Origin of the sequence: Enterobacter sp. BIDMC 26, assembly GCF_000534435.1 — a bacterium.
Classification (GTDB): Bacteria; Pseudomonadota; Gammaproteobacteria; order Enterobacterales; family Enterobacteriaceae; genus Enterobacter; species Enterobacter ludwigii.
In genome coordinates, this window is the sequence record NZ_KI973182.1 from 1 (window position 1) to 57,671 (window position 57,671).

51 protein-coding genes, 5 tRNA genes and 3 rRNA genes (1 of these 59 running past the window's edge) are annotated in these 57,671 nt (G+C 53.0%); 44 read left to right on the top strand and 15 right to left on the bottom strand.

Features of this window, described 5'->3' with window-relative positions; translation table 11 throughout:
• Nucleotides 1-59: 59 nt before the first annotated feature.
• The 7 genes from L462_RS23265 (at nt 60) to dkgB (ending at nt 6,223) form a co-directional block, all read left to right on the top strand.
• Nucleotides 60-1,599, top strand: a 16S ribosomal RNA gene (locus L462_RS23265).
• 70 nt (nt 1,600-1,669) lie between these two features.
• Nucleotides 1,670-1,746: transfer RNA gene (locus tag L462_RS23260), tRNA-Ile, on the top strand.
• A gap of 38 nt (nt 1,747-1,784) precedes the next feature.
• A tRNA-Ala gene (locus tag L462_RS23255) sits at nt 1,785-1,860 on the top strand.
• A gap of 180 nt (nt 1,861-2,040) precedes the next feature.
• Nucleotides 2,041-4,946: ribosomal RNA gene (locus L462_RS23250) — 23S ribosomal RNA — on the top strand.
• A 63-nt stretch (nt 4,947-5,009) separates the two neighbouring features.
• Nucleotides 5,010-5,125 (top strand): 5S ribosomal RNA (gene rrf / locus L462_RS23245).
• Together the 16S, 23S and 5S rRNA genes with 3 tRNA genes alongside form the textbook arrangement of a ribosomal RNA operon.
• Before the next feature lie 55 nt (nt 5,126-5,180).
• Nucleotides 5,181-5,257, top strand: a tRNA-Asp gene (locus L462_RS23240).
• 162 nt (nt 5,258-5,419) lie between these two features.
• Nucleotides 5,420-6,223 (top strand): 2,5-didehydrogluconate reductase DkgB, encoded by an 804-nt coding sequence (dkgB, locus tag L462_RS23235; protein ID WP_032679648.1) that lies wholly within the window; start codon nt 5,420-5,422, stop codon nt 6,221-6,223.
• A 31-nt stretch (nt 6,224-6,254) separates the two neighbouring features.
• Here dkgB and yafC read toward each other — a convergent pair whose 3' ends face one another.
• Nucleotides 6,255-7,160, bottom strand: coding sequence for a DNA-binding transcriptional regulator YafC (yafC, locus tag L462_RS23230; RefSeq protein WP_014168734.1), 906 nt, complete (start codon nt 7,158-7,160; stop codon nt 6,255-6,257).
• Nucleotides 7,161-7,264: 104 nt separating this feature from the next.
• On the opposite strand from yafC, the gene L462_RS23225 reads away from it, so the two are divergent.
• The 3 genes from L462_RS23225 to L462_RS23215 all read left to right on the top strand — a co-directional run bounded on the left by L462_RS23225 (nt 7,265) and on the right by L462_RS23215 (nt 10,225).
• A complete protein-coding gene (locus tag L462_RS23225) occupies nt 7,265-8,440 on the top strand; it encodes an MFS transporter (RefSeq protein WP_032677462.1) in 1,176 nt (391 codons plus the stop codon).
• Between the two features lie 136 nt (nt 8,441-8,576).
• Nucleotides 8,577-9,377, top strand: coding sequence for an endonuclease/exonuclease/phosphatase family protein (locus L462_RS23220; protein WP_025205128.1), 801 nt, complete (start codon nt 8,577-8,579; stop codon nt 9,375-9,377).
• Between the two features lie 74 nt (nt 9,378-9,451).
• Entirely contained in the window at nt 9,452-10,225 is a 774-nt protein-coding gene (locus tag L462_RS23215) for a class I SAM-dependent methyltransferase (RefSeq protein WP_020882802.1), read from the top strand.
• Nucleotides 10,226-10,277: 52 nt separating this feature from the next.
• On the opposite strand, the gene mltD is transcribed toward L462_RS23215, so the two are convergent.
• Both mltD and gloB read right to left on the bottom strand, forming a co-directional pair.
• Nucleotides 10,278-11,642 carry a murein transglycosylase D gene (gene mltD / locus L462_RS23210; RefSeq protein WP_014168738.1) on the bottom strand — a complete coding sequence of 455 codons (1,365 nt, stop codon included), beginning with the start codon at nt 11,640-11,642 and terminating at the stop codon, nt 10,278-10,280.
• Nucleotides 11,643-11,710: 68 nt separating this feature from the next.
• On the bottom strand, nt 11,711-12,469 hold the full coding sequence (gloB, locus tag L462_RS23205) for a hydroxyacylglutathione hydrolase (protein WP_032677463.1): 759 nt from the start codon (nt 12,467-12,469) through the stop codon (nt 11,711-11,713).
• A 32-nt stretch (nt 12,470-12,501) separates the two neighbouring features.
• Here gloB and L462_RS23200 point away from each other — a divergent pair, with 32 nt between their 5' ends.
• Nucleotides 12,502-13,218 (top strand): class I SAM-dependent methyltransferase, encoded by a 717-nt coding sequence (locus L462_RS23200; RefSeq protein WP_020882800.1) that lies wholly within the window; start codon nt 12,502-12,504, stop codon nt 13,216-13,218.
• Here the strand turns inward: L462_RS23200 and rnhA are convergent, their stop codons facing one another.
• Entirely contained in the window at nt 13,219-13,686 is a 468-nt protein-coding gene (gene rnhA / locus L462_RS23195) for a ribonuclease HI (protein WP_014168741.1), read from the bottom strand. It abuts the gene before it with no gap.
• A gap of 64 nt (nt 13,687-13,750) precedes the next feature.
• Here rnhA and dnaQ point away from each other — a divergent pair, with 64 nt between their 5' ends.
• The 9 genes from dnaQ to L462_RS23150 all read left to right on the top strand — a co-directional run bounded on the left by dnaQ (nt 13,751) and on the right by L462_RS23150 (nt 22,852).
• The gene (gene dnaQ / locus L462_RS23190; RefSeq protein ID WP_032677465.1) at nt 13,751-14,482 is read left to right on the top strand and encodes a DNA polymerase III subunit epsilon; all 732 of its coding nucleotides are present in this window, start codon (nt 13,751-13,753) and stop codon (nt 14,480-14,482) included.
• A 132-nt stretch (nt 14,483-14,614) separates the two neighbouring features.
• A tRNA-Asp gene (locus tag L462_RS23185) sits at nt 14,615-14,691 on the top strand.
• A 386-nt stretch (nt 14,692-15,077) separates the two neighbouring features.
• Nucleotides 15,078-15,797: a FadR/GntR family transcriptional regulator gene (locus tag L462_RS23180; protein ID WP_014168746.1), complete on the top strand. Its 720-nt coding sequence runs from the start codon at nt 15,078-15,080 to the stop codon at nt 15,795-15,797.
• Nucleotides 15,794-16,807: an ABC transporter ATP-binding protein gene (locus tag L462_RS23175; RefSeq protein WP_014168747.1), complete on the top strand. Its 1,014-nt coding sequence runs from the start codon at nt 15,794-15,796 to the stop codon at nt 16,805-16,807. Before L462_RS23180 ends, L462_RS23175 begins: the two co-directional genes overlap by 4 nt.
• A complete protein-coding gene (locus L462_RS23170) occupies nt 16,804-17,886 on the top strand; it encodes an ABC transporter ATP-binding protein (protein ID WP_032677467.1) in 1,083 nt (360 codons plus the stop codon). The genes L462_RS23175 and L462_RS23170 overlap by 4 nt, the downstream gene beginning before the upstream one ends.
• Nucleotides 17,887-17,888: 2 nt before the next feature.
• Nucleotides 17,889-19,403 carry an ABC transporter substrate-binding protein gene (locus L462_RS23165; RefSeq protein WP_020882796.1) on the top strand — a complete coding sequence of 505 codons (1,515 nt, stop codon included), beginning with the start codon at nt 17,889-17,891 and terminating at the stop codon, nt 19,401-19,403.
• An 18-nt stretch (nt 19,404-19,421) separates the two neighbouring features.
• The gene (locus L462_RS23160; RefSeq protein ID WP_032677468.1) at nt 19,422-20,363 is read left to right on the top strand and encodes an ABC transporter permease; all 942 of its coding nucleotides are present in this window, start codon (nt 19,422-19,424) and stop codon (nt 20,361-20,363) included.
• 2 nt (nt 20,364-20,365) lie between these two features.
• Complete coding sequence (locus tag L462_RS23155; RefSeq protein ID WP_014168751.1) at nt 20,366-21,241, top strand: ABC transporter permease; 876 nt, start codon at nt 20,366-20,368, stop codon at nt 21,239-21,241.
• A 9-nt stretch (nt 21,242-21,250) separates the two neighbouring features.
• Entirely contained in the window at nt 21,251-22,852 is a 1,602-nt protein-coding gene (locus tag L462_RS23150) for a gamma-glutamyltransferase family protein (RefSeq protein ID WP_032677469.1), read from the top strand.
• Nucleotides 22,853-22,893: 41 nt separating this feature from the next.
• Here the strand turns inward: L462_RS23150 and L462_RS23145 are convergent, their stop codons facing one another.
• A complete protein-coding gene (locus L462_RS23145; protein WP_014168753.1) occupies nt 22,894-23,664 on the bottom strand; it encodes an amidohydrolase in 771 nt (256 codons plus the stop codon).
• 108 nt (nt 23,665-23,772) lie between these two features.
• Nucleotides 23,773-26,217 (bottom strand): acyl-CoA dehydrogenase FadE, encoded by a 2,445-nt coding sequence (fadE, locus tag L462_RS23140; RefSeq protein ID WP_014168754.1) that lies wholly within the window; start codon nt 26,215-26,217, stop codon nt 23,773-23,775.
• Between the two features lie 239 nt (nt 26,218-26,456).
• On the opposite strand from fadE, the gene lpcA reads away from it, so the two are divergent.
• On the top strand, nt 26,457-27,035 hold the full coding sequence (gene lpcA / locus L462_RS23135) for a D-sedoheptulose 7-phosphate isomerase (RefSeq protein ID WP_014168755.1): 579 nt from the start codon (nt 26,457-26,459) through the stop codon (nt 27,033-27,035).
• 46 nt (nt 27,036-27,081) lie between these two features.
• Nucleotides 27,082-27,849, top strand: coding sequence for a class II glutamine amidotransferase (locus L462_RS23130; protein WP_014168756.1), 768 nt, complete (start codon nt 27,082-27,084; stop codon nt 27,847-27,849).
• Here L462_RS23130 and dpaA read toward each other — a convergent pair.
• Nucleotides 27,820-28,560 (bottom strand): peptidoglycan meso-diaminopimelic acid protein amidase, encoded by a 741-nt coding sequence (gene dpaA / locus L462_RS23125; RefSeq protein ID WP_014168757.1) that lies wholly within the window; start codon nt 28,558-28,560, stop codon nt 27,820-27,822. The two genes, L462_RS23130 and dpaA, sit on opposite strands and share 30 nt — an antisense overlap.
• Nucleotides 28,561-28,858: 298 nt before the next feature.
• Between dpaA and L462_RS23120 the strand changes: the two genes are divergently transcribed.
• From L462_RS23120 to dinB, 8 genes are all read left to right on the top strand, one after another.
• Nucleotides 28,859-30,202, top strand: coding sequence for a Na(+)-translocating NADH-quinone reductase subunit A (locus L462_RS23120; RefSeq protein WP_032677470.1), 1,344 nt, complete (start codon nt 28,859-28,861; stop codon nt 30,200-30,202).
• Nucleotides 30,203-30,205: 3 nt separating this feature from the next.
• Nucleotides 30,206-31,441: an NADH:ubiquinone reductase (Na(+)-transporting) subunit B gene (locus L462_RS23115; protein WP_020882790.1), complete on the top strand. Its 1,236-nt coding sequence runs from the start codon at nt 30,206-30,208 to the stop codon at nt 31,439-31,441.
• Nucleotides 31,434-32,228, top strand: coding sequence for a Na(+)-translocating NADH-quinone reductase subunit C (locus tag L462_RS23110; RefSeq protein ID WP_020882789.1), 795 nt, complete (start codon nt 31,434-31,436; stop codon nt 32,226-32,228). Before L462_RS23115 ends, L462_RS23110 begins: the two co-directional genes overlap by 8 nt.
• Nucleotides 32,221-32,859 carry an NADH:ubiquinone reductase (Na(+)-transporting) subunit D gene (locus L462_RS23105; RefSeq protein ID WP_014168761.1) on the top strand — a complete coding sequence of 213 codons (639 nt, stop codon included), beginning with the start codon at nt 32,221-32,223 and terminating at the stop codon, nt 32,857-32,859. The genes L462_RS23110 and L462_RS23105 overlap by 8 nt, the downstream gene beginning before the upstream one ends.
• A 6-nt stretch (nt 32,860-32,865) precedes the next feature.
• Nucleotides 32,866-33,462, top strand: coding sequence for an NADH:ubiquinone reductase (Na(+)-transporting) subunit E (nqrE, locus tag L462_RS23100; RefSeq protein WP_014168762.1), 597 nt, complete (start codon nt 32,866-32,868; stop codon nt 33,460-33,462).
• 10 nt (nt 33,463-33,472) lie between these two features.
• Nucleotides 33,473-34,696: an NADH:ubiquinone reductase (Na(+)-transporting) subunit F gene (gene nqrF / locus L462_RS23095; protein ID WP_020882788.1), complete on the top strand. Its 1,224-nt coding sequence runs from the start codon at nt 33,473-33,475 to the stop codon at nt 34,694-34,696.
• Complete coding sequence (gene nqrM / locus L462_RS23090) at nt 34,696-34,899, top strand: (Na+)-NQR maturation NqrM (RefSeq protein ID WP_020882787.1); 204 nt, start codon at nt 34,696-34,698, stop codon at nt 34,897-34,899. Before nqrF ends, nqrM begins: the two co-directional genes overlap by 1 nt.
• A gap of 101 nt (nt 34,900-35,000) precedes the next feature.
• Nucleotides 35,001-36,059, top strand: a complete 1,059-nt coding sequence (dinB, locus tag L462_RS23085) for a DNA polymerase IV (protein ID WP_032677471.1) — start codon at nt 35,001-35,003, stop codon at nt 36,057-36,059.
• A 54-nt stretch (nt 36,060-36,113) separates the two neighbouring features.
• Here dinB and pepD read toward each other — a convergent pair whose 3' ends face one another.
• Nucleotides 36,114-37,571: a cytosol nonspecific dipeptidase gene (pepD, locus tag L462_RS23080; RefSeq protein ID WP_032677472.1), complete on the bottom strand. Its 1,458-nt coding sequence runs from the start codon at nt 37,569-37,571 to the stop codon at nt 36,114-36,116.
• Nucleotides 37,572-37,831: 260 nt separating this feature from the next.
• Here pepD and gpt point away from each other — a divergent pair, with 260 nt between their 5' ends.
• From gpt to crl, 3 genes are all read left to right on the top strand, one after another.
• Nucleotides 37,832-38,290, top strand: a complete 459-nt coding sequence (gpt, locus tag L462_RS23075; RefSeq protein WP_010427903.1) for a xanthine phosphoribosyltransferase — start codon at nt 37,832-37,834, stop codon at nt 38,288-38,290.
• A 105-nt stretch (nt 38,291-38,395) separates the two neighbouring features.
• Nucleotides 38,396-39,640 (top strand): esterase FrsA, encoded by a 1,245-nt coding sequence (gene frsA / locus L462_RS23070; protein ID WP_014168767.1) that lies wholly within the window; start codon nt 38,396-38,398, stop codon nt 39,638-39,640.
• A gap of 57 nt (nt 39,641-39,697) precedes the next feature.
• Entirely contained in the window at nt 39,698-40,099 is a 402-nt protein-coding gene (crl, locus tag L462_RS23065; RefSeq protein WP_020882784.1) for a sigma factor-binding protein Crl, read from the top strand.
• A 111-nt stretch (nt 40,100-40,210) separates the two neighbouring features.
• Here the strand turns inward: crl and phoE are convergent, their stop codons facing one another.
• Entirely contained in the window at nt 40,211-41,263 is a 1,053-nt protein-coding gene (phoE, locus tag L462_RS23060) for a phosphoporin PhoE (RefSeq protein WP_014168769.1), read from the bottom strand.
• 305 nt (nt 41,264-41,568) lie between these two features.
• Here phoE and proB point away from each other — a divergent pair, with 305 nt between their 5' ends.
• The 7 genes from proB to L462_RS23030 all read left to right on the top strand — a co-directional run bounded on the left by proB (nt 41,569) and on the right by L462_RS23030 (nt 48,029).
• The gene (proB, locus tag L462_RS23055; protein ID WP_032677473.1) at nt 41,569-42,672 is read left to right on the top strand and encodes a glutamate 5-kinase; all 1,104 of its coding nucleotides are present in this window, start codon (nt 41,569-41,571) and stop codon (nt 42,670-42,672) included.
• An 11-nt stretch (nt 42,673-42,683) separates the two neighbouring features.
• Entirely contained in the window at nt 42,684-43,937 is a 1,254-nt protein-coding gene (proA, locus tag L462_RS23050) for a glutamate-5-semialdehyde dehydrogenase (protein WP_014168771.1), read from the top strand.
• 111 nt (nt 43,938-44,048) lie between these two features.
• Nucleotides 44,049-44,124, top strand: a tRNA-Thr gene (locus L462_RS23045).
• A gap of 351 nt (nt 44,125-44,475) precedes the next feature.
• Nucleotides 44,476-44,661, top strand: coding sequence for a hypothetical protein (locus tag L462_RS25440; RefSeq protein WP_255358167.1), 186 nt, complete (start codon nt 44,476-44,478; stop codon nt 44,659-44,661).
• A 636-nt stretch (nt 44,662-45,297) separates the two neighbouring features.
• Nucleotides 45,298-46,341 (top strand): hypothetical protein, encoded by a 1,044-nt coding sequence (locus tag L462_RS23040; protein ID WP_032677475.1) that lies wholly within the window; start codon nt 45,298-45,300, stop codon nt 46,339-46,341.
• Complete coding sequence (locus L462_RS23035; protein WP_032677476.1) at nt 46,338-46,883, top strand: hypothetical protein; 546 nt, start codon at nt 46,338-46,340, stop codon at nt 46,881-46,883. Before L462_RS23040 ends, L462_RS23035 begins: the two co-directional genes overlap by 4 nt.
• A gap of 132 nt (nt 46,884-47,015) precedes the next feature.
• Nucleotides 47,016-48,029, top strand: a complete 1,014-nt coding sequence (locus tag L462_RS23030; protein WP_032677478.1) for a restriction endonuclease — start codon at nt 47,016-47,018, stop codon at nt 48,027-48,029.
• A gap of 245 nt (nt 48,030-48,274) precedes the next feature.
• On the opposite strand, the gene L462_RS23025 is transcribed toward L462_RS23030, so the two are convergent.
• The gene (locus L462_RS23025; RefSeq protein ID WP_032677479.1) at nt 48,275-48,916 is read right to left on the bottom strand and encodes a TetR/AcrR family transcriptional regulator; all 642 of its coding nucleotides are present in this window, start codon (nt 48,914-48,916) and stop codon (nt 48,275-48,277) included.
• Nucleotides 48,917-49,024: 108 nt separating this feature from the next.
• Between L462_RS23025 and L462_RS23020 the strand changes: the two genes are divergently transcribed.
• On the top strand, nt 49,025-49,717 hold the full coding sequence (locus tag L462_RS23020; RefSeq protein ID WP_020885264.1) for a DAPG hydrolase family protein: 693 nt from the start codon (nt 49,025-49,027) through the stop codon (nt 49,715-49,717).
• 184 nt (nt 49,718-49,901) lie between these two features.
• On the opposite strand, the gene L462_RS23015 is transcribed toward L462_RS23020, so the two are convergent.
• On the bottom strand, nt 49,902-51,290 hold the full coding sequence (locus tag L462_RS23015; RefSeq protein ID WP_254067906.1) for a carbohydrate binding domain-containing protein: 1,389 nt from the start codon (nt 51,288-51,290) through the stop codon (nt 49,902-49,904).
• An 87-nt stretch (nt 51,291-51,377) separates the two neighbouring features.
• Nucleotides 51,378-52,142: a LecA/PA-IL family lectin gene (locus tag L462_RS23010; RefSeq protein ID WP_032677481.1), complete on the bottom strand. Its 765-nt coding sequence runs from the start codon at nt 52,140-52,142 to the stop codon at nt 51,378-51,380.
• A 786-nt stretch (nt 52,143-52,928) separates the two neighbouring features.
• On the opposite strand from L462_RS23010, the gene L462_RS23005 reads away from it, so the two are divergent.
• Nucleotides 52,929-53,288 (top strand): LecA/PA-IL family lectin, encoded by a 360-nt coding sequence (locus tag L462_RS23005; protein WP_032677482.1) that lies wholly within the window; start codon nt 52,929-52,931, stop codon nt 53,286-53,288.
• A 404-nt stretch (nt 53,289-53,692) separates the two neighbouring features.
• On the opposite strand, the gene L462_RS23000 is transcribed toward L462_RS23005, so the two are convergent.
• Both L462_RS23000 and L462_RS22995 read right to left on the bottom strand, forming a co-directional pair.
• The gene (locus tag L462_RS23000) at nt 53,693-54,907 is read right to left on the bottom strand and encodes an L-dopachrome tautomerase-related protein (RefSeq protein ID WP_032677483.1); all 1,215 of its coding nucleotides are present in this window, start codon (nt 54,905-54,907) and stop codon (nt 53,693-53,695) included.
• Between the two features lie 68 nt (nt 54,908-54,975).
• On the bottom strand, nt 54,976-55,770 hold the full coding sequence (locus L462_RS22995) for an SDR family NAD(P)-dependent oxidoreductase (RefSeq protein ID WP_032677485.1): 795 nt from the start codon (nt 55,768-55,770) through the stop codon (nt 54,976-54,978).
• A 97-nt stretch (nt 55,771-55,867) separates the two neighbouring features.
• Between L462_RS22995 and L462_RS22990 the strand changes: the two genes are divergently transcribed.
• Together L462_RS22990 and L462_RS22985 are read left to right on the top strand one after the other, a co-directional pair.
• Nucleotides 55,868-56,764, top strand: a complete 897-nt coding sequence (locus L462_RS22990) for a LysR family transcriptional regulator (protein ID WP_032677486.1) — start codon at nt 55,868-55,870, stop codon at nt 56,762-56,764.
• Between the two features lie 20 nt (nt 56,765-56,784).
• Nucleotides 56,785-57,294: a hypothetical protein gene (locus L462_RS22985; RefSeq protein WP_032677488.1), complete on the top strand. Its 510-nt coding sequence runs from the start codon at nt 56,785-56,787 to the stop codon at nt 57,292-57,294.
• A 33-nt stretch (nt 57,295-57,327) separates the two neighbouring features.
• Here the strand turns inward: L462_RS22985 and L462_RS22980 are convergent, their stop codons facing one another.
• Nucleotides 57,328-57,671: the 3' portion of a diguanylate cyclase gene (locus L462_RS22980; protein WP_032677489.1), read on the bottom strand. 1,441 nt of this gene lie beyond the right edge of the window; only the last 344 of its 1,785 coding nucleotides appear in the window; its start codon lies beyond the right edge, outside the window; the stop codon is at nt 57,328-57,330.

Genomic DNA, 57,671 nt, shown 5'->3' on the forward strand with positions numbered 1-57,671 from the left:
AAGTCTCTGAGTGAACATACGTAATTCATTACGAAGTTTAATTCACGAGCATCAAACTTAAATTGAAGAGTTTGATCATGGCTCAGATTGAACGCTGGCGGCAGGCCTAACACATGCAAGTCGAACGGTAGCACAGAGAGCTTGCTCTCGGGTGACGAGTGGCGGACGGGTGAGTAATGTCTGGGAAACTGCCTGATGGAGGGGGATAACTACTGGAAACGGTAGCTAATACCGCATAACGTCGCAAGACCAAAGAGGGGGACCTTCGGGCCTCTTGCCATCAGATGTGCCCAGATGGGATTAGCTAGTAGGTGGGGTAACGGCTCACCTAGGCGACGATCCCTAGCTGGTCTGAGAGGATGACCAGCCACACTGGAACTGAGACACGGTCCAGACTCCTACGGGAGGCAGCAGTGGGGAATATTGCACAATGGGCGCAAGCCTGATGCAGCCATGCCGCGTGTATGAAGAAGGCCTTCGGGTTGTAAAGTACTTTCAGCGGGGAGGAAGGTGTTGCGGTTAATAACCACAGCAATTGACGTTACCCGCAGAAGAAGCACCGGCTAACTCCGTGCCAGCAGCCGCGGTAATACGGAGGGTGCAAGCGTTAATCGGAATTACTGGGCGTAAAGCGCACGCAGGCGGTCTGTCAAGTCGGATGTGAAATCCCCGGGCTCAACCTGGGAACTGCATTCGAAACTGGCAGGCTAGAGTCTTGTAGAGGGGGGTAGAATTCCAGGTGTAGCGGTGAAATGCGTAGAGATCTGGAGGAATACCGGTGGCGAAGGCGGCCCCCTGGACAAAGACTGACGCTCAGGTGCGAAAGCGTGGGGAGCAAACAGGATTAGATACCCTGGTAGTCCACGCCGTAAACGATGTCGACTTGGAGGTTGTGCCCTTGAGGCGTGGCTTCCGGAGCTAACGCGTTAAGTCGACCGCCTGGGGAGTACGGCCGCAAGGTTAAAACTCAAATGAATTGACGGGGGCCCGCACAAGCGGTGGAGCATGTGGTTTAATTCGATGCAACGCGAAGAACCTTACCTACTCTTGACATCCAGAGAACTTTCCAGAGATGGATTGGTGCCTTCGGGAACTCTGAGACAGGTGCTGCATGGCTGTCGTCAGCTCGTGTTGTGAAATGTTGGGTTAAGTCCCGCAACGAGCGCAACCCTTATCCTTTGTTGCCAGCGGTCCGGCCGGGAACTCAAAGGAGACTGCCAGTGATAAACTGGAGGAAGGTGGGGATGACGTCAAGTCATCATGGCCCTTACGAGTAGGGCTACACACGTGCTACAATGGCGCATACAAAGAGAAGCGAACTCGCGAGAGCAAGCGGACCTCATAAAGTGCGTCGTAGTCCGGATTGGAGTCTGCAACTCGACTCCATGAAGTCGGAATCGCTAGTAATCGTAGATCAGAATGCTACGGTGAATACGTTCCCGGGCCTTGTACACACCGCCCGTCACACCATGGGAGTGGGTTGCAAAAGAAGTAGGTAGCTTAACCTTCGGGAGGGCGCTTACCACTTTGTGATTCATGACTGGGGTGAAGTCGTAACAAGGTAACCGTAGGGGAACCTGCGGTTGGATCACCTCCTTACCTTAAAGAACCTGCCTTTGTAGTGCTCACACAGATTGTCTGATGAAAAACAGCAGTAAAAAACCTCTACAGGCTTGTAGCTCAGGTGGTTAGAGCGCACCCCTGATAAGGGTGAGGTCGGTGGTTCAAGTCCACTCAGGCCTACCAAATCTGTCATGCAGATTTGAAGAGGTTGGTCATACGATGGGGCTATAGCTCAGCTGGGAGAGCGCCTGCTTTGCACGCAGGAGGTCTGCGGTTCGATCCCGCATAGCTCCACCATCTTTTACTGCGAAAACAAGAAAACTTCAGAGTGAACCTGAAAAGGTGCACTGCGAAGTTTTGCTCTTTAAAAATCTGGATCAAGCTGAAAATTGAAACGACACACATGTTATGTGTGTTCGAGTCTCTCAAATTTTCGCAAACCGGTGGTGAATCGAAAGAAACATCTTCGGGTTGTGAGGTTAAGCGACTAAGCGTACACGGTGGATGCCCTGGCAGTCAGAGGCGATGAAGGACGTGCTAATCTGCGAAAAGCGCCGGCGAGGTGATATGAACCTTTGACCCGGCGATGTCCGAATGGGGAAACCCAGTGTGTTCCGACACACTATCGTTAACTGAATACATAGGTTAACGAGGCGAACCGGGGGAACTGAAACATCTAAGTACCCCGAGGAAAAGAAATCAACCGAGATTCCCCCAGTAGCGGCGAGCGAACGGGGAGCAGCCCAGAGTCTGAATCAGCTTGTGTGTTAGTGGAAGCGTCTGGAAAGTCGCACGGTACAGGGTGAAAGTCCCGTACACGAAAGCACACAGGTTGTGAACTCGAAGAGTAGGGCGGGACACGTGGTATCCTGTCTGAATATGGGGGGACCATCCTCCAAGGCTAAATACTCCTGACTGACCGATAGTGAACCAGTACCGTGAGGGAAAGGCGAAAAGAACCCCGGCGAGGGGAGTGAAAAAGAACCTGAAACCGTGTACGTACAAGCAGTGGGAGCCTCTTTTATGGGGTGACTGCGTACCTTTTGTATAATGGGTCAGCGACTTATATTCTGTAGCAAGGTTAACCGTATAGGGGAGCCGAAGGGAAACCGAGTCTTAACTGGGCGTTAAGTTGCAGGGTATAGACCCGAAACCCGGTGATCTAGCCATGGGCAGGTTGAAGGTTGGGTAACACTAACTGGAGGACCGAACCGACTAATGTTGAAAAATTAGCGGATGACTTGTGGCTGGGGGTGAAAGGCCAATCAAACCGGGAGATAGCTGGTTCTCCCCGAAAGCTATTTAGGTAGCGCCTCGTGAACTCATCTTCGGGGGTAGAGCACTGTTTCGGCTAGGGGGCCATCCCGGCTTACCAACCCGATGCAAACTACGAATACCGAAGAATGTTATCACGGGAGACACACGGCGGGTGCTAACGTCCGTCGTGAAGAGGGAAACAACCCAGACCGCCAGCTAAGGTCCCAAAGTCATGGTTAAGTGGGAAACGATGTGGGAAGGCACAGACAGCCAGGATGTTGGCTTAGAAGCAGCCATCATTTAAAGAAAGCGTAATAGCTCACTGGTCGAGTCGGCCTGCGCGGAAGATGTAACGGGGCTAAACCATGCACCGAAGCTGCGGCAGCGACACTATGTGTTGTTGGGTAGGGGAGCGTTCTGTAAGCCGTTGAAGGTGTCCTGTGAGGGATGCTGGAGGTATCAGAAGTGCGAATGCTGACATAAGTAACGATAAAGCGGGTGAAAAGCCCGCTCGCCGGAAGACCAAGGGTTCCTGTCCAACGTTAATCGGGGCAGGGTGAGTCGACCCCTAAGGCGAGGCCGAAAGGCGTAGTCGATGGGAAACAGGTTAATATTCCTGTACTTGGTGTTACTGCGAAGGGGGGACGGAGAAGGCTATGTTAGCCGGGCGACGGTTGTCCCGGTTTAAGCATGTAGGCGGAAGTTCCAGGTAAATCCGGTTCCTTGTTAACGCTGAGGTGTGATGACGAGGCACTACGGTGCTGAAGTAACAAATGCCCTGCTTCCAGGAAAAGCCTCTAAGCATCAGGTAACACGAAATCGTACCCCAAACCGACACAGGTGGTCAGGTAGAGAATACCAAGGCGCTTGAGAGAACTCGGGTGAAGGAACTAGGCAAAATGGTGCCGTAACTTCGGGAGAAGGCACGCTGATATGTAGGTGAAGTCCCTGCGGATGGAGCTGAAATCAGTCGAAGATACCAGCTGGCTGCAACTGTTTATTAAAAACACAGCACTGTGCAAACACGAAAGTGGACGTATACGGTGTGACGCCTGCCCGGTGCCGGAAGGTTAATTGATGGGGTTAGCGGTAACGCGAAGCTCTTGATCGAAGCCCCGGTAAACGGCGGCCGTAACTATAACGGTCCTAAGGTAGCGAAATTCCTTGTCGGGTAAGTTCCGACCTGCACGAATGGCGTAATGATGGCCAGGCTGTCTCCACCCGAGACTCAGTGAAATTGAACTCGCTGTGAAGATGCAGTGTACCCGCGGCAAGACGGAAAGACCCCGTGAACCTTTACTATAGCTTGACACTGAACACTGGTCCTTGATGTGTAGGATAGGTGGGAGGCTTTGAAGCGTGGACGCCAGTCTGCGTGGAGCCAACCTTGAAATACCACCCTTTAATGGCTGGTGTTCTAACGTAGACCCGTGATCCGGGTTGCGGACAGTGTCTGGTGGGTAGTTTGACTGGGGCGGTCTCCTCCCAAAGAGTAACGGAGGAGCACGAAGGTTAGCTAATCCTGGTCGGACATCAGGAGGTTAGTGCAATGGCATAAGCTAGCTTGACTGCGAGAGTGACGGCTCGAGCAGGTGCGAAAGCAGGTCATAGTGATCCGGTGGTTCTGAATGGAAGGGCCATCGCTCAACGGATAAAAGGTACTCCGGGGATAACAGGCTGATACCGCCCAAGAGTTCATATCGACGGCGGTGTTTGGCACCTCGATGTCGGCTCATCACATCCTGGGGCTGAAGTAGGTCCCAAGGGTATGGCTGTTCGCCATTTAAAGTGGTACGCGAGCTGGGTTTAGAACGTCGTGAGACAGTTCGGTCCCTATCTGCCGTGGGCGCTGGAGAATTGAGGGGGGCTGCTCCTAGTACGAGAGGACCGGAGTGGACGCATCACTGGTGTTCGGGTTGTCATGCCAATGGCACTGCCCGGTAGCTAAATGCGGAAGAGATAAGTGCTGAAAGCATCTAAGCACGAAACTTGCCCCGAGATGAGTTCTCCCTGAGACTTTAAGTCTCCTGAAGGAACGTTGAAGACTACGACGTTGATAGGTCGGGTGTGTAAGCGCAGCGATGCGTTGAGCTAACCGATACTAATGAACCGTGAGGCTTAACCTTACAACGCCGAAGATGTTTTGGCGGTGAGAGACGATTTTCAGCTGATACAGATTACAGAATTTGCCTGGCGGCTTTAGCGCGGTGGTCCCACCTGACCCCATGCCGAACTCAGAAGTGAAACGCCGTAGCGCCGATGGTAGTGTGGGGTCTCCCCATGTGAGAGTAGGGAACTGCCAGGCATCAAATTACGTAGTAAGCCGGTGCATAAATCCGGTGGTTACAGCAGTCTTCGGTGGAGCGGTAGTTCAGTCGGTTAGAATACCTGCCTGTCACGCAGGGGGTCGCGGGTTCGAGTCCCGTCCGTTCCGCCACTTATTAAAAGCCCTGAGTTAACGCTCAGGGCTTTTTTCATATCTGTCGTATCATTATTGCCAAATCAGCAAAAATCCTCTGCGTTAAACGCTCTTTTTCTGCATAACGGCAGCAGCGATAATCCTCCTCAGTTAACAATCATTATGAATAACGAGGATTACATGACTATCCCTGCACTGGGTCTGGGCACTTTCCGCCTGAAAGACGACGTTGTTATCGCATCTGTTAAAACTGCACTTGAACTTGGCTATCGCGCAATTGATACGGCGCAGATTTATGATAACGAAGCTGCCGTTGGTCAGGCTATCGAAGAGAGCGGCGTAGCGCGCAGCGAGCTTTTCATCACCACCAAAATCTGGACTGAAAACCTCAGCAAAGACAAATTGATCCCCAGCCTGAAAGAGAGCCTGGAAAAACTGCGTACCGACTATGTGGATCTGACGTTGATCCACTGGCCATCACCGAACGATGCTGTGTCAGTCGAGGAGTTCATGCAGGCATTGCTTGAAGCGAAAGAGCAGGGCTTAACGCGTGAAATAGGTATTTCTAATTTCACCATACCGCTGATGGAAAAAGCCATAGCCGCCGTGGGGGCAGAAAACATTGCAACCAATCAGATTGAACTCTCTCCCTACCTGCAAAACCGCAAAGTCGTGGACTGGGCAAAACAGCACGGCATCCACATTACCTCATATATGACCCTGGCCTACGGTAAGGCACTGAAAGATGACGTGATTAATCGTATCGCAGAAAAACATAGCGCAACGGCTGCACAGGTGATTCTGGCATGGGCGATGGGTGAAGGTTACGCCGTGATCCCCTCTTCAACCCGACGTGAAAACCTGGCCAGCAACCTGTTAGCGAGGGATCTCCAGCTGGACGACGAAGACAAAAAAGCGATCGCTGCCCTGGAATGCAACGATCGTCTGGTCAGCCCTGAAGGTCTGGCACCTGACTGGGATTAATATTGACCCTTTCCTCTGTAGCCTGAAACCCTCACACAGCTCCCCCGGGAGCTGTTTTTATATGTTCGCTCAGGAAATCGATAAAGGCGCGTATGCGCGTACTTACCGCTCTGTCACTGTAATAAACTGCACTAAAAGGCATCTCCACAGGCAGACGTTTATCTGCCATCAGCTCTACAAGCTCACCGCGTGCAATTTCTTTATCAATCATATAGTCCGACAAACAGGCGATCCCATTTCCTTCGAGGCAAAGCTGCTTCAGCGTTTCTCCACTGTTGGACGATAACCCACTGGTGATTTCATGCAGTTGACCATCATGACAGGCCACAGGCCAGGTGTTCAGCGATACGGGCTCCGTGAAGCCCAGGCACAGGTGCTGCTTCAGTTCTTCAACCGTCTCTGGTTTGCCATGCTCTGCGATGTATTGCGGTGACGCGACTATCTTGCGGTAGCTGGCAAAAAGAGGGCGGGCCCGCAAGCTCGAGTCGGTCAGGGTGCCGGCACGGATCGCCACATCCACTTTCCGCTCGATGAGATTGATAAACGTCTCTGAGGAAACTAACGAGAGCGTCATCTCCGGATAGCGTTCGCGGAAAGGCTTGATCAGCGGCATCAGAAAATGAAGAACAACCGGTGTTGCCGCATCAATGCGCAGCAATCCGCGCGGCGTACTACGGGTTTCCATAATCTCTGTTTCTGCCGCCGCCATCTCCTGAAGGACGGACTGCACACGGCGGAAATAACGCTCGCCTTCCTCCGTCAGGCTCAGCTGACGCGTCGTTCGGTTGAGAAGACTGACGCCGAGCTTCATCTCCAGTTTTTTCACCGAGCGGCTGATGGCTGAATTAGCCTGCCCCAGCTGCTCGGCCGCACGGCTAAAACTGCCGCTTTCGACGACGGCGACAAAAATTGTCAGCTCTTCCGACGTTGCTTTCATTGTTGCACCACCTGCAAAATTCTATTGATATTTTGACCATTTTTGTTATTTAAGCACTGGCGCATACTGCCTGTCATCTTAATCCTGATGATATGGAGTTATTTATGCCACTGGCGCTACTTGCCCTGACGATCAGTGCCTTTGCAATTGGCACGACCGAATTTGTTATCGTAGGACTGGTGCCTACGATAGCTAACCAGCTTTCAATCTCGCTGCCTTCTGCCGGCCTGTTGGTTTCTATCTATGCGCTCGGGGTTGCCATCGGCGCCCCCGTCCTGACCGCGTTGACGGGACGTTTCCCGCGTAAGCCGCTGTTGGTTGCGCTGATGGTGTTATTCACCGCTGGCAATATTCTGGCCTGGCAGGCGCCGGACTACACCACGCTGGTGATTGCCCGGCTGCTGACCGGTCTCGCTCACGGTGTGTTCTTCTCCATTGGTTCAACTATTGCAACCGGCCTGGTACCAAAAGAGAAAGCAGCATCCGCCATCGCGATTATGTTCGGTGGTCTGACTGTCGCTCTTGTCACCGGTGTACCGTTAGGAACGTTTATCGGACAGCACTTTGGCTGGCGCGAAACCTTCCTTGCCGTCTCTTTACTGGGGGTGATTGCCCTGGTTGCCAGCTTGCTATTGGTACCGTCGACAATTGCAGGACGTGCGAGTGCCAGCCTGAGCGATCAGCTCAAGGTACTCACGCATCCGCGTTTGCTGATCATCTACGCCGTCACAGCGCTCGGCTATGGGGGGGTATTCACGGCTTTCACCTTCCTGGCTCCGATGATGCAGGACCTGGCAGGCTTCTCACCGAGTGCCGTGAGCTGGATTTTGCTGGGTTATGGTATCTCCGTCGCCATCGGTAATATCTGGGGAGGGAAGCTTGCGGACAAACATGGTGCAGTGCCGGCCCTGAAGTTTATCTTCGCAGCACTGGTTGTTCTGCTGATGATTTTCCAGTTCACGGCATCGATGCAATACGCCGCGCTGATAACGGTACTGGTGATGGGGGTCTTCGCCTTTGGTAACGTGCCAGGCCTGCAGGTTTACGTGGTACAAAAAGCCGAACTTTATACACCCAACGCGGTAGATGTCGCATCGGGCCTGAATATTGCCGCGTTCAATATTGGGATTGCGCTGGGTTCCATCATTGGTGGGCAAACCGTTGAACATTTCGGATTAACCCAAACGCCATGGATTGGTGCGGTGATTGTTCTGGTCGCTTTCCTGCTGATTAGCCTGAGTGGGCGCCTTGATAAACCCGCTCGTGTAGTACTGGGATAACATCAGTAAGTGCTTGCTTACAAAACTGGAAAGCGGTTTATCTGAAATTGCGTTGAAAGTGTAACCTAAAGTCCCTATAACATTAGAACCAGTCCGTTTTCCGGGCTGGTTCATGTTACAGAGGCCGTTTCCAAAAGTGCGAAAAAATACCTATGCCATGCGTTATGTTGCCGGAATGCCCGCGGAGAGGATCTTGCCTCCGGGGTCGTTTGCGAGCATAAGTCAGGCATTACCTGCCGGGACACCCTTAAGCAGCGATGAAAAAATCCGGGTGCTGGTGTGGAACATCTTTAAACAACAGCGCGCTGAGTGGTTATCGGTACTCAAGAATTTTGGGAAAGACGCCCATCTGGTGCTGTTGCAGGAGGCGCAAACCACCCCCGAGCTGGTAAGGTTTGCTACGACTCACTACCTTGCTGCTGACCAGGTTCCCGCGTTTGTCTTGCCGCAACATCCTTCTGGCGTGATGACCCTCTCTTCGGCTCATCCGGTCTATTGCTGCCCGCTGCGCGAGCGCGAGCCGATTCTGCGTCTGGCGAAATCAGCGCTGGTAACGGTCTACCCGCTGCCGGACACGCGCATGCTGATGGTTGTGAATATCCACGCGGTCAACTTCAGCCTGGGCGTGGATGTGTATAGTAAGCAGTTACTTCCGATCGGTGACCAGATCGCCCATCACAGCGGGCCCATCATTATGGCCGGGGATTTTAATGCCTGGAGCCGTCCGCGCATGAATGCGCTGTATCGCTTTGCACGCGAAATGTCGCTGCGTGAAGTTCGTTTTAGCGATGACCAGCGCAAGAAAGCGTTTGGTCGTCCTCTCGATTTTGTCTTCTATCGTGGTCTGAACGTTCACGACGCCTCTGTTCTGGTGACGCGTGCCTCCGATCACAATCCTCTACTCGTTGAATTCAGTCCCGGCAAACCTGATAAATAATGGTATGTCAGGTCTGCCGTGGGGCAGGCCATTCGGGTGCTGCCCTTTATTTTAAACAACAAAAGGACAGTACGATGACAACAACACACTCCCATCATGACAACGTAGAAAAACAGTTTGGCTCCCAGGCAAATGCTTATCTGAGCAGTGCCGTGCACGCGTCTGGCCGTGATCTGGTCCGTCTTGGTGAACGCCTGGCGGCAGTGCCGCACGCGCACGTCCTGGACTTAGGCTGTGGTGCCGGGCATGCCAGCTTCACGGCAGCACAGCAGGTGGCGCAGGTCACGGCCTATGATTTATCCAGGCAGATGCTGGAGGTGGTTGCAGAGGCTGCACAAGTCAAAGGGCTGAACAACATCACGACGCGTCAGGGCTATGCCGAATCCTTACCCTTTGAAGATGCCTCATTTGAAGTTGTTATCAGCCGTTATTCTGCGCATCACTGGCATGACGTCGGCCAGGCATTACGTGAAGTTAAACGCGTTCTGAAGCCGGGCGGGGTCTTTATCATTATGGATGTGATGTCGCCGGGACATCCGGTGCGTAATATCTGGCTGCAGACGGTTGAAGCGCTGCGCGACACCTCGCATGTGCAAAACTACTCCAGCGGGGAGTGGTTAGCGCTGATTACTGAAGCGGGGCTGATCACACGTGCATTGATAACGGACCGCTTGCCGCTGGAGTTCAGCTCGTGGATTGCCCGTATGCGCACGCCGGAAGCGTTAAGCCAGGCCATTCGATTGTATCAGGATAGCGCGTCGGCGGAAGTGAAGGCGTACTTTGAATTGCAGGATGATGGATCATTTACCAGCGATACCATCATGGCTGAAGCGCAAAAAGCAGCGTAAAGAAAAAAGGCACCGAGGGGAATCGGTGCCTTTTTATCGTTAGGTCGTGTCATCAGGAGTCTGGCGTGGCGCTATTTTTCACAAACAACGTCAGCTGGTCGCCTGGTTTCAGATTGTCAGTATCATTGTTCCAGCGCATCACATCCTTGATATTTACGCCGTGTCGTTTTGCGATACTGGACAGTGAATCACCTTTACGCACACGATAGGTAATGCTATCGCTGTTGCTGGCGAGACGCTGTGCACTGTTACCTGCACCCACCGTCAGAGTCTGACCCACTTTCAGGCCTGAGCTGCGCAGATTATTCCACTGCTGCAGATCGTTTGCCGTCACGCCAAGACGTGAGGCAATGCCCGAAAGTGTATCACCTGACCGAACCTTATAGCTGCGGCTGTTCACGGATGATGCATCCGCGATCAGCGTTGACTGAACAGCGGCAATTTCACCCGATGCTAAAGACTCACGTAACTGCTCAGCATGTTTCTGCGGAACCATTACATACTGCGGACCACTGGCCCCCAGCGTTGAGCCTTTAACGCCAGCATTAAAGGTTTTCAGTTTACTTACCGACATACCCGTCATATCAGCAACCTGTTGAATATCAACCGGATTGCTGAGGCGAACACGCGCCAGTGCACGACTTTCGTCTGGTGTTGGCAGTTGTACACCGTAACGCTTGCTGTTCTTGAGAATATCGCTCAATGCCAGCATTTTCGGTACGTAAATCTTCGTTTCCTGTGGCAGTGAGAGCGACCAAAAATCGGTGGATTTACCCCGTGCTTTATTCGCTTTCATTGCCTTCAGTACACGACCTTCGCCACTGTTATACGCTGCGACCGTTAACAGCCAGTCGCCGTCGAACATCTTATTAAGACGTTCCATCATGTCGAGAGCGGCTGTCGTTGAAGCGACAACATCACGACGCGCATCATAGTTGCGGGTCTGTTTCAAACCATAGTTTCGCCCGGTGCTCGGAATGATCTGCCAAATGCCTGCGGCATTGGCGCCAGACGTCGCGTGTGGGTCAAAAGCGCTCTCCACTATGGGTAGGAGTACCAGCTCCATCGGCATGTTACGTTTCTTAACTTGCCCGGCTATCCAGTACATATACGGCTCTGCCCGTAAAGTTACATCGTGGAGATAGCTCTTATTTCTTAAATACTTTTGCTTCTGTTCGCGAATCCGGTTGTTTTCCGGAATTCCCATCTTTAGCTCGTCGCCAATAGAGGTCCACAAGTCTTCATCCTGTGCGAAAGACGTCCCATCGTCCATCCATCGCGCTGAACTTGTAAACTTCCCTGCTTCCCCTTGACCAGCTGCAGAAAGGCTCTGTGCGTGCTGTTGTACGTTGCTGCCGTTCTGCGACTGGCAACCTACAAGCAGGACAGAGGCGAGTAATATCGCTTTTGCCTTCATGTGTGTGTCAATAGTTGCTTAAAAGACGAGCGATGATAACGGCGAAATTTTGAAAAGGCAACCCGCAATTATCTGAAGTTATCTTTCTTTGACCTTAACCATGCAAATCGTTGTTCTGGTTGTGACAAATTTGTTTCTTTGTTAATTTTATCAATTAAATCAATATCATCTGTTCGTAAAAATAAATTAGTTTTACGCTCATTTTTCAGAGTTACGGGGAGTGTTTTTTGGTTTTTTGCACGTAACTCCTTCACTTTGTGATAATAATCTTGAATCGCCCGATCCTCTGGCAAGATGCTCGCCGCAAACTTCATATTTCCTAATGTATACTCATGTGCGCAACAAATAAGGGTATCGTCAGGTAATGCGCTAATCTTCTGTAATGACTGGTACATCTGGGCTGGGGTGCCCTCAAAAAGCCTTCCACAGCCTCCGGAGAACAGCGTGTCGCCGCAAAAAAGATAAGGTTTGTTGTAGAAACAAAGATGTCCCAAAGTGTGACCTGGTGTAGCAAATACAGAAAACTCCCACTCGCGTATGAGGATATTTTCACCTTCTTCGACTACCTGCGTTGTTCCCTTATCTTGTGTCTCTGCCGATCCGTAAACCACCAGATGCGGGAATTGGGCACGAAGGTCAGCAACGCCGCCGGTGTGATCGTTATGATGATGAGTCAGAAGGATGGCCTCTGGTTGCCAGCCGTTCTCTTTTATCGCGTCTGATACAGGAGCCGATTCTCCAGGATCGACAATGACGCACCGACGCTCGTCATCGACTAAAACCCAGATGTAATTGTCCTGAAAGGCGGGAATACTGATAAGATTCATAAATTACCTCTTATAGCGTGGTGGGTGTGTTGATGAAACCGGCAAGGATACCTCAGATTGTCCCGGCACCTGAACGTTGGGCCGAATTGCCCTGGGGTGAATACTATCGCGAGAACCTGGAACAGCAGCTTAAACCCTGGCTCGCGAAAATGTATGGTTTTCACTTGCTTAAGATTGGCAATCTCAGCGCGGAAATCAATACCGAAAGCTGCGCTATCTCACATCAGGTTAATGTCTCTCTTGGCGCATCACCGGTTCAGGTGAAAGCGGATCCTTTGCATCTGCCGTTTGCGGAAAAGTCCGTTGATGCCTGCCTGCTGGCACACACGTTGCCCTGGTGCAGCGATCCTCATCGCCTGCTGCGCGAGGCCGATCGCGTCCTGATTGATGATGGCTGGCTGATACTCAGCGGGTTCAATCCGCTGAGTCTGATGGGGCTGCGCAAGCTGGTTCCGGTGCTTCGCCGGACACCGCCGTATAACAGCAGGATGTTCACGATGATGCGCCAGCTTGACTGGCTTTCACTGCTGAATTTTGAGGTGCTCTGCTCGGGCGGTTTTCAGGTACTTCCCTGGGCGCGGCAGGGGGGCGTTGTTCTGAGCACCCATCTGCCGGCATTAGGCTGCATGCAGTTTATTGTCGCGCGTAAGCGGACCATCCCCCTTACGCTTAATCCGATGAAGCAGAGTAAATCGAAATCGCCCATTCGCCAGACCGTGGGCGCCACGCGGCAGTACAGAAAACCCTGATCAGGATTCGGGCTGATAGCCTGTGTCTTCATGAGCGGGGTTGGATGCCGCTGCCCGTGCCAGTTCGTCACAACGTTCGTTTTCGGGGTGGCCTGCGTGACCTTTAACCCATTCCCATTTAATCTCGTGCTGGCCCAGCGCAGCATCAAGACGTTTCCAGAGATCGACGTTTTTGACCGGCTTTTTGTCTGCCGTCTTCCAGCCGCGTTTTTTCCAGTTGTGGATCCACTGGGTGATCCCCTGGCGTACATACTGACTGTCAGTGCTCAACACCACATCGCAGTGTTCTTTTAGCGCTTCCAGCGCCACAATGGCGGCCATCAACTCCATGCGGTTGTTGGTGGTCAGAAAATAGCCTTCGCTAAAAGTTTTTTCATGCTCGCGATAGCGCATAATCGCGCCATAACCGCCAGGCCCTGGGTTGCCGAGGCAAGATCCATCGGTGAAAATTTCTACCTGTTTACGCATCTCTGGTAGACTTCCTGTATTTGAAACGTTCAGTTAAACGATAAGTCTGACATAAATGACCGCTATGAGCACTGCAATTACTCGCCAGATTGTCCTCGATACCGAAACCACCGGTATGAACCAGATCGGCGCGCACTACGAAGGGCACAAGATCATCGAGATCGGTGCCGTTGAAGTGGTGAACCGTCGTCTTACGGGGAACAACTTCCATGTCTACCTCAAACCCGACCGGCTGGTGGACCCAGAAGCGTTCGGCGTGCACGGTATCGCCGATGAGTTCTTGCTGGATAAACCGACCTTCGCGGAAGTGGCAGACGAATTTCTGGAATATATCAAAGGCGCCGAGCTTATCATTCACAACGCGTCGTTCGATATCGGCTTTATGGACTATGAGTTCAGTAAGCTCCATCGTGATATTCCGAAAACGAACACGTTCTGTAAGGTGACCGATAGCCTGGCGCTGGCGAGGAAAATGTTTCCTGGCAAGCGTAACAGCCTGGATGCGCTCTGTTCTCGCTATGAAATAGATAACACCAAGCGAACGTTGCACGGCGCATTGCTCGATGCCCAGATCCTGGCGGATGTCTACCTGGCGATGACCGGTGGTCAGACGTCCATGAAATTCAGCATGGAAAATGAATCCCAGCAGACGCAGGGGGAAGCGGGGATTCAACGTGTTGTTCGCCAGGCCAGTCGTTTGCGGGTGGTTTTAGCCAGTGATGAAGAGTTACTTAACCATGAATCCCGTCTTGATTTAGTGCAGAAGAAAGGCGGAAGCTGCATGTGGCGGGCCTGAAAAAGGGCCAGAATGCCTGTAAAATCATCGTTTGGGTGAATTTTGCAGCAAACGATTCAAAACGTGAGAAAAAGCGTTGACGAGTCCGGAGGCAAACCGTAATATGCGCCTCGTTCCCCCAGCGGGAACAGTGGAGCGGTAGTTCAGTCGGTTAGAATACCTGCCTGTCACGCAGGGGGTCGCGGGTTCGAGTCCCGTCCGTTCCGCCACTATTCAGAAGGCCTGAATCAGAAATGATTCAGGCCTTCGTCGTTTCTGCGTCTGCAAATCTTCTTTATCCGCCCCCCTGTCTTTATTAACAAAAAGTTAATATCTGCGGTGCAATTAATTAACATTTGATCAATGATAGTGCACAATTTGCACCGTATTTGTGCATTTTGCCACCGATTGTCTTTTTGGCAGCGGAGCAGATGTGTAATTTTGTAAAAAATAATTCACAGAAAATCATTCGCTTATCTCCATCCCTTCAGAAAGTTCATGAACCAATGCTTTATTGGTTCGTTTATTGCTTAATCATTAGCACGGTAAGTAGCACGTTATATCAATAACTTATCGTTAATAAAAATAAAGTAATGATGATAGCGAGCGAACCAATATGGAAAAACCGTCACGGTTTCTGGCCAATTCCAGCACCGCGCTTGAGCAGCTGCGCGGACTGATCAACCAGCATGAGTCAACACCAGGCACTCCGCTGCCCACTGAACGTGAGCTGTCGGAGACTCTCGGCGTAGGACGACGTGAAGTACGTCGTGCGCTGGATGTGCTGGAAGAGGAGGGGCGGATCTGGCGTAAACAGGGCAAAGGGACCTTTATAGGCCCGTCTGCACCTGTTGAACCTCTGGCCCTTCAGGGATTGGTTCAGCAAACCAACCTTCTGGAAGTCATGGAAGCTCGTCTACAGCTCGAACCCGGCTTAGCCCGGCTTGCGGCACTGCGTGCCACCAGGGAAAACCTCGCGCTTATGCAGCGCATGCTGGAACGCATTGATAAGGTCAGCCCGGACGACCGCGATCTCAACGAACTCTGGGATAGCGCATTTCACCGCGCCATTGCCGAGGCTGCCGGTAATCGCCTGATGCTTGGCCTGTTTGATGCCATTGATGCCGTCAGACGTGAACCGGGCTGGCAGCATTTGCGCGAATTAGCCCGTACACCCGAGCGGGTTGATCACTACAACGACCACCATCAAAAAATCATGTCTGCGATTATCCATCGCCAGCCTAATGAAGCAGCGGCCGCCATGCGCGAACACCTGCTTAGCCTGCAGTCAGCCCTGATTCAGGCTATTCACCTTGAGGACGACTTCACGCTATGACGACGATCCCGTTTAAGGACCCCACGCCTGTACTGCGGCTGCAAAATCTTAACGTAACGTTCGCCGGCTCTCCGGTGAGCGTGCTTGATGGTATTTCACTGACGGTCAACGCGGGAGAAACGCTGGCGCTGGTGGGGGAATCCGGCTGCGGGAAAAGTATCACCTCATTAGCGCTGATGGGCTTACTGCCCGCCAGCGCACAGATCGTCAGCGGCGAGATGCAGTTCCGTCGTCACGACTTACGAAAGCTTTCACCGCGGGAATATGCCGATCTTCGCGGCAGCGAACTGGCAATGATTTTCCAGGAGCCAATGACCTCGCTCAACCCTGCCTTCACGCTGGGAGACCAGCTCAGTGAAGCGGTGATGCGCCATCAGAAACTTTCTCGTGCAGAGGCGATGAAGGTTGCGCTGCAGATTCTGGAGAAGGTGCAGATCCCGGCGGCAGAGATGCGCCTGAAAGCGTATCCGCACCAGCTTTCCGGGGGGATGCGTCAGCGCGTGATGATTGCGATGGCGCTGATTAACCATCCACGTTTGCTGATTGCCGACGAGCCGACAACCGCGCTGGATGTGACCATTCAGGCGCAGATCCTCGCGCTGCTTAATACCCTCAAAGAAGAGACCGGTACGGCGGTGTTAATGATCACCCACGATCTGGGCGTGGTGGCGGAAGTCGCGCAGCAGGTGGCGGTAATGTATGCCGGACAGGTGGTAGAGCAGGGGAGCGTGGAGGCCATTTTTGCCGACCCGCAACACCCGTACACCATAGGACTGATGGGCTCGATACCGTCCCTCGGCGCACGTAAAGGCGCGCTTTCCACTATTCCCGGAGCCGTTCCGCTGCCGGAATCCATGCCCAAAGGGTGCCGGTTCGCTACCCGCTGCCCCTTCGCGCAAACGCGGTGTCATGACGAAAAGCCGTCGCTGACGGCGATGGGGACCGACCATCAGGTGGCCTGCTTCCGCGTGCCGCTGGAACAACATATTGCGCTGGGAGAAATTGCATGACGACGCCCATTCTTGAAGCCCGGGACCTGAGCAAGCTTTTTCCCGGCCCTAAAAAACTGTTTACCCCAGCACGTTTTGTCACCGCGGTCGATCGCGTCTCCCTCTCCGTCATGCCTGGTGAAACGCTGGCGATTGTGGGCGAGTCCGGATCCGGAAAATCGACGCTGGGCCGTCTTCTTCTGCGGCTGCTGGCGGCCAGCGAAGGACGCGTATTTTATCAGGGTGAAGAGATCACTCATGCCTCGGGTGCGCGTCTGAACCAGCTGCGGCGGGAGCTGCAGATCATCTTTCAGGATCCTTTCGCGTCGTTAAACCCGCGCATGACGGTCGAGCAGATCGTCGGTGAGCCGCTGTGGCTACACCAGTCGATGAAGAAAACCGACAGGCAATATCGGGTGGCGGAGCTGCTTAAAACTGTAGGGCTGCCAGCGGCCTGGGCACAACGTTATCCGCACGAATTTTCCGGAGGGCAGCGTCAGCGAATTGGTATTGCGCGTGCGCTGGCCTCCGGGCCAAAGCTGTTGCTGGGGGACGAGCCGGTCTCCGCGCTGGATGTCTCGGTTCAGGCGCAGGTGGTCAACCTGCTGGAAAGTCTGAAGCATCAGCTGGGGCTGACAATGGTGATTGTCGCCCATGGCCTGGCGGTGATTCGCCATATGAGTGACCGCGTGGCGGTGATGTATCTCGGGCAAATTGTTGAGCTTGCGACCGTCGACGAAATCTTTGATGCCCCGCTACACCCCTATACGCAGGCGTTAATCGCCTCCGCCCCCCAGATTCAGCCAGGCGCGCCGCGTGTGGCACCTCTGCTGCAGGGGGATTTACCGAACCCGGCCAGCCCACCGTCAGGCTGCCGTTTCCATACCCGTTGTCCGTATGCCACGGATGAATGTCGCCAGGTCGAGCCGATCAATCAGGTGCTGGACGGGGGACGCCAGATTGCCTGCCATCGCTGGCAGGAGATTAACCGCGATCGCAGTGTTATCCAGATAGCACCGCCATCCGCAGCCTTTCTGCGCCGCCGCGCGCTGTTTGAACACGCGGCCACTCACTCCTCCCTTCCTTCAAGGAACTCATGATAATGACAATGCGTAATTCTCTTTTGACCGTACTGGGAAGTGTTATGTTGCTTGGCGCGGCGCTGCCCGCCCATTCTGAAAGCGTACTGCGAATTGGTCTGGGTGCGGATCCGGACATGCTCGATCCGCATCTTGCGCGCACCTATTATGGCCGTTTCGTCTTTGCCTCTCTGTGCGACCGGCTGGTGGACGTGGATGAGCATCTGAAAGTGGTTCCCGGGCTGGCGAAATCGTGGGCCTGGAGTGACGACGGCAAAACGCTGACCATGGATCTGCGTGAAGGTGTGACCTTCCATGACGGTGAAAAATTTGACGCCGCCGCGGCAAAATACAACCTCGACCGCGCGCTGACGTTAAAAGGTTCGCTGCGTAAAAGTGAAATCTCGTCCGTTGAGTCCGTTGAGGTGACAGGCCCGATGCAGATTGCCCTGCATCTGAAAACACCTGATGCCGCACTGCTGATGCAGCTTACCGATCGCGCCGGGGCGATGATGGCACCCGACGCCGCGAAAAAGCCTGACTTTGCCGCACATCCGGTTTGCTCTGGCCCCTATAAGTTCGACAGCCGCGTCTCACAGGACCGTATCGTTCTGACGCGTTTTGACAACTACTGGAACAAAGGCGCTTACCACTTCGACAAAATTATTTATCTGCCGATCCCGGATGCTTCCGTGCGTCTGGCTAACCTGCGTGCAGGGGATCTTGATCTGACGGAAGGCATTGCCGCAAGCGACGTGAAAACCGTAGAAGCCGACAGCAAACTGGCGCTGGCGAAGGTGACCGGTCTGGGTTATCAGGGCATTACCTTCAATATCAATAACGGCAAGGTCCCGGCGAACGATCCGTTTAAGGATGCCCGCGTGCGTGAGGCATTTTCTCAGGCAATCGATCGCGATGCGTTAAATCAGGTGGTCTTCGAGGGGCTGTACACCCCGGCAAACCAGGCGTTTTCTACCGTAAGTCCGTATCACGTTAACCTGCCGGTGCCACCACGCGATGTCGACAAAGCCAAAGCGCTGTTGAAAGCGGCAGGCGTCACTACCCCGCTGAACGTCAATCTGCTGGTGCCCAACAACCCAACTTCACAGCAGGTCGGTCAGGTACTGCAGGCGATGGTGGCAGAGGCTGGCTTTAACCTGAACCTGCAAATGACCGAGTTCGCCACGCTGCTCGACCGCCAGCAAAGTGGTGATTATCAGCTGAGCTTCTCTGGCTGGTCGGGTCGTCCGGATCCGGATGGCAGCATCTACGGCTTCATTAACAGCAAAGGCACCCTTAACGACGGTCGTTACAGTAACGCGCAGGTGGATGAATGGCTGACGCAGGCGCGCCTGAGCAACGACAAAGCCGTCCGTCAGCCGCTGTACGACAAGGTGGTGAAACAGCTGCAGACGGATATGCCCATCGCCTACCTCTATTTTGAACCGCGTATTTTTGGTCTGAACAAGAGCGTGCAGGGCTTTAAACCGTATCCGGACGGCATTGTGCGTCTGGCTGGCCTGACGCTGGCGAAATAACTGGCCTGAGGAGAACCCATGCTGGAACTGATTTGCAAACGTCTGCTGCTGGCCATCCCGACCTTACTGCTGGTGAGCATGATGGTGTTTGGCCTGCAAAAACTGCTGCCCGGCGATCCGCTGATCGCCATGGCCGGGGAGGAGCGCGATCCGGCGGTGATCGCCCAGCTGCGTGCTGAGCTCAATCTCGATGCGCCCATCCCTGTGCAGTACTTCAACTGGCTGACGCGCGCGCTGCAGGGCGATCTTGGTGTCTCCTTACGCACTCACGAGCCGGTCACCCAGCTCATTGCCAGCAAACTGCCGGTGACGCTGGAGCTGTCGCTGCTGGCGATGATCATCGCTCTGGTGTTTGGCATCAGCATGGGGATCCTCGCGGCGGTCAACAAAAACAGCTGGGTCGATCACGGTGCCAACTTTGTGGCGATCTCGGGGATCTCGATACCGCATTTCTGGCTCGGGATCCTGTTGATTCTGGTCTTCTCGGTCAATCTGCAATGGCTGCCAGCGTCGGGTTTCGTGCCGTTTAGTGAAGATCCGATCCAGAACCTGCGTACGCTGTTGTTGCCTGCCTCGGTACTGGGAACGGGGCTGGCGGCCACGCTGATGCGCCATACCCGCGCCTCCATGATCGCGGTAATGAAGGCCGATTACATCCGCACCGCACGGGCTAAAGGGCTGTTGCCAAACGCGGTGATTTTAAAGCATGCGTTTCGCAATGCGCTGGTTCCGGTGATCACCCTGACCACGCTGCTGTTCGGCGAACTGCTGGGGGGCGCGGTACTGACCGAACAGGTCTTCACCATTCCAGGGTTCGGCAAGATGATCGTCGATTCGGTCTTTAACCGTGACTATGCGGTGGTGCAGGGGGTGGTGCTTATCGTGGCGATCGGTTTCCTGCTGCTGAACCTGCTGGCCGACGTGCTTTACGTTCTTATCAACCCGAAAATGCGAGGTTAAGCATGGCGGAACTGACAACTCAAACCATTGCCGCGGTTCAGCCCCGAGCGCAGAACCGGGTACTGAAGAAATTTCTCGCCAATAAAAGCGCGGTGATGGGTGCCGTAGTGGTGGGCTTTTTTGTGCTGGTGGCACTGCTGGCGCCGTGGATCGCGCCCTTTGATCCGGTGAAAGCCAATTTCCTGGCGGTGCGTAAAGCGCCTTCGGCGATGTACTGGTTTGGGACCGATGAACTGGGCCGCGATATTTTGTCCCGCATTATCTGGGGGGCGAGAACGTCGTTGATGGCTGGCTGTATGTCGGTGGTGATCGCCGTGGTCATTGGCGTTCCGCTGGGGCTGGTGGCGGGTTACTTCCAGAAGATGTGGGACGGCGTGATCTCGCGTTTTATTGAAGCGCTGCTGGCCTGCCCGTTCCTGATCATGGCGATCGCGCTCGGGGCGTTTCTGGGCCCAAGCCTGACCAACGCCATGATCGCCATTGGCCTCTCCGCAATGCCGATCTTCGCCCGCCTGACGCGCGGCCAGGTGATCGCCATTCGCAACGAAGAGTATATCGACGGCGCGAGGGCGATTGGCCTGCCGGATCGCTGGATCATCATTAAGTATGTGCTGCCCAATGTGATGTCTCCGATTCTGGTGCAGGCCACGCTGGCCATTGCCTCGGCAATCATTGCTGAAGCCAGCCTGTCATTTCTGGGGTTAGGTCAGCAGCCGCCGAACCCGTCATGGGGCTCAATGCTTAATACCGCGAAAGGTTTCCTTGAGCAGGCTCCATGGATGTCTGTATTCCCCGGTGTGGCGATTTTTCTTGCCGTGCAGGGCTTTAATTTACTCGGCGACGGGCTGCGCGATGCGCTCGATCCGCGCCATGACTAAGGAGTCATGATGACCAAAGCGCTTGATTTCACTTCCGGTTACGATTCACGACGCCCGCCGATGATGGGCCACAACGCCGTGGCGACATCTCAGCCGCTGGCGGCCCAGGCGGGAATGAAAATGCTGCAGCTCGGCGGGAACGCGGTTGATGCGGCGGTTGCAACCGCCATGGCGTTGACGGTGGTTGAACCCACCGGCAACGGTATTGGCAGCGATGCCTTTGCCATCGTCTGGGATGGTGAAAAACTCCACGGCCTGAACGCCTCAGGCCGCTCGCCTGCCAGCTGGCACGCGGATCTGTTTGCCGGTAAAACCGCGGTGCCAGAAATTGGCTGGGACGCCGTTACCGTGCCGGGTGCGGTATCGGGCTGGGTGGCGCTGGCAGAACGTTTTGGCACGCTGCCGCTCACTACGCTGGCGCAACCGGCCATCGAGTATGCGCGTAACGGTTTTCCGGTCTCCCCGTTGATTGGCCATCTCTGGCAGCGGGGTTATAACAAGCTGAAAGATCAGCCAGGCTTTAGCGCCTGCTTTGCACCGGAGGGGCGTGCTCCCCGGGTTGGCGAGATCTTCCGTAACCCGGCGCAGGCTCATTCACTGGAGCTGATTGCCAGAACCAACGGTGAAGCGTTTTACCGCGGCGAGCTGGCGGAGAAAATTGCCGCTTTCGCGAAAGAGCATGGCGCACACCTGACGGCAGAGGATTTGGCCAATCATCGTGTGGACTGGGTAGAACTGCTGTCGCGTGATTTTGCCGGTGGTTCGGTGCAGGAGCTGCCGCCAAACGGGCAGGGCATCGCCACGCTGATTGCGCTCGGTATTCTGGAGCAGTGTGGAATTGAAAAACATCATCCGGATTCCGTGCAGTCACTTCATCTGTCTATTGAAGCGATGAAACTGGCGCTGGCGGATCTCGATCGCTACGTCGCTGATGAAGAACACATGGAGTTCGCGGCCCAGGCGTTGCTGAGCGATCGTTATCTGGCGTCCCGCGCGGCGCTTATCGACTCCGATAACGCCTCCGATTTCGTCTACGGTTCGCCGACGCAGAGCGGCACGGTCTACCTGAGCGCTGCAGATTCCAGCGGTATGATGATCTCCTTTATTCAGTCCAACTATATGGGCTTTGGATCCGGGATTGTGGTGCCGGAGACCGGGATCAGTCTGCAAAACCGCGGCTGTGGCTTTGTGCTGGATCCAAACCATCCGAATGCGCTGGCGGGCAGTAAGCGTCCGTTCCACACCATCATTCCGGGCTTTGCGATGGACGGCAACGGTAAACCGCTGATGTCCTTTGGCGTCATGGGCGGGCCAATGCAGGCGCAGGGGCATATGCAGATGGCGCTGCGCATCATGCTGCACGGGCAAAACCCACAGGCGGCAATTGATGCGCCTCGCTGGCGCGTGGTGCAGGGCAGGGAAGTGATCGTCGAATCGACGTTCGATCGCAATACTATCGCCGCACTGCGTGAGCGCGGGCACCAGATCGTGGTGGAAGATCCGCTCCAGGATTATAACTTCGGCGGCGCGCAGGTGATTTATCGTATGCCGGAAGGGCACTATGTGGCGGCGACAGAGAGCCGCAAAGACGGGCAGGCGCTGGTGAGTTAATGATGTCCCCTCCCTCTTCCTGTGAGAGGGAGGGGAAACCGTTATCCAATGCTAAACGGATCCGCATCCTGCCAGGCCGGAAACTTCTCGCGATATTCCTTCAGGGCCGTCAGTGACAACTCAGCATCAATGCGCGTTGCCTGATGCGGCTCGGCGGTGGCAATAATTTCACCCTGCGGGTTCACCACCCGGCTATCCCCCCGATAATGATGCCCGTTGCCATCGGTCCCCACGCGGTTACAGCCGACCACATACGCCTGGTTTTCAATGGCGCGTGCGACCAGCAGCGACTGCCAGTGCAGGGAGCGCGGAGCAGGCCAGTTGGCGACATACAGCGCCAGGTCGTAATCATTGCGGTTGCGTGACCACACCGGGAAGCGCAGGTCGTAGCAAACCAGCGGTAGAATACGCCAGCCGCGCCATTCGAACACCACGCGCGCATCACCCGCTTCATAGTGATGATGTTCATCTGCCATGCGGAACAGGTGGCGTTTATCATAGAAATGCACTTTCCCTTCCGGCTCGACCAGCAGGAAGCGGTTGACCGGCCCGCGCTCGGTTTGCAGCGCAGCGCTGCCGGCAATCAGCGCATTGGTTTGCTGCGCTTTGGCGTGCATCCAGGCGACCACCTCTTGCTGTGGCATTGACTGTTGCGCCGCTTCCATGGCGAAGCCGGTAGTGAACATCTCCGGCAGGACAATCACATCACGCCCGGTAATGCCTTCCAGTTGACGATCAAAGTGGCGCAGGTTGGCAGGACCGTCCATCCACACTAAAGGTTGCTGCAAAATCGAAATCTTCAGACCAGGCACAATTCAGACTCCTCAAACGACCACTTTTTGACACTGTAGCACGACATAAAGAGAAAATGTGGCAATAAAAAACCCCGCGCGTGGCGGGGTTTGTAGAAGCGAAACGCGTTATGCAGCTTCAGGTTTGCGGACCTTCTCCGGCAGCTTTACCGGTTGTGTCGCCAGCTCATCCGGGTCGAAATCATCCACGTTAATGCTGCGCAGACGGCTCTCTTCGGCTTTCACCAGCAGAGCGGCTTCATCATTGTTGATGATCCCGCCCGTCAGGGCCTGTTTCGCCAGTTCATCCAGGCGGGTGAACGGCAGGTTTTTGCCCAGCTGTTTGCAGATCTTCTGGTGGATGGGATCGGCAGCCATCACGTCCAGCAGCGCTTCTTCCAGCAGACCAACCGGGTTATGCGGCGTGGGAGCCAGATACTGACCGCGGCCGATACGGGAACGGGTTGCGCTCGGTACCTGCAGGATCTTCGCCACTTTGTGATCCAGTTTGTCAGACGGCGCCAGATGATGACGACCGGTCGGGAAGATCACCACGCGAAGGGCGCCTGCAACAAAGCGGTTCGGGAAGTTCGCCAGCAGATCGTCAATGGCCTGTTCCGCCTGATACATCGCATCCTGAACGCCCCAGTGAACCAGCGGCAGATCGGCTTCCTGACGGCCTTCATCGTCGTAGCGTTTCAGGACCGCAGAGGCCAGGAAGATTTGGCTCAGCACATCACCCAGACGGGCAGAGATACGCTCGCGACGCTTCAGGCTACCGCCCAGCACCGCCATAGAAACATCTGACAGCAGAGCCAGGTTGGCGCTCAGACGGTTAAGATGCTGGTAATAACGCTTGGTCGCATCACCGGTTGGCGTGGCGCTGGTAAGACCGCGCGTCAGACCCAGCCAGAAGCTGCGTACTTTATTACTGCCCACGTGACCGATATGTTTGAACAGCAGCTTGTCGAAGGCATCCACGTCGTTATTCTGTGCGGCGGCCATCTCTTCCAGCACATAAGGATGGCAACGGATTGCCCCCTGGCCGAAGATCATCATGCTGCGGGTCAGAATGTTTGCCCCTTCAACGGTGATGGCAATCGGTGCGCCCTGGTAGCCGCGCGCCAGGAAGTTGCCCTCGCCGAGCATAATGCCTTTACCGCCCGCGATATCCATTGCATCAATGATTGACTGTTGTGCGCGGTGGGTACAGTGATACTTCACGATAGCTGACAGCACGGCCGGTTTTTCGCCCAGCATAATGCCGTAGGTAATCAGGGAGGCGGCAGCATCCATCACGTAGGCGTTGCCTGCGATACGTGCCAGCGGCTCTTCGATCCCTTCCATCTTGCCGATAGAGATTTTGAACTGACGGCGGATATGGGCGTATGCACCAATCCCCATCGCGACAGATTTCAAACCACCGGTCGAGTTCGACGGCAGGGTAATACCACGGCCAACCGACAGACATTCCACCAGCATGCGCCAGCCCTGACCGGCCATTTTCGGACCACCGATGATGTAGTCAATCGGTACAAAGATATCCTTGCCGCGGGTTGGGCCGTTCTGGAACGGTACGTTCAGCGGGAAGTGGCGACGACCAATTTCAACGCCTGGGGTGGAGGTTGGGATCAGCGCACAGGTAATGCCCAGATCTTCTTCACCGCCCAACAGTTTTTCCGGATCGGAGAGCTTAAAGGCCAGGCCCAGCACGGTCGCGATAGGGGCGAGCGTAATATAACGTTTGTTCCAGGTCAGGCGCATACCCAGCACCTGTTGACCCTGCCATTCACCCATGCAGACGACGCCGGTATCCGGGATCGCACCCGCATCGGAACCCGCTTCCGGGCTGGTCAGCGCGAAGCACGGAATTTCCTGGCCACGTGCCAGACGCGGCAGGTAGTGATCTTTCTGCTCTTCGGTACCGTAGTGTTGCAGCAGTTCACCCGGCCCTAACGAGTTCGGCACGCCAACGGTGATCGCCAGGATCCCGGAAACGCCTGCCAGTTTTTGCAGGACGCGGGCCTGAGCGTAAGCGGAAAACTCCAGACCGCCGTACTCTTTCTTAATGATCATCGCGAAGAAGCGGTGTTCTTTCAGATACGCCCACAGTTCTGGCGGCAGGTCCGCCATTTCATGGGTAATCGCGAAGTCATTTGCCATGCGGCACGCTTCTTCCACCGGACCATCAATAAAGGCCTGTTCTTCAGCGGTCAGACGCGGTTGCGGGTAGTTATGCAGCTTTTTCCAGTCCGGGTTGCCCTGGAACAGGTCGCCTTCCCACCAGGTGGTACCGGCATCAATCGCTTCTTTCTCCGTACGCGACATGGGTGGCATCACTTTGCGGAAGCCTTTGAATACCGGCGCGGAGATCATCGATTTACGCATCGGCGTAAAGTTAAACGGCAGAAGAATGATAGCCAGCGGGACTAAAAGCCAGATATTCCACAGGCCAGCGACGCCAAGCGCAGCCGTCCAGGCCAGCAGAATCAGACTGCTCAGGAATAAACTCACCCGGTGATAGAACAGCACACCGAGCAGAACAACGGTTGCGAGAATGCTCAAAATCATCATAAAGAAAAGCTCCCTTGCTTGTAGGAGGTCTGACCACTTGTGATGATATGGTTGTAGTTGATGTTATTTCCTTTAGCAATGTGTTTACAAAATAATTACAACCTGGTTCACATTGTTCAGGTTTAAGCCGGCACGAAAACGCAAAACGCCAGACGATTCGCATGGCTTTAGCTTCTCGCTTTTCCCGCTATCCGGTACACTCCACTGTGTTATTTCATCAATACTGAAGGATTATCCTCATGTACCAGGATCTTATTCGTAACGAACTGAACGAAGCGGCGGAAACGCTGGCTAACTTTCTGAAAGATGATGCCAATATTCACGCTATTCAGCGCGCAGCGGTCCTGCTGGCCGACAGTTTCAAGGCCGGCGGTAAAGTGCTTTCCTGTGGTAACGGTGGTTCCCACTGTGATGCGATGCACTTTGCAGAAGAGCTGACCGGGCGTTATCGTGAAAACCGTCCGGGCTACCCGGCGATTGCGATTTCCGATGTGAGCCACATTTCCTGCGTCAGTAACGATTTTGGTTATGACTATATCTTCTCCCGCTACGTTGAAGCCGTGGGCCGTGAAGGTGACGTGCTGCTGGGTATTTCGACGTCCGGAAACTCGGCTAACGTGATCAAAGCGATTGCCGCAGCGCGTGAAAAAGGGATGAAAGTCATCACCCTGACCGGTAAAGATGGCGGTAAGATGGACGGTACGGCGGATATCGAAATCCGTGTTCCGCATTTCGGTTATGCTGACCGCATTCAGGAAATTCACATCAAAGTGATCCACATCCTGATCCAGCTGATCGAAAAAGAGATGGTTAAGTAAGACTTCGCTGGGGGCATGATTGCCCCCGCTGTTGTGGAGGTGATGTATGTGCGAATTGCTCGGGATGAGCGCCAATGTGCCAACCGATATCTGCTTTAGCTTCACCGGGCTCGTTCAGCGCGGCGGGGGCACCGGGCCGCATAAAGACGGCTGGGGCATTACCTTCTACGAAGGCAAAGGATGTCGCACATTCAAAGATCCCCAGCCCAGCTTTAATTCCCCGATTGCCAGACTGGTGCAGGACTATCCCATTAAGTCCCGCTCGGTGATTGCCCACATCCGTCAGGCAAACCGTGGGGAAGTGGCGCTGGAAAATACCCACCCGTTCACCCGCGAGCTGTGGGGCCGTCACTGGACCTACGCGCACAATGGCCAGCTCTCCGGCTATAAGTCGCTGGAGACGGGCAATTTCCGTCCGGTCGGTGAGACCGACAGCGAAAAAGCGTTTTGCTGGCTGCTGCACAAGCTGACGCAGCGTTATCCACGCACGCCCGGCAACATGACCGCCGTCTTCAAATACATTGCGTCGCTGGCATCAGAACTGCGTGAGAAGGGCGTGTTCAACATGCTGCTGTCTGACGGGCGTTATGTGATGGCGTTCTGTTCGACCAATCTGTTCTGGATCACGCGCCGCGCGCCGTTTGGCGTCGCCAAGCTGCTCGATCAGGATGTGGAAATTGATTTTCAACGAGAGACCACACCGAATGATGTGGTCACAGTGATCGCGACCCAGCCACTGACGGGCAACGAAACCTGGCAAAAGATTATGCCAGGCGAGTGGGTCTTATTTTGTCTCGGGGACCGAGTAGTTTGATGCCAGCTGTGGCTGGACGACTTCGTGGCTCAGCGGCTTGCTGACCACATAGCGGCCATCGACAACCGAGACAACCGGCGGCTTGTGCGTCTGCTCAAAGTAGTCGTAACCCGGTTTCAGCTGTTTCCAGAAATCCGCGTAGTAGGAGTACTTGTGACGTGCCATGTTGGCATCGGTCATGCGGAACGGGTAGATGCTGACCTGAACGTTCGGCTGACCAAAGACCAATGCGCCGGTGACAAACTGGAAAATCTCATCAATGCCGGTATCGGTCATCGCATAACAGCCGATAGACACGCATGCACCGTGGATCATCAGGTATTTGCCTTCATAACCGTGGGCACGGTCATAGGCGTTCGGGAAGCCAATGTTAATGGCTTTATAGAAGCGGCTGTCAGGTTTTAGCTGGCTACGCTGAACGTTGTAAAACCCTTCCGGACTTTTGAAATCGCCCTGACGCTGTTTTGGCCCCAGACCACCGGAGTAGTTACAAATCTTGTAACTATCAAGCAGCTGATATGTCTCGCCCATTTTTACAAACAGATCGAGTGTGCGTTCTTCCTTGAAGATTTGAATATAAACCGGTGATCCCATTAACTGCTGTTTATATTCTTTGCTGACCGGCGTGGTTGAGCTATTGCTGCTGAGCAGCCCGGCAAACGATACGCACGGAATCAGGAGCATCGCAATGAACAATGCGATTTTACGCATACTACTAGTTCCTTGATAAAACTAAGACCAAATTGCCAGGACGGCAAAAGAGACCCGAAATCAGATTATTCTGTTAGGTGCGCTCACATTAGCACCGCCATAGATTTTCGCAAGAGCCGGGCGGTGAGTTTACAAATTAGTTTTACTTTATAAACCATCAAAATCGCGTTGGCTCCAGGAACTTTGCGTAATACCTCGCACTTTAGCGCCTGCAACCGAGGTTTTGGTGCCCGAAAAACAGCGAAAATGGTACACTTCGCCCCCTCTGGATTGAAGTTCATGGAAGCTTGCTAACCACATGTTTAAAATCAGAAAAGGACTTGATCTGCCGATTGCAGGCGTGCCCGAGCCGCACGTTTCGCCTGGCGCAAGTGTCTGCCATGTCGCCATTTTGGGCGATGACTACCTGGGAATGCGTCCCTCAATGCTGGTGCAGGAAGGCGATCGCGTCATTAAAGGACAGGCGCTCTTCGAGGACAAAAAAAATCCTGGCGTTATGTTTACGGCCCCCGCGAGCGGTACCGTGGTGGCAATCAATCGCGGTAAACGTCGCGTCCTGCAGTCGGTGGTTATCCGTATTGAAGGCGACGAACAACGTGAGTTTTCCCGTTTCGACGCAGCAGACCTCGCCGCCCTGAGCCGGGAAGCCGTTCAGGCACAACTGCTGGCGTCCGGCTTGTGGACGGCGTTTCGCACGCGACCTTTCAGCAAATCGCCTGTTCCGGATACGCTTCCGGCCGCTATTTTCGTCACCGCCATTGATACCAACCCGCTCAGCGCGGACCCGGAGCCCATTATTCTGGCGCAGCGTAACGCGTTTGATGCCGGGCTAACCGTGTTAACCCGTCTGACCTCGGGGAAGGTCCACGTCTGTCAGGCGGGCGGCGGCAAACTCGGGGGCCATCCGCAGGGGCAAGTTACGTTTAATGCGTTTGCAGGCCCGCACCCGGCGGGGTTAGTCGGAACGCATATCCACTTCCTGGAGCCGGTGAGCCTGACGAAACAGGTCTGGCATCTGAATTATCAGGACGTGATTGCCATTGGTAAGCTCTTTACCGCCGGTGAACTGTGCGCTGAACGGGTGATCGCCCTCGGCGGGCCACAGGCAGCAAATCCGCGCCTGGTGAAAACGCTGCTGGGTGCGGACATTAATGAACTGCTTGCCGGTGAAACGAAAGAGGGTGAAAACCGCCTGATTTCTGGCTCGGTGCTCAGTGGCCGTCATGCGGCTGGCGCGCAGGCGTATCTTGGGCGCTTCCACCTGCAGGTCAGTGTGGTTCTGGAAGGTCGCGAGAAAGAGCTGTTCGGCTGGGTTCTGCCGGGCGCTGAGAAGTATTCCGTGACCCGCACTACCCTTGGGCACTTCCTGCGTCGCAAACTCTTTAATTTCTCGACCAGCACCCACGGCGGAGAGCGCGCCATGGTTCCGATTGGCAACTACGAGCGCGTTATGCCGCTGGATATTCTGCCAACTCTGCTGCTGCGCGATCTGCTGGCCGGCGACACCGACAGTGCCCAGGCGCTGGGGTGCCTCGAGCTTGACGAAGAAGATCTGGCGCTCTGTACCTATGTCTGTCCGGGAAAATACGAATATGGACCGGTATTGCGCGAGGTGTTAACCCGCATTGAGCAGGAAGGATAACTGATGGGCTTAAAACACCTCTTTGAAAAAATAGAGCCGCACTTTACGCACGGGAAGCTCAGGAAGTACTACCCGCTGTATGAAGCAACGGCGACCATTTTCTACACGCCGGGGCTGGTCACAAAAGGGGCGGCACACGTCCGCGATGCTATCGACCTCAAACGAATGATGATTCTGGTCTGGTTTGCGGTCTTCCCGGCCATGTTCTGGGGTATGTACAACGTTGGCCTGCAGACCATTCCGGCGCTGCATCATTTATATGATGCCCCACAGCTGGCTCAGGTTATCCAGTCGGACTGGCACTACCGCCTGGCCCAGACGTTGGGCGTCAGCTTTGCAGCCGATGCCGGCTGGATAAGCATGATGACGCTGGGAGCCGTATTCTTCCTGCCAATCTACATCACGGTGTTTATCGTGGGGGGCTTCTGGGAAGTGCTGTTCGCCATCATTCGCAAACATGAGATCAACGAAGGCTTCTTCGTGACGTCGATTCTGTTTGCCCTGATTGTTCCACCGACGCTGCCGCTCTGGCAGGCGGCACTGGGGATCAGTTTTGGCGTGGTGATTGCCAAGGAGATCTTCGGTGGCACCGGGCGCAACTTCCTCAACCCGGCGCTGGCCGGGCGAGCTTTCCTGTTCTTTGCGTATCCGGCGCAAATCTCGGGCGACCTGGTGTGGACGGCCGCGGATGGGTTCTCGGGTGCGACGCCGCTTTCGCAGTGGGCCGCGCACGGGGGCGAAACGCTGGTTAACAACGCTACGGGTCAACCCGTGACCTGGCTGGATGCCTTTATTGGCAACATTCCCGGCTCTGTTGGGGAAGTTTCCACGCTGATGATTTTACTCGGTGGCGCCATCATTCTCTTCGGACGTGTTGCGTCGTGGCGCATTGTCGCAGGGGTAATGATTGGCATGGTGTTAACAGCCACGATGTTTAATTTCATCGGTTCCGCCACCAACCCGATGTTCTCCATGCCCTGGTACTGGCATCTGGTGCTGGGTGGGTTCGCTTTCGGCATGATGTTCATGGCTACCGATCCTGTCTCTGCGTCCTTTACCGACAAAGGTAAATGGAGCTATGGCGTGCTCATTGGTGCGATGTGTGTCCTGATTCGTGTGGTCAACCCGGCTTATCCGGAAGGGATGATGTTGGCCATTCTGTTTGCCAATCTGTTTGCGCCGCTCTTCGACTATCTGGTCGTGCGCGCCAACATTAAGCGGAGGAAAGCGCGTGGCTGAAAGCAAAAATAACGACAGCATCGGCAAAACGCTGCTGGTGGTGCTGGTCCTTTGCCTGGTCTGTTCCATTGTCGTGGCTGGCTCTGCCGTGGGATTAAAACCACGGCAACAGGAGCAGCGCGCGCTGGATAAACAACGCAACATCCTGGCTGTGGCCGGGTTAATGCAGGAAGGGATGAGTACAGACGACGTGGCTGAACTCTTCGCGGAGCGCATTTCGGCGCGTCTGGTGGATTTAAAAACCGGCCAGTTGCTGGATAAAGACCCGACGAAATTTAACCAGGCACTGGCGTTGAAAGACCCTGAGATGAGCCTGACGCTGGAGGCATCGCAAGATCCCGCTGGCATCAAGCGTCGCAGTAACCTCGCCGAAATTTACCTTGTGCGCGATGAGCAGAAGCGGGTGCAGGAGGTCGTGCTGCCGATATACGGTAACGGGCTGTGGTCGATGATGTACGCCTTTGTGGCACTCGATACGGATGGCCGCACGGTGAAAGGGATTACCTATTATGACCAGGGCGAAACGCCGGGGCTCGGCGGTGAGGTTGAAAACCCTAACTGGCGCGCGCAGTTTGTCGGCAAGAAAGTGCTCGACGATAACGGCCTGCCTGCCCTGAAGGTGATGAAAGGGGCTGCGCGTCCGGGTGACGAATATGCCGTAGACGGGCTTTCCGGGGCAACGCTCACGTCAAAAGGGGTGCAGCACAGTTTTGATTTCTGGATGGGCGAGCTGGGCTTTGGTCCTTTCCTGAAAAACGTACGTGAAGGAGCGCTGAACAATGGCTGATACGGGTGAACTGAAAGAAGTCAAAAAGGTGCTCATTGGCCCGCTGCTGGCGAATAACCCTATTACCTTACAGGTGCTGGGAGTCTGTTCGGCGCTGGCGGTCACGACAAAACTGGAAACCGCGCTGGTCATGACCGTCGCGGTCACGCTGGTGACGGCATTTTCCAGCATGTTTATCTCCATGATCCGCCACCACATCCCGAATAGCGTGAGGATCATTGTGCAGATGGCGATCATCGCGTCGCTGGTGATCGTGGTCGATCAGCTACTGCGCGCTTTCGCGTATGAAACGTCAAAACAGCTCTCGGTGTTTGTCGGCCTGATTATCACCAACTGCATCGTGATGGGGCGTGCCGAAGCTTATGCGATGAAAATGCCTCCGCTGGCGAGCTTTATGGACGGGATCGGTAACGGTCTCGGTTACGGCGTTATCCTGCTGACCGTTGGGTTCCTGCGCGAGCTGATCGGCAGCGGTAAGCTGTTTGGCATCACGGTGCTGGACACGGTACAAAACGGCGGCTGGTATCTGCCAAACGGACTCTTCCTGCTGGCCCCAAGCGCATTTTTCATTATCGGTTTGCTGATCTGGCTGATTCGTACCCTGAAGCCAGAACAGCAGGAAAAGGAGTAACCGACGATGGCTCATTACCTGAGTTTATTTGTGCGCGCGGTGTTTGTTGAAAACATGGCACTCGCGTTTTTCCTGGGCATGTGTACGTTTCTTGCCGTTTCCAAAAAGGTATCGACGGCGTTTGGTCTGGGTGTTGCGGTCACGGTGGTGCTCGGCTTATCTGTACCGATTAACAACCTGGTGTACAACTTTGTGCTGCGCGACGGTGCGCTGGTAGACGGTGTCGATCTCAGCTTCCTGAACTTCATCACCTTTATCGGTGTGATTGCAGCGCTGGTACAAATCCTGGAGATGATCCTCGACAGGTATTTCCCGTCGCTATACAACGCGCTGGGGATTTTTCTGCCGTTGATCGCGGTGAACTGCGCCATCTTTGGTGGCGTCTCGTTTATGGTTCAGCGTGATTACAACTTCAGTGAATCTGTTGTGTATGGTTTCGGCTCCGGCATCGGCTGGATGCTGGCTATCGTCACCATGGCGGGGATCCGCGAAAAAATGAAATATGCCAATGTGCCTGCGGGTTTACGTGGCTTAGGGATCACCTTTATCACCACCGGGCTGATGGCGCTGGGCTTTATGTCCTTCTCCGGTGTGCAGCTATAAGGGCTAACAGATGGAAATTATTCTTGGCGTGGTGATGTTCACGCTGATTGTACTGGTGTTGTCAGGGCTGATTCTGGCGGCACGCGCGAAGCTGGTGAATTCCGGCGACGTGGTGATTGATATCAACGGTGAGCCGCAAAACCAGATCCGCACGCCGGCGGGGGATAAACTGCTCAATACGCTCTCCGGCAACGGGATCTTTGTCTCCTCAGCCTGCGGTGGCGGTGGCTCCTGCGGTCAGTGCCGCGTCACGGTGAAAGAGGGGGGCGGGGATATTCTGCCCACTGAGCTGGCGCATATCACGAAGCGTGAGGCGAAAGAGGGCTGCCGTCTGGCCTGCCAGGTCGCGGTGCGCCAGGACATGAAAATTGAGCTGCCGGAAGAGATCTTCGGGGTCAAAAAATGGGAGTGCGAAGTTATCTCTAACGATAACAAAGCGACTTTCATTAAAGAGCTGAAGCTGCGCGTGCCGGAAGGGGAAGATGTTCCGTTCCGGGCCGGGGGATACATCCAGATTGAGTGCCCGGATCACACCGTGGCGTATGCGGACTTCGACGTTCCGGATGAGTACCGTGCCGACTGGGACAAATTCAATCTTTTCCGTTTTGTGTCTGACGTTAAAGAACCGACGCTTCGCGCCTACTCAATGGCCAACTACCCGGACGAGAAGGGCATCATTATGCTCAACGTGCGTATCGCCACGCCGCCGCCGAATGTGCCTGATGCACCCCCGGGCGTGATGTCGTCGTATATCTGGTCCCTGAAACCGGGTGATAAGGTGACCATCTCCGGTCCGTTTGGCGAGTTCTTTGCTAAAGAGACCGAGGCTGAAATGGTCTTTATCGGTGGTGGCGCGGGCATGGCACCGATGCGTTCGCACATTTTTGACCAGCTCAAGCGCCTCGGAAGCAAGCGCAAAATCAGCTTCTGGTACGGGGCACGTTCGCTGCGAGAGATGTTCTATGATGATGAGTTTGAGCAACTGGCGCGTGAAAACCCAAACTTCACCTTCCATGTGGCCCTCTCCGATCCGCAACCGGAAGATAACTGGACCGGCCACACGGGGTTCATCCACAACGTACTTTATGAAAACTACCTCAAGCAGCATCCTGCGCCAGAGGATTGCGAATTTTACATGTGTGGGCCGCCAGTGATGAACGCTGCAGTCATTAAGATGCTAAAAGATCTGGGTGTGGAAGATGAGAACATCCTGCTGGATGACTTCGGGGGGTGATGATGCTGACGTTTCTGGCAACTTTCGCGGTTTTTTTGCTTGTTGTACTCGGCATGTCTCTGGGCTGGATCATAAAGCGTAAAAGCATTCAGGGCAGCTGTGGTGGTATCTCCGCGCTCGGGATGGAAAAAGTGTGCGACTGCCCCGAACCCTGCGACGCCCGTAAAAAACGCATGGCGCGCGAGGCCCGGCGGATCCTGTAGTGAGTCCGGTGTTTACCCTCTTCCTGGAGGAGAGGGGAAACACACTTCTCAACTCTCATTTCTTTACTGTATACTTATCCAGTGATGAGTGAGGGCTTACTATGCGCAAAATAATCCATGTCGATATGGACTGCTTTTTTGCCGCAGTGGAGATGCGTGACAATCCGGCGCTGCGGGATATACCTATTGCGATTGGCGGTAGCCGTGTCCAGCGCGGTGTGATCAGCACCGCCAACTACCCTGCGCGCAAATTTGGCGTGCGCAGCGCTATGCCAACTGCCATGGCGCTAAAGCTGTGCCCTCATCTCACACTGCTGCACGGCCGATTTGACGCCTACAAAGAAGCCTCCCTGCATATCCGCGAGATCTTCTCTCGCTATACCTCGCTGATTGAACCTCTGTCACTGGACGAAGCCTACCTGGATGTCACTGACAGCCTGCACTGCCACGGCTCCGCAACGTTAATGGCGCAGGAGATCCGCCGGACTATCTTCAACGAGCTCAATCTGACCGCTTCCGCAGGCGTCGCACCGGTGAAATTCCTCGCCAAAATAGCGTCTGATTTGAATAAACCCGATGGTCAGTACGTCATCACTCCGGAAGAGGTTCCGGCGTTTTTAAAAACGCTGCCGCTCGGCAAAATCCCCGGCGTGGGGAAAGTGTCTGCTGCAAAGCTGGAAAGTATGGGATTACGGACCTGTGAAGATGTACAGCGAAGCGATCTGGCCATGCTGCTTAAGCGTTTCGGTAAGTTTGGTCGCGTGCTGTGGGAGCGCAGTCAGGGAATTGATGAGCGCAGCGTGAGCAGTGAGCGGCTGCGTAAATCGGTCGGGGTTGAACGCACGCTGATGGAAGACATCCATGACTGGTCCGAGTGTGAAGTCATTATCACTGACCAACTTTATCCCGAACTGGAGCGGCGGTTAGCGAAAGTAAAACCCGATCTGCTGATTGCCCGTCAGGGCGTTAAGCTGAAGTTTAATGATTTCCAGCAGACGACGCAGGAGCATGTCTGGCCGCGACTGAATAAAGACGATCTTATCGCCACTGCGAGAAAAGCCTGGGAAGAACGACGGGCAGGACGGGGAGTGAGGCTGGTGGGGTTACACGTAACGCTGCTGGATCCGCAACTGGAGCGGCAGCTGGTATTGGGGTTATAGCTGACGGATTTGTCAGCCCGGCAGGCAACGTGCTACCGGGCATCATACGGCGAATTACTTAGCAGGGATCGCTTTCAGCAGTTCAGTCAGCAGAGTCCAGTAATGACCCACGCTTTCAATATGAACCTGCTCATCCGGCGAGTGCGGACCGGTAATGGTTGGCCCGATAGACACCATGTCCATGTTCGGATACGGTTTCTTGAACAGACCACACTCCAGACCAGCGTGGATCACCTGAATGTTCGGGGTACTGTTGAACAGACGCTGGTAAGTTTCACGCACCAGCGCCATCACCGGCGAACTGGCATCCGGCTGCCAGCCTGGGTAGCTACCTTTTGCGGAGGTGTGCGCACCCGCCAGTTTACCCAGAGACTCCAGCATGCTCACCACATACTCTTTACCGCTGTCGATAAGCGAACGGATCAGGCAGATGATCTCCGCGCTGTCATCGCTCATGGTGACCACGCCCACGTTCAGGGAGGTTTCGACCACGCCTTTCGCGACGTCTGAATTACGAATCACGCCGTTTGGCGTCGCGTTCAGCAGCTGAACGAAGGCGTCACGAGACGGGGAGGTCAGCGCCGCTTTGTCGGTAGTCACGGACTCCAGCACCACGGTCAGGTTCTTCTCTTTCGCTGACAGTTCGTTTTTCAGGATATCCAGGTATACGCTGGAAAGCTTTTTCAGCTCGTCAGCTTTAGCTGCGGGTACTGCCACGGTCGTGAAGGCTTCACGCGGAATGGCATTGCGCAGTGTGCCACCGTTGAAATCCACCAGACGCAGATCCAGCTCAGCCGCGTGGCCAGCCAGGAAGCGTGCCAGCAGTTTGTTGGCGTTGCCCAGACCCAGGTGAATATCACCACCGGAGTGGCCGCCTTTCAGCCCTTTCAGCGTCAGCTTGAAGGTCTGGAAACCAGCAGGGATCGCTTCGCGGGACAGTGGCAGGGTAGTGATGAAATCAATCCCGCCGGCGCAGCCCATGTAGATCTCACCCTCTTCTTCAGAGTCGGTGTTGATCAGAATGTCCGCCTGCAGCCAGTTCGCCTGCAGACCGAACGCGCCGTCCATGCCTGCTTCTTCCGTCATGGTCAGCAGCACTTCCAGCGGACCGTGTTCAACGCTGTCGTCCGCCAGGACCGCCAGAGCAGACGCCATACCAATGCCGTTATCTGCACCAAGGGTCGTGCCGCGCGCTTTCACCCAGTCGCCATCGATGTAAGGCTGGATAGGATCTTTGGTGAAGTCGTGAACGGTGTCGTTGTTTTTCTGTGGAACCATGTCCAGGTGCGCCTGCAGCACAACCGGTTTACGGTTTTCCATGCCTGCGGTCGCCGGTTTGCGGATCAGAATGTTGCCAACCTGGTCGCGTTCAGCATGCAGACCTTTTTCCTTCGCCCAGCCCATAATATGTTCGGCAAGCTGTTCTTCATGGTAGGAAGGGTGGGGAATGGAACAGATTTTGGCAAAAATATCCCACAGTGGCTGTGGAGATAATTGAGACAGTTCAGACACGATAAGTCTCCTTGTCGATGCCCTGCAAAGCGAGTTGCAGGTCACAGGGTTAGCAGGTTAATAGTTACCACAAGACAGGCTTGCGAGATGCAACTGAGAATACCACTTTCTCCGGTGGCTGGTAGCATAAAGCATGTAAAAACTCAGGCTCCGGGCGCTAAACACTGGTTTTTAGTGCGTCAGATCTCTATAATCTCGCGCAACCTATTTCCCCCTCGAACACTTTTTAAGCCGTATACAAACAGGCTGGGACACTTCACATGAGCGAAAAATACGTCGTCACCTGGGACATGTTGCAGATTCACGCACGCAAACTGGCTGCGCGTCTGATGCCTTCCGAACAGTGGAAAGGCATTATTGCCGTCAGCCGTGGCGGTCTGGTACCGGGGGCGCTGCTGGCACGTGAGCTGGGTATTCGTCATGTCGATACCGTATGCATCTCCAGCTATGATCATGACAACCAGCGTGAGCTGACCGTGCTGAAACGTGCGGAAGGCGACGGTGAAGGCTTCATCGTTATCGACGACCTGGTTGATACCGGCGGTACTGCGGTGGCTATCCGCGAAATGTATCCAAAAGCCCACTTCGTCACCATCTTCGCGAAGCCAGCAGGCCGTCCGCTGGTTGACGATTACGTGATTGATATCCCTCAGGATACCTGGATTGAACAGCCATGGGATATGGGCGTGGTATTCGTACCGCCAATCTCTGGTCGTTAATTCTCTTACGCACTTATTTAACGCCCGGTGATACCGGGCGTTGTTTTTTTTAGTCTGACGCGCGTTACAATGGTCTCTATATGACGTATTCATGGAGGCAACGTAATGACGCAGGCGAATCTCACCGAGACTCTCTTCAAACCCCGTTTCAAACATCCTGAAACGTCGACACTGGTGCGCCGGTTTAATCCGGGGACCATGCCTGCCGTCCAGTCTGCGTTAGACGGTAAAAACGTGCCCCACTGGTACCGCATGATTAACCGTCTGATGTGGATCTGGCGCGGTATTGATCCCCGTGAAATCCTTGATGTGCAGGCGCGTATCGTGATGAGCGAAGCCGAGCGCACCGACAGTGAACTCTACGATACGGTCGTGGGTTATCGCGGGGGAAACTGGATCTACGAATGGTCTAAACAGGCGATGCTCTGGCAGCAAAAAGCCAGCCAGGAAGAGGATGCCACGCTCAGCGGCAAACACTGGCTGCATGCAGCCAACCTCTATGCTATTGCCGCATACCCGCATTTGAAAGGTGATGAGCTGGCCGAGCAGGCTCAGGCGCTGGCGAATCGCGCCTACGAAGAGGCTGCTCAACGCTTACCGGGTCGGATGCGCGAGCTGGAGTTTACCATCCCGGGTGGCGCGCCCGTCACCGGGTTCCTGCATATGCCAGAAGGCGAAGGCCCGTTCCCGACCGTTTTGATGTGCGGCGGGCTGGATTCACTGCAAATCGACTATTACAGCCTGTATGAGCGTTACTTCGCACCAAAAGGGATCGCGATGCTGACGCTGGATATGCCATCAATTGGCTTTTCATCCAAATGGAAACTGACTCAGGACTCGAGTCTTCTGCACCAGCATGCATTAAAAGCGCTGGAAAACATTCCATGGGTTGACCACACGCGTGTTGCTGCATTTGGCTTCCGCTTTGGCGCCAACGTCGCCGTGCGTCTGGCTTACCTTGAAGCTTCACGCCTGAAGGCCGTCGCCTGTCTCGGCCCGGTGGTGCACGCTCTGCTCAGCGATCCGACCCGGCAGGGCCGCGTGCCGGAAATGTACCTTGATGTGCTGGCCAGCCGCCTTGGCATGCATGATGCATCAGACGAAGCGCTGCGCGTTGAACTCAATCGTTACTCGCTAAAAACGCAGGGGTTGCTGGGACGGCGTTGCCCTACGCCGATGATGTCAGGGTACTGGAAAAACGATCCCTTCAGTCCCGAAGAGGAGTCACGCTTAATCACTTCGTCATCTGCGGATGGCAAATTGCTTGAGGTACCGTTCAGCCCGGTGTACCAGAATTTTGACAAAGCATTGAGAGAGATCACACGCTGGATCGCGCAGAGATTGTGTTAATAGATTGCTAAATTTTGCTGGTTTGGTAAAACAGTGGCTTCACAAAAGGAGATCGCAATGACGTTACCGAGTGGACACCCGAAAAGTAGACTGATCAAGAAGTTTATGGCTCTCGGCCCGTATATTCGAGAAGAGCAGTGTGAAGAAAATCGCTTTTTTTTCGACTGCCTGGCTGTATGCGTCAACGTGAAGCCTGCACCCGAAAAACGTGAATTCTGGGGCTGGTGGATGGAAATGGAAGCGGAAGAAAAACGTTTTACGTATAGCTACCAGTTCGGCCTGTTTAATAAAGACGGCTACTGGCAAACAGCCCCCATCAAAGACCAGGAAGTGATCGACCGCCTGGAGCATACTTTGAAAGAGTACCTCGAAAAGGCAAGAGCACTGCTGGCCACCCTGGATCTGAAGCTTGAACCCGCGGATAACTTTTCCAGCGAAGCGGTTAAGCTGACGGCGTAATCGCGATATTTCTCTCTCTCTTCGCGAGGGATGGGGTGAGGGCAGTAAACCCGACCCCCTCCAGGCAAAAAAATCCCGGCATCTGCGCCGGGATTTTTTATTTCAACAATATCAGAACTGGTAGGTCATACCCAGAGCAACGATGTCATCGCTGCTCACGCCCAGTTTATTGTCGTCATCAATCTGGTTGATTTTATAATCAACAAACGCGGACATATTCTTGTTGAAATAATAGGTCGCGCCCACGTCGATGTATTTCACCAGATCTTCGTCACCCACACCTTCGATATCCTTGCCTTTAGACTGGACATAACCCAGGGACGGACGCAGACCGAAATCGAACTGGTATTGTGCAACAACTTCAAAGTTCTGAGCCTTATTCGCAAAACCACCCGAAATTGGGGTCATATTACGGGTTTCAGAGTACATCGCTGCCAGATAAATATCGTTAGCGTCATATTTCAGACCGGTTGCCCATGCTTCCGCTTTTTTACCTTCACCGCGCGTCAGCAGGTTTTGTGCGTTAGTACGGTCAGAGTTGGTGTAGGCACCGCTGACGGCGAAGTCGCTGCCACCGAAGTCATAGGTCAGAGAGGTACCGAAACCGTCACCGTTCTGTTTTTTGACGTCGCGGTTTTCGTTTTTGCCCTGATACTGCAGGGTCATATCCAGGCCATCAACCGCACCGAAGAAGTCGGTGTTACGGTAGGTGGCAAGACCGCTCGCACGTTTGGTCATGAAGTTATCAGTCTGGGCTGAAGAGTCACCACCGAACTCAGGGAACATATCGGTCCAGGCTTCAACGTCGTACAGTGCGCCCAGGTTACGACCGTAATCCAGAGAGCCAATGTCTTTCAGTTTCAGACCAGCAAACGCCAGACGCGTTTTCTGTGTAGAGTCGCTTTCTGCTTTGTTACCGGCAAATTCAGCTTCCCAACGGCCATAGCCCGTCAGCTGATCGTTAATCTGTGTTTCGCCTTTAAAACCGAAACGGACGTAAGTCTGGTCACCATCTTTAGTGTCATCATCGCTGATGTAGTGCATTGCTTTAACTTTGCCGTATACGTCCAGTTTATTACCGTTTTTATTATAAACTTCGGCTGCGTGTACAGATGCGGAAGCCACAACGCCCATTACCACTAATGCCAGTGTGCTCTTTTTCATTTTCGATCCTGTCTTATAAACGCGCTAAAAAAATTCGCTGGACGATAAGCTCATGCTTAAGTCCCGTGAAAAAACAGAAAGGGTTTTAACGTTACGCAATGAAACTTTTATGACAAATTAAGAATAATTTTAAAAAACTGTGATTTATTATTTCGGTAATAAAACTGTCAAATTTTGCCGCTACGCTTCCTGATCCCGCGCAACAAAGTGTTTCGCGATGTGCTAAGGCAGTTGGCAACGGGGCTGACACCTGTTAAAACGTTCGTTTGACATCATTTTCCCTTATCGTTGAACGGCAGAGAATCATGAGTGACAGCCAGACGCTGGTGGTAAAACTCGGTACCAGTGTTTTAACAGGCGGATCGCGCCGCCTTAATCGCGCCCACATTGTTGAGCTTGTACGTCAGTGCGCTCAGTTGCATGCCGCAGGGCATCGTATTGTAATTGTGACCTCCGGGGCGATTGCCGCCGGGCGTGAACACCTGGGTTACCCCGAACTCCCCGCGACGATCGCCTCTAAACAGCTGCTGGCCGCCGTGGGACAAAGCCGACTCATTCAACTCTGGGAACAGCTGTTTTCTATCTATGGCATCCACGTCGGGCAGATGCTGCTGACGCGTGCGGATATGGAAGACCGGGAGCGTTTCCTGAACGCGCGCGATACGCTGCGTGCGCTGCTGGATAACAACATCGTTCCCGTCATTAACGAAAACGATGCCGTTGCCACCGCTGAAATCAAAGTGGGTGATAACGATAACCTCTCGGCGCTGGCCGCAATTCTGGCAGGCGCTGATAAATTACTGCTCCTGACCGACCAGCAGGGGCTCTTCACCGCCGACCCGCGTTCAAATCCAGATGCTGAACTGATTACCGATGTACACGGTATCGACGATGCGCTACGCGCCATCGCAGGTGACAGCGTTTCAGGCCTCGGGACCGGCGGGATGGGGACCAAACTGCAGGCTGCTGACGTGGCATGCCGTGCCGGTATCGACACCATCATTGCCGCGGGCAGCCGTCCTGGCGTGATTGGCGACGTGATGGAAGGCATCTCCGTGGGAACCCGCTTCCACGCGCAGGCATCCCCGCTGGAGAACCGTAAACGCTGGATCTTTGGCGCACCGCCGGCAGGCGAACTCACCGTTGATGCAGGGGCGACCGCCGCAATTCTGGAAAGAGGGAGCTCATTACTTCCTAAAGGAATTAAAAGCGTGACAGGCAACTTCTCACGTGGTGAAGTGATCCGTATCCGTAATCTCGAAGGTCGTGACATCGCCCACGGCGTAAGCCGCTACAACAGCGATGCCCTGCGCCGTATTGCGGGTCACCATTCACAGCAGATCGACGCCATTCTGGGTTATGAATATGGCCCGGTTGCCGTGCATCGTGATGACATGATTATTCGTTAAGGAGCCAGAAAATGCTGGAACAAATGGGCGCAGCCGCGAAGGCCGCCTCTTACAAACTGGCGCTCCTTTCCAGCCGCGAGAAAAACCGCGTGCTGGAAAAAATCGCTGATTATCTGGAATCGCAGTCGCAGGAGATTCTGCTCGCCAACGAGCAGGATCTGCTGGAAGCGCGTCGCAATGGCCTGAGCGAAGCAATGCTCGACCGCCTGGCGCTGACCCCGGCACGTCTGAAAGGCATCGCTGACGATGTCCGCCAGGTCTGCAATCTTGCCGATCCGGTAGGTCAGGTCATTGATGGTGGGCTGCTCGACAGCGGGCTGCGCCTTGAGCGTCGTCGCGTGCCGCTGGGCGTGATTGGCGTGATCTATGAAGCCCGTCCCAACGTTACGGTTGATGTCGCTTCCCTGTGCCTGAAGACTGGCAACGCTGCCATTCTGCGTGGCGGGAAAGAGACCTGGCGTACCAACGCCGCGACCGTAAACGTTATCCAGCAGGCGCTGGAAGAGTGTGGCCTGCCGGCAGGTGCCGTACAGGCAATCGAGAGCCCGGACCGTGCGCTGGTGAACGAGATGCTGCGCATGGATAAATACATCGACATGCTGATCCCACGCGGTGGCGCGGGCCTGCACAAGCTGTGCCGTGAGCAGTCGACCATTCCTGTAATCACGGGCGGTATCGGCGTGTGCCATATCGTGGTTGATGACAGTGCCGAGATTGAACCGGCGCTGAAGATTATCGTCAATGCCAAAACCCAGCGTCCAAGCACCTGTAATACGGTTGAAACGCTGCTGGTGCATCAGGGCATCGCCAATACCTTCCTGCCTGCTCTGAGCAAACAGATGGCCGAAAGCGGCGTGACGCTGCACGCGGATGCCAACGCGCTGGCACTGCTGAAAGACGGCCCGGCGACGGTGGTACCGGTGAAAGCGGAACAGTACGACGACGAGTTTTTGTCGCTGGATTTGAATGTGAAGGTGGTTGCGAGTCTTGACGATGCCATTGCTCACATCCGTGAACATGGTACCCAGCACTCGGATGCGATTCTGACGCGTACCCTGCGCAATGCCGATCGCTTTGTGAATGAGGTGGACTCCTCCGCCGTATACGTGAATGCCTCAACCCGCTTCACCGACGGTGGCCAGTTCGGCCTGGGCGCAGAAGTTGCTGTCAGCACGCAAAAACTGCATGCAAGAGGCCCGATGGGCCTGGAAGCACTGACCACCTACAAGTGGATCGGCTTCGGTGATGATACGATTCGTGCGTAAATAATCACGGGTGATGCAAAAATAGCCGTTTGATTCAAAAGGGCATTGACGCATCACCCGGTTAGATCTAACCTTTTGCCCCGTGGTTACGCTCGTAACCGGCCTTTCAGGGCCGATATAGCTCAGTTGGTAGAGCAGCGCATTCGTAATGCGAAGGTCGTAGGTTCGACTCCTATTATCGGCACCATTCTAACGTCTCCCCAAGTCGACTAAAGTTCACCAAAATCCCTTATATCCTGCGCTTTGAAACCCTTTTAGTATCTCCACGTCTACTAAAATCCCCTGATAATCAATGGTCAGTTGGTACAAGGGTACTTGTAGTTCGGTCTTAAGTAGGTATCTCCAGGTGAAACTAAATGCCACTAAGAGAAGGCTTACAAGTTGGCTAATGGTGGTGGTTTGTATCTCATGATCCATCCTTAAGGCGGCAAATACTGGCGCTTAAAATATCATGTAGCCGGTATAGAGAAGCTGGGTTAGTCGGCAGAAGGTTTACGGCTGGATAGCCCGCGGTGAAATTGTTATTTCAGGCGATAAAGTGGATGTCGAAGCATCGCAGACTAAACAAAATTCTGCTGGTGCTGGCGAACACCAGACTGAAATGACGTGGGCGCAGGCCGCCGCATGGGTATGGGAGCATGACGGCGGGAAAGCGCTGCTGGCAGATATGGATGCTGGCCAGCGGATAGAGGCCGCAGCCGCTGAGCTGGGTTTTGATATTTAGCACGAGCCCGAAGAGCAACTGCTGATTCTCTTCCGGCCGGATGAAGAAACCCACAGCTTCTATGGCAAAGACCGTGCAGCAGGCGCTTTACGGTTTCTTCGTTCTGAGCTGGCTTACGTTGCCACAATGCACACCGATACGCTGGATGACTGGAACAAAACTGGTTTAATGTCACTCTGCCTGCTGGACGGCGAAAAACTGTAAACCCCCAGTCCCTCAAACTTGACACTTTTTCGCGAGAAACTGGGAAAAGTGTCAACCCAACCTAACGGATTCTAACGCTCACGCACAACAGCTGCTGCCAACGCGTAAAGGGCTGATGCGAAGCAGGGCAGGTGTCAGCCTGTTATGGTTTGTTATGCCTTACTATGGAAGTATCAACGTCTACCGCTTTAGAAAACTTCAGTTAAAACGAAGGTGCCATTTTTTCTTGCACTTACAGACTCGTGAAGTGCTACAGGGTATTGAGTATGCTTCCCTAATGGACTAGTTGTGAAATTGTAAAGTAAAGAAATCAACTTGAAGAATGATGCAGATACTGTATATTTGAACAGTGGTAACTGTTCAAACGATCAGTAACATAAAATTCCAAAAGACATTACATTAAGAGTTTTCGTATTCCTTTGGGTTTAACACATGGCGATTGAGCAGGCGGTTTTTACTTTTTATAGAATAAATAAAGCAGGATACTATTCCCACGGAAGTCAGCAGCCAGCTTTTGGTAGCACTGCCGAGATGCTAACTGATTTACAAGGGTGGGCCCGAACAAAAACGCTTAAACAGACGAAAACTTTTGAAGCAAATGAGGAGCGATATCCCTGCTATCTTGTCGATGCAAAAAATAGTGGGAATGACTGGGGGTTGTTGATTTGGAACGAAATTCCCACTAACGGCCAGCAAGTCCCTTCCATAAGTGAAACTATGAGGTTTGGGGCAGATCCTCAGGTGATTTTGAACGCTGTTCAGGGCGGGAGTATACCAGGCTATGCAACATACTTTTGGTTTATTCCTGATATGAATTTGTTTGCAACAGTAAGGCTTCATAATAAATTAACCTCACAATCATCCCTTCAGTATTATTTGAACTGCTTCTTAAAGCAATCTTCACGTCATGTTGATGCTGAACCAATTAGAAATGAAGATGGAAGTGTGGAAGTTCGCATAAAAGGTTATAAAAATAATCCTGCAGATAGAAATGAAGAAGAGAAACACTATATCCCTAAATTTAGTTCTGTTTTAGTTCGTAATGGTGGTAAACATGAAATCATTAGGCAGAATGCTGCTCACGTGAAAAAAATCGAACGTATAGTAGAGTTAGACCTTACTAAAAGACAAGAGCTCGAGTTATGGCAAAAAATGTTACAGGTTATACATCTTGCTCCTCAGCAAGGGCCGAATGTCACAACTAAAGTTAGATATACATTATCGCCTGACGTCACTCTACAAGACGTGAATGCAATGATTGATGACTGGGAAGCCGATCCAAGCGAAGTAAATGACTATGGCTTTTACTTTGAAGGCCAATCTAATAAGCCTTATTGGCTTAGTAAGTCTTTAGCAAGAATGGAGCATCAACTTGATCTTGAGAGAGAAAATATTGAGTTAGTTAACCTCGATTCTTTGATGCGAGAGTTGGTTAGGCACAAGAATGTTATATTAAATGGTGCAGGGTTGTTATGAGAAAATTAGAGGCTGCAGGTGTAGTAATTGGCATTATAATACTTTTTGCCACTGTAGGTATGGCTGGATACCTAGGTAGAAATGTTGCTTTTATTCTCCAGTGGCCTCTTTTTGAAGCGCTCAGAACCACTGCGTCAATCATATTTGCAGTGGTAGGTGCATGGTTTGCAATAATTTATCCAGAAAGATTAAAAAAATCTTTTCGGGGTGGAGTGTCTGAAAGCAATGGGCAAGGAATCCATCGGCTTTTCACACCTATTGTTCATTCATCAGCAATATTAGCTACTGTATTACTTGTAGGAATTGTTGCACCATTACTTAAGCAATTTAACTGGATTTTATCTCACAAAGAAGTGTTCAGAGGTATATCCTATGGGCTCCTTGTTTTTCTCACTTTGTGGCAATTGTTAACGGTGCTTTTCAGCTTAATTGGACCGGATATGGTTAAACGTAATGTGGCGCGCCAAGAAGAAGCGGAGGAAGCTGCTGCTGCAGTATTACCGCAAGCCGCTGAAAAAGATGAAAATGATAGCAAGAACTGATTCCATTAAATTTTAATGACCTTTGTGATTGAAGACACATTTGACTAGTAAGAATATCAATATCGTATTGAGTTATGTGATCTTTTGTAATATAAAAATTAAAACTATTCAATCTAGATTCGAGGAGGGGCTATGGGAGCAATATGGTTCGATAGGTATGATTTGTCTAATCATCTTCATGAGATAATAGGCCATAAATCTGGAGTTGCTGCATCAATTGAACAAATATGCGACCTTCTTTCTGGAACCGGATTTGATGATGATATAATTTCTTCCGAAAATCATGCTTTTCGTATCAGATCTGAAGATTATGATAGGCTTTACTATACGCTATTATATAAAATTGGAGCTACGGAAAGACCTCTTAATGGTATATTTGAAATTTTCAAACTCATCCGAGAAATGGAACATAAATATGGACAAAAAATTACTTCTGGAATAAATGAGATTTATCGACGACACATCGAAATTGAGACACAAAAAGCCTTAAACTCAGGTCATAAATTGTTAAGCCCCACAGGTATGATTGAAGAGGCTGGAAGAAAGTTCGGGCGAAAAGGTTTGGAGGCATTAATGCTTCTTATAGAGGCCTACGATAGTGCATTAAAACATAGCCCAAATACTTTTATGAAATTCCACCAATATAAAAATATTATTAATCTTTCAGACTTATTTGAACAGTATAAGCCGATTGCATCAGAAGGTGAATTTTTAGACCAAAGGTTTATTGATTTTCTGTCTAATAATACAAATAAGTTAGGGGAGATTCATTGGAGAAAATTCGAAGAGTTAACTGCTGAGTGCTTTAAAAGGTTTGGTTATAATATTGAGTTGGGACCTGGTAGTAATGATGATGGAGTGGATATTAGAGCTTGGAATGATAAAAAAGAAGGGGCACCTAGTTTCATCATTCAATGCAAGAGATTGAATTCAAAAACAGATAAAGTTACTGTGAAAGGATTGTATGCTGATATCCTTCATGAAGGATGTGAGTTAGGTTTTCTAGTGACATCTTCTGAGTTTAGTGTCGGTGCTCGTAACACAGTAGAGGCGCGTAGCTACCCCATAGAAGAGATTAATAAGCATAACCTTAATAGCTGGCTAAAAGAACTTAGAACTCCCGGCACCGGTATTGTTCGTGTCTAGATGTAGAAATTGTACCGATCTTATATAAATGTCCACATGCATTGCATTTACATAAGTTTTGTTGTGTATGATTTTCAAGATCATATGAAGGATTTTCTTTGGGTATTTATGGGACTTCGTTCTATATGGAAATGAAATGGGGGTACTTATGGGGGTATCTCTAAATGTGTTTCTTTGTAAATCATTATAAAACAGAAGGTTGCGCATTAAAATTGATTCCTATTATCGAATTGCCAGGTACTATGTTATTCATCACCTTGCCTGAATATAAGTAAAATAAAAGGCATACAAGAATCCAAATGTGCCTCAATATCGATTTTCTCAACGGGATCAATTAAACCAATCGCCGCCTGCCGAAGAGGTTCGGCGATACACATGGCGAGTATGACTTTGGCACTGGTATCTGCAGGTAACATCGGCAACCAGCCCTGTTTTTGCTGTCGTGTAATCCACTCAGTGAGTAATTGTTGGCCGCGCGCTATGCCATTTTCATTATATTTCTTGAGAAGATCATCTTTACCAGGAAATTCAGTATTGAGAAGACGAAACATTTTCACGGCGGTTACTGATAGCGCCTGACCACAAATCGCAGCCAGTAATTTTCTTAAGGCCGGTAAAACGTCATTCTTATCTGTCGGATCGCTCTGCAGGAGTGGGGCATAGTTATCCGTCCAGTTTCGAACCGAAAGGCCAAGCAATTCCTCCTTGTTTTTCGCAAAGCGATAGACGGTCTTTTTGGCAACGCCTGCGTGCGATGCAACCGCCTCAATTGTTGTGGCGTCATAGCCTTTATCAAAGAGCAAGGCCATCGCGCTACCAATGATTTGTTTCTTCACCTCTTCCTCAGGGACTGAGGGGCGTCCGCGTGGTTTGGTTGGTGAGGTCATCCTTGAGATTCCTTTTCGCTTGTCATACGACCATTCTATCGGTAATGTTTAGGAAACGCACTTCGTTTCCTAAATGGTGCGAACTTCCGAATGCTAATGGAGAAAAAAATGCGACAACACGATATTGCCAGGCCCTGGCTGGATTATTCGGCATTGCTTGATCCTTCTCCCATGCCGCTGGAGACAGGTATTAAACGTCTGGATGACGGGAGTCTGCTGGTCGCCGTACGCACTGATTTACATGGCTGCAAAGGGCGTATGATTAACTGGTGGTTTACCTTTTTTGAAACGACGCAGCATATAAAATGGTGGCATCCCGTTGATCATGTTGAGCATCGTGGATGGGATGCCAACTGGAAGCGTGGGGAAAGTTTTTACGGCGCAAGCATCCATGCAGTTGAATCATTAGCTGAAATCCCTCCCATTCCCGCGCGTCTTAAATTCCATCACCCTGCATCGGTATTTGGCGAAATGGCTGTCGACAAGGCAATGGCGGATGGGAGTGTCTCGGCAATCATTGCCGCAAGGATAGGCTTCGGTGAAAAAACTGAACTGGATAGTCAGGGCGACCCGCTGGACGGACAAATGCTACATGTTGTCCGGGATACGCCTTTTGGGTGTGTGCTTCGTAGCCGGTTTATTCTGGGTATGAGTAATGACGACCACGCTGAACCTGCCGATGACGTTGGATTAGCGCTTATGCGACACTGTTATACAGAGTTCACGTTCTTGTCTCGTTTCCTGCCTTCTCTGTATTACGGCGAGAAAGCGAATGATGAGAAAATTGCGCTTCCCTGGTAACACGCGGGTTTAACTGCTCAGGTAAACCTGTCGACGAGGGTAATCATGCCCACCGTGTATTACCGGGCCAGACCAACGTTATCTCAAGCGTGACGCACACTGGCTAAGCAGTGATGCCTGGTTTAACCAACGCGTAGCCAAACCGGCATCACTTCATATCTGAAATTAATTCAGCGTAACAAAATCAATCGACGGATTTTACTGTGATTCCAGTAATGCTGAAATCGTTACCATCGCCGCTGGCTTTATGGCTGAAAATTTCCAGCACATTATCGCCCTGCGCCGCCGTAAACTCACCTGACAGCGTGACCCACTCGCCTTGCACGGAAAGTGCTGTAACCGAGGTAATATCCTGGCCTGCCACCCGCAGTGACAGTTCGGGTATCACCTTGTAGTCATTATCCCTGCGAGCCTGAAGGCTGAAGCGATAGCGTTTCCCCGGCTGGAGTTCCGAATAATGTTTATAAAGCAGCACACCATTGTGTGTCCGACCTTTAACATTGGTGGTCGGAAAACGAATCATGGTCGCGCCACCTTCTGAGTAAAACTCATGCTCAGGCGTTGCCGGTCCGAACTGCCAGTGATTCAGGTGATTATTCGTAAACTTACTCTCATCCAGGAATGGTTTTGCTGGCGGCTCGGGACTGACAGGGGAAGTGTCCGGCGCAGCGGGGGGTGAGGAGGGGGGCACCGGTTTGTTGTGATGTTCCTGACACGGGCAAGGGGGCGTTTTCTCTTTGCAACGACAGTCGCTGGCGCAAGCGTCAATCAGGTTCTTAAGTACATCAGCAAGCGTATTCACCGCCCGGACAATCTCAGGGGCCTGTGCGCACAGATCGCTGCCATTACCAGGCGTCTTCGCTGGCGTTTTACCTTCCAGCGCATCTGCTTCTTCTTTTTTGTTCGCCACGCTGTCGTGTTGCGTGGCCTTACTGGCGCAAATGGTGCTTTTTAAAACCGAGGCAAAATCGGCAATGCCGGAGGTGTAGATATAATGCTCACCACCCGTACGAAGCGCCAGGCGCTTGTATTCCCGAACCATGGCTTTCTCATCATCCGGGGTGGGATAAGGTAATGAGACATGAGGCGTGCCCAGATAGGAGTGGATTTTGACACCGTACTCCAGGGCGGTGGCAATGGCATCATCGCAGGCTTTGATGCGGCCCGCATCCAGGGTCATCTCTCCGCCTTTCAGACTTTCGTCTCCCAGCACAAAAACATTCCTTTCAGCGCCGTCACGCCAGTTGTAATGACGGATAACGTCCTCCGCAGCAGGCGCCACATCTTCCTGAGCGGGGTTCCCCTCTTTGACATACTCTCTGCCTTTCAGGGCGGACGGGTTAGCACCGGCCTCGCTCGTCAGGAACTGACGGACCGTTTTATTAAATTTGGTGCCGGCAAAAACGCCTTCGATACCCAGAAAATCAGTTCGTAAATCCGAAGGGCAGGCTTTTCTGGCCTCCTCAATGGCGCTCTCAAGTTTTGCACAGAGCGCTTCCGCTTCATCCTTCATTGAAAGACTGCTGTCGATGATGAAAACCAAATCAACTTTTTTATTGTCCATAATGCTCATATCAGGGGCTCCATTAACGTTCATTTTTGTTTTCCAGTGAACCGGCAGGGAAGGCAGTGCATGGCACGTTGCCTCCCTGCGGGCGTTTCAACCGAGCACAACAAACCTGACGTCATAGCCTCCCGTATTATTGGCGTATTCAGACGCAACATTTGTATCGTTAAAAATGAATGAAATTTCGCCATCAGCAGGGACTTCCCAGTCGCTACCGCCGCTTCCGATACCGTAAATATGCTCACCCGCTTTGATCAGTAATTTCCCCGCCAGTGCTTCTGGCAGGACAAAAGTGGGATCCGGTTTTTGCGCTGACGGATGCTGGCTGTCGCCGTCAGGTCCAAAGCTGCGACCGCGGCTGTCGTACTGAGCGGTACCGGCTGCAATCAGCATCACCTTGTCCCCTTTGCTCACGGTTATGCCGGTGTGGGTCCAGTCACTGCGCGTTGCGGGAACATGACCTTTCCAGTCCGCCTTTTGAGCCGCCGCTTTCTTTTCGTCTTCAGCGATATACACAACCGCGCTGAAAGCGCCGCTGTTGTCGCGATGTGAAGAGTCACTGACCACGAGAATCAGCTCGCCGTCTTCCGGTACCGACCACTGGTAAACACCACTGCCAATGTCATAGCTTTTTCCGGATGCACTGAATCGGGCTTTCAGCACCTTATCGTTCCGTAAGACAAAGCCCTCTTTTAGCCTGCCGTATGGCGATGCCAGGGCGTAGTCTTCCTTACCGTATTTAATCCATCCTTCCGCAATAATACTGATTTTTTGCCCGGCTTTTAGTTTAAGTCCGGTATTAATGCCCGTGTCAGCAGTTGCGTCAATATTGCCCGACCATGCAGGTGAAACAGTCATATAATTCTCCGTAATCGTGACAGCGTAGAGCGTCCAGCTTGTCACTGGTATGAGGTAATAAATAGCCTATAGATAATGTTTTTTGTTACTAAGGGGTACGGTATTCACAATCAGAATATAAACAGATATGCCACTCAGCAAATAATATTCTGGAAATGATGCTGATGATTTCTGTCCGTCTCCCGTCTGCTGCAGTTCTGCGAATTAAATATTAGGATTAATCTCATGCTGTGTTTTGTTACTCCAGAGCGGTAATGCGTGCGCGTGAGAGGTATATGTTGAAACCAAAAAAGTAATACACAGGGTAACTAAGTGGATATTTGTTAACCCATTCCTTTTTCGTCGGGGAGGCGTGAAATTAAGTGGAGAGGTAGATGTTTTTTATTGGACGGATATCACGGCAGGCGGTGCTGTAATGCGCCCTCTCACTGCTTTGTGTACCTATTATTACCGCCATTCGGGTATGGTAATTAATTTACTAAAGGTATAATTACAGTCATGATTAAAAGTGCGATTACTCCTATAGTTAACATTAAAATAAACTAAAAATCAGTGGCTTAGTTGTGTTCTGTGTCGGTGTATTTATATAAATCGCAGCGTAAAAAAAGAAATCGAATTATTCTTGCGACATAAGCTTGGTAAAGATAAATATATTCATATGCATCCATGATGAAACGTTATGAATACTTAGTGTGATGTCTGTCACATGCAGGGGAGTTTTGTCTTTGATTGATGCAAAGCACGCATCAAATGTAATGTTAATGAAGTTTGATAAAGGAGAATAGCATGACGTCTAAGCCAGAATGGTCCGGAGAAGTTCCTGCAAATATTCCTGCCGGTATTAATACAGGCCTGCAACTGAATGCCGGTGATGAGATAACGATAATGGCCTCTGGCTGGATTAAATACGGTAAAGAAGAATTTGCGCTGGCGGTGCCGGATGGCAGGGTGAAAGAAGGGCTCATTACCTGCAATGATAAGGTGCTCAAGGCGAGATTTGATACCCTTGGCAAAGGTTATGATATAGGCGGTGGAGTATATAAATGGGCGGCTCCCCAGAGCGGTATCCTGCATCTGTATATTGCCGATACAGAGGCTGGATACTCTGATAATACCGGCAGTTTCAGCGTCAATGTATACCGGTAAGAACGGGTCGTTTCGGATACAGCGATTTCAGCCCTATTGATATGGCGGCAGGGATTATGTCCGGCGTTCTCAAACCGATATCTTATTCATTCCAATATTATTCGCAGAAGTCAGCAGATGATAAGAAGACTAATCAACAATATTCTCTGGTACTCTACCGGGTGGGTGTTTTTTGGCCTGATAGTGCTCAGTGGAATCGCAGGGGGACTGGCGGCTTCAGTCCTGCATTTTACTACAACGGATGCATTCCTGGCCGCATTTTGCCTTTTTCTGTTGCTGTCATTGCCCGTTTGCTTCTGGCTGCACCGGTTATCTCGTATACACCGTCGTCAGTAATGTACACGCCCACAAGGAGAGTCCCTGTGAGCGTGTAGTGTTTCCAGTGCTGAGCATGCGCAGTCGCGTTACTGGTGCTTAACCTGCAACGCCTTCAGGGGTAAACGCCATACGTCATAGCGCTCCTGGCCAGGTTTGACCGCGCCAGCAAAATGGTCGTTCAGGCTGCTGGAGGTAAAGATCAGATCCCCGTCCGGATTGATGGCCGGCGTGTCCGGCCAGTGTACGCCGTCGTTTGACGCCATCAGGGTCATTGAGCCGCTCTTCGGTTCATACCTGACAATACCGTTGTGTGTCACATCGGTGATATAGAGGTTGCCTTTGGCATCGGTCACGATACCGTCGGTATTGCCTCCCACCGATCCAAGATCCCGGATCTGCGCCGCAATCTGCGCATCGTCAGCACCAGGCTTTCGCAGAATGTCAGTCGGTACCGCAAACGCATGGGTCCCTGTCGTCACCGTCCAGTAGAGCGTGCCGGTATCCGGAGACAGCGCAATACCGTTGATGCCAATCAGTAATGGATGACCTGGCCAGACTTCAGCCCCGTGCGAGACGACTTTCACACCCGGCTCAATCTGCAGGTCTGGATGACGGTCGAGCACGCGTCGGGCAGTGCCGGTTGCGAAATCGGCGATGATAAGACCGACGCGGTTCTCAGGCGCACTGCGCGAGCCGCTGTCGGAGATGTAGGCGACACGGCGCGTCTCATCAACAACCACATCATTGAGGAAGCTCGCCTTGCGGTCTGCCACGCCATCCAGTGGAATGCGTTTGATTGTGCGGCCGGTATTCAGATCCAGCACCATCAGTTTCTGCGAACCCATGGGGGATTCCGCTTCTCCCGCGACGAACCCCATATCCAGGGCCCACAGCCAGCCATTCTTACGGTCAATATAGAAGCCAAGCACGTTACGCAGGTTTTGGTCGGGAGCGGTTTCCACCGCATTCCCCTCGCGGGACGGAAATGCCGTGAGGCGCGCCGGTCCGGTCTGCACGGTCATATCAAGAATACTTAACGTCGCGGGTGCACCGGCTGAAACCAGTCGAGGGGTGCTGACAAAGGCTCTTCCCTTTGCATCGAAGTGGATGCCTGCGATGGGCGCGTTAACCGAGCCGGAAAACGGCGTCGGCGTATCCCCCTTCTCAGGCGTATTCCAGGTTACGCCGGTATAGCTGCGCCAGCGCTCAAGAGGGGCCTGGTTCGCTGCGCTGGCTACGCTCGCAAAAGAGAACAACATTGCCATCGCGATGGCGGACATATTACGGGTACGTTTGAACATTTCTATGCTCCGGTAAATAGGGGAAAGCAGGGGACACTGATTCCCCTCAGGTCATGACGGCTGCTGCATTAAAGAATGGAGCGGAAGGTGCCGCCTTCGACGCGCACCGCGGCACCGTTAGAGGCAGCGCCCAGCGGGCTTGCCAGCAGCGCGACCATCGCGGCTATCTCATCAGCATCGATCATTCGCGCGATAAGAGAGCTGGGACGGTAGGTCTGGAAGAAATTCGCTTCGATCTCCTGGTCGGTCATACCCGGTGCAGGTGCGGTCTGGCGCAGGTATTCGATAATGCCGTCGGAGCGGGTCGCTGAAGGCAGTACGCTGTTGACCGTAACGCCCGTCCCCTTCGTGAGTTCGGCCATACCGCGCGAAACGGCGAGTTGCGCCGACTTACTGACGCCGTAATGCACCATGTCTGGCGGCGTGAACGCGCCGACTTCGCTCGACATAAATATCACCCGGCCCCAGTTGCGTTCCAGCATGCGCGGGAAGTAATGCTGTGACAGGCGAACGCCGGACATGACATTGATGTTGAACATGTTCAGCCACTCATCATCGGTGATGTCGGCGAAGTCTCGGGCTTCGTAAAAGCCCAGGTTGTTGATGAGAATATCGGTGTCAGGGCAGGCCGCGATCAGGGCTTTTGCCCCCTCAGCGCTTGCCAGGTCGGCAACGATGGCGGTGACCTGCGCCTGAGGCTGAGCGGCGGTAATGTCTGCCACGGCGTTTTGCAATTTCGCGTGGTCACGACCAGTAATGGTGACGGCCACGCCTTCGCGCGCCAGCGTGCGGGCGATGGCCAGACCAATCCCCGCGGTTGCGCCAGTAACGAGTGCTGTCTTACCGGTGAGTTGAAGATCCATGATTTTACCCTCTGGTGATGAATGCGCACACTTTACTCATCGCCCAACTGGAGATAAATTAGCGGAATTGAAAAACATTTGTTCCTGAAAGAGCATAATGAGCAGAAAATTCGATTATCTTGGCGATGTTGAGGTCTTCATCGCTGTCGTTGAACACGGCTCATTTACTGCTGCTGCCGTCGCCCTGTCCACCACGCCCTCGGTGTTGAGTCGTGCGGTTTCTCGCCTCGAGACGCGTCTGGGACGACAGCTTTTACAGAGAACCACCCGTCGGGTAGGCCTGACCGAGGCAGGGAGAGTCTATCTGGAGCAGGCGCGCTCTGCTTTTTCCCTGCTGGATGAAGCCGAACGTGATGGGCAGGGCCAGGAAGGCGACCTGACCGGACGCGTGCGCATGAGTGTACCGACTACCTACGGTCACTATCGCCTGCCGCCCTTGCTGGCGCGATTCTCCCAACACTACCCGCGCGTTCAGGTGGATCTGAACATCACCAACCGCAACGTCGACCTGATTGCTGAAGGGTTCGATCTGGCGATTCGTTTGGGTCAGATGCCCGACAGTGGTTTAGTCGCGCGTAAACTGGAGGATGCCGCTTTGCTGCTGGTCGCATCACCCGCGTACCTTCACAGGATGGGGACTCCGCAAACGCTGGATGATTTGCACCGACACATGTGTCTGCCGTTTATTTTGCCGCGCACCGGTCGCATCGCTCCGTGGGTGTTTCGGGAAGACGAACGCGATGTGGACTGGCTACCCGCTTCAACTATCGAAACGTCGGATGATGTGCTGGGCGTCGTCTCCCTGGCTGAACACGGTATGGGGATTTGCCAGAGCTATGAGTTTATCGTTCGGGACAGGATACAGCGCGGTCAGCTGGTGGAGGTGCTTCCTCACCTTCGCGGACGCTCGCGGCCGTTCTCGGTGATCTTCGCGCCACACCGGCGCCAGTCCGCTGCCACCCGCGCGATGATTGATCTCCTGACCACGCAATAACGACAAGGGAAGGGTGCAATATGAAAAAAACGTCTTATTCGTTTTTGATTCCAGCGATTGTTGGGGTATTGACGCTGGTAATTTGTTTTATTACCTGGCGCGTAGAAATTTACCGTGTGACATTTATTAACGCTCTCGCAATGCAATACATCGCGACCGGCTCATTGCTCTTGTCGCTGGTTTTGATGGTCATTTTTATCTGGAAGGGACGGTTGAAAGGTTGGCCGTTTTCTGAGCGTCTAAAAGTGTTCATTGGCACCTTTATTATCAGCATGCCTCTCGCCATTTTCGTCGTCTTTACGGCGGTTTATTTACTGGATGGGAAAGTGTCGTCCTGGAGTGCTCCTTACAAATATAAATCTGTAGGCAGATATAATTGTGAAGGGGCTGAAGTATATGAACCTGAACTGAAAGAGAAGATACGTATTTGTCACCCGATGGGCGACTATCAACTCGATAACACCTTATATGTTGAAAAACGCAGTAATGCGCTGGGTATCGTGGTGCTTTGGGCTATCACGCGCTCATGAACAGGGGAAAGCATCAGTGGCGCAACATGACGTCTAGCCCGCCTCCAGCATCCCAAAACTTACAATCCGCGATCGGCCCAGTTCTTTAGCCCGGTACAACGCCACATCGGCTGCACGCAGCAGGTTGTCACTCTGGGCGTGCTGCGGATAGCTGGCGATACCAATCGAAACATCGACTGGCCCAATCTCCGTGAGTCCATAACGTAGCGACAACCCTTGTACGCCGTTGTAAATCTGTTGAGCACAGTCATGCGCTTCTTCTTCATCAGCACCGGAAAGCAGTACTAAAAACTCCTCCCCGCCGTAGCGGAAAGCCATTCCGTTGTCATGGGTAGCCCGCTGAACAATCGTCGCTACGCTTTTAATAACCTGATCAC

Coding starts and splice junctions, on each gene's coding strand:
- L462_RS22995 (WP_032677485.1), bottom strand. CDS start 55,770: ATGGATCTTCAACTCACCGGTAAGACAGCACTCGTTACTGGCGCAACC.
- gloB (WP_032677463.1), bottom strand. CDS start 12,469: ATGAATCTTATCAGTATTCCCGCCTTTCAGGACAATTACATCTGGGTT.
- rnhA (WP_014168741.1), bottom strand. CDS start 13,686: ATGCGTAAACAGGTAGAAATTTTCACCGATGGATCTTGCCTCGGCAAC.
- L462_RS23035 (WP_032677476.1), top strand. CDS start 46,338: ATGAGAAAATTAGAGGCTGCAGGTGTAGTAATTGGCATTATAATACTT.
- dkgB (WP_032679648.1), top strand. CDS start 5,420: ATGACTATCCCTGCACTGGGTCTGGGCACTTTCCGCCTGAAAGACGAC.
- L462_RS22985 (WP_032677488.1), top strand. CDS start 56,785: ATGAAAAAAACGTCTTATTCGTTTTTGATTCCAGCGATTGTTGGGGTA.
- L462_RS23040 (WP_032677475.1), top strand. CDS start 45,298: ATGGCGATTGAGCAGGCGGTTTTTACTTTTTATAGAATAAATAAAGCA.
- L462_RS23025 (WP_032677479.1), bottom strand. CDS start 48,916: ATGACCTCACCAACCAAACCACGCGGACGCCCCTCAGTCCCTGAGGAA.
- L462_RS23170 (WP_032677467.1), top strand. CDS start 16,804: ATGACGACGCCCATTCTTGAAGCCCGGGACCTGAGCAAGCTTTTTCCC.
- L462_RS23105 (WP_014168761.1), top strand. CDS start 32,221: ATGGCTGATACGGGTGAACTGAAAGAAGTCAAAAAGGTGCTCATTGGC.
- L462_RS23010 (WP_032677481.1), bottom strand. CDS start 52,142: ATGACTGTTTCACCTGCATGGTCGGGCAATATTGACGCAACTGCTGAC.
- L462_RS23115 (WP_020882790.1), top strand. CDS start 30,206: ATGGGCTTAAAACACCTCTTTGAAAAAATAGAGCCGCACTTTACGCAC.
- nqrF (WP_020882788.1), top strand. CDS start 33,473: ATGGAAATTATTCTTGGCGTGGTGATGTTCACGCTGATTGTACTGGTG.
- dinB (WP_032677471.1), top strand. CDS start 35,001: ATGCGCAAAATAATCCATGTCGATATGGACTGCTTTTTTGCCGCAGTG.
- L462_RS23120 (WP_032677470.1), top strand. CDS start 28,859: ATGTTTAAAATCAGAAAAGGACTTGATCTGCCGATTGCAGGCGTGCCC.
- L462_RS23155 (WP_014168751.1), top strand. CDS start 20,366: ATGGCGGAACTGACAACTCAAACCATTGCCGCGGTTCAGCCCCGAGCG.
- L462_RS23130 (WP_014168756.1), top strand. CDS start 27,082: ATGTGCGAATTGCTCGGGATGAGCGCCAATGTGCCAACCGATATCTGC.
- lpcA (WP_014168755.1), top strand. CDS start 26,457: ATGTACCAGGATCTTATTCGTAACGAACTGAACGAAGCGGCGGAAACG.
- yafC (WP_014168734.1), bottom strand. CDS start 7,160: ATGAAAGCAACGTCGGAAGAGCTGACAATTTTTGTCGCCGTCGTCGAA.
- frsA (WP_014168767.1), top strand. CDS start 38,396: ATGACGCAGGCGAATCTCACCGAGACTCTCTTCAAACCCCGTTTCAAA.
- crl (WP_020882784.1), top strand. CDS start 39,698: ATGACGTTACCGAGTGGACACCCGAAAAGTAGACTGATCAAGAAGTTT.
- mltD (WP_014168738.1), bottom strand. CDS start 11,642: ATGAAGGCAAAAGCGATATTACTCGCCTCTGTCCTGCTTGTAGGTTGC.
- phoE (WP_014168769.1), bottom strand. CDS start 41,263: ATGAAAAAGAGCACACTGGCATTAGTGGTAATGGGCGTTGTGGCTTCC.
- L462_RS23175 (WP_014168747.1), top strand. CDS start 15,794: ATGACGACGATCCCGTTTAAGGACCCCACGCCTGTACTGCGGCTGCAA.
- fadE (WP_014168754.1), bottom strand. CDS start 26,217: ATGATGATTTTGAGCATTCTCGCAACCGTTGTTCTGCTCGGTGTGCTG.
- L462_RS23150 (WP_032677469.1), top strand. CDS start 21,251: ATGACCAAAGCGCTTGATTTCACTTCCGGTTACGATTCACGACGCCCG.
- proB (WP_032677473.1), top strand. CDS start 41,569: ATGAGTGACAGCCAGACGCTGGTGGTAAAACTCGGTACCAGTGTTTTA.
- L462_RS23000 (WP_032677483.1), bottom strand. CDS start 54,907: ATGTTCAAACGTACCCGTAATATGTCCGCCATCGCGATGGCAATGTTG.
- L462_RS22990 (WP_032677486.1), top strand. CDS start 55,868: ATGAGCAGAAAATTCGATTATCTTGGCGATGTTGAGGTCTTCATCGCT.
- L462_RS23160 (WP_032677468.1), top strand. CDS start 19,422: ATGCTGGAACTGATTTGCAAACGTCTGCTGCTGGCCATCCCGACCTTA.
- dnaQ (WP_032677465.1), top strand. CDS start 13,751: ATGAGCACTGCAATTACTCGCCAGATTGTCCTCGATACCGAAACCACC.
- L462_RS23225 (WP_032677462.1), top strand. CDS start 7,265: ATGCCACTGGCGCTACTTGCCCTGACGATCAGTGCCTTTGCAATTGGC.
- proA (WP_014168771.1), top strand. CDS start 42,684: ATGCTGGAACAAATGGGCGCAGCCGCGAAGGCCGCCTCTTACAAACTG.
- L462_RS23015 (WP_254067906.1), bottom strand. CDS start 51,290: ATGAGCATTATGGACAATAAAAAAGTTGATTTGGTTTTCATCATCGAC.
- dpaA (WP_014168757.1), bottom strand. CDS start 28,560: ATGCGTAAAATCGCATTGTTCATTGCGATGCTCCTGATTCCGTGCGTA.
- L462_RS23200 (WP_020882800.1), top strand. CDS start 12,502: ATGAAACCGGCAAGGATACCTCAGATTGTCCCGGCACCTGAACGTTGG.
- gpt (WP_010427903.1), top strand. CDS start 37,832: ATGAGCGAAAAATACGTCGTCACCTGGGACATGTTGCAGATTCACGCA.
- L462_RS23215 (WP_020882802.1), top strand. CDS start 9,452: ATGACAACAACACACTCCCATCATGACAACGTAGAAAAACAGTTTGGC.
- L462_RS23030 (WP_032677478.1), top strand. CDS start 47,016: ATGGGAGCAATATGGTTCGATAGGTATGATTTGTCTAATCATCTTCAT.
- nqrM (WP_020882787.1), top strand. CDS start 34,696: ATGATGCTGACGTTTCTGGCAACTTTCGCGGTTTTTTTGCTTGTTGTA.
- nqrE (WP_014168762.1), top strand. CDS start 32,866: ATGGCTCATTACCTGAGTTTATTTGTGCGCGCGGTGTTTGTTGAAAAC.
- L462_RS23180 (WP_014168746.1), top strand. CDS start 15,078: ATGGAAAAACCGTCACGGTTTCTGGCCAATTCCAGCACCGCGCTTGAG.
- L462_RS23020 (WP_020885264.1), top strand. CDS start 49,025: ATGCGACAACACGATATTGCCAGGCCCTGGCTGGATTATTCGGCATTG.
- L462_RS23165 (WP_020882796.1), top strand. CDS start 17,889: ATGACAATGCGTAATTCTCTTTTGACCGTACTGGGAAGTGTTATGTTG.
- L462_RS23005 (WP_032677482.1), top strand. CDS start 52,929: ATGACGTCTAAGCCAGAATGGTCCGGAGAAGTTCCTGCAAATATTCCT.